Raw genomic sequence first — 57,671 nt, forward strand, 5'->3', positions numbered from 1 at the left:
GGAACGACGGTTTTTTTTTCCTGGGGGTATACCCCCAACACCCCATCTGTCTGTTTGTTTCTGTTCTGTGTTCTTTTTGGTGGGGCCCCCCGCCCGCCCCCCCCCCCCCCCCCCCCCCGGGCCCGGACAGTGCGTCAGGCGCTCACTCAGGTGCCGGGTCGGGCACTCAGTCGGACGACAGGGCCTCGACCAGGTCTCCGACCTTCGGGTCCGGCAGCGCGCGGGCCACATCCGCCTGCGCCACCATGCCGACCAGGTCGTGTCCGTCGATCACGGGCAGCCGGCGGACCTTGTGGGTGCTCATGGTGCGCAGGATCTCCTCGGCGTCGTCATCGGCGCCGATGGTCACCGCCTCGCCCTGGGCGAACTCCCCGGCCCGGCACGCGCCCGGGTCCTTTCCGGCCGCGAGGACCTTCACCACGATGTCGCGGTCGGTGAGCATTCCCTTGAGCTTGTTGTCGGTCCCGCAGATCGGCAGCGCGCCGACGCCGAGGCGGGCCATCTTCTTCGCGGCCTCCAGGACGGTTTCCTCCGCCCCGACGCATTCGGCGCCTTCGGTCATGATCTCGCGTGCCGTGGTCATGAAGATCATCCTTTCGACTCTCGGATGGGTTCTGCAGGTCACACGCCTGCCCGAAGGCACGCGAACGTAACGCCTGAAACGCGCATAGCACCCTGCCGTGGGATGCCATTGGCGCCTCCTGGCCTTGCCGCCCAAAGAGTCTGGACTATCCATCCAATATGGACTTACAGTCCAGACAGGAGGAGGTGTCGACCATGAGCAACGCCGAGGACGGGGACGCCCGGGTGCGGATGTGGGGGCCCGTGTGCCAGGCCGTCGCGCTGCTGCTCGGCCCGTACGCGGAAGTCGTCCTGCACGACCCCGAAACCGACCGGGTCCTGGAGATCTGGAACCCCATGACCTCCCGCGGCCCGGGCGACCCGTCGCTGCTCGGGGAGCTCGACGCGCTGGACCCGGCGGCGCGGGACGTCTTCGGGCCCTACGAGAAGCTGCTCGCCGACGGCCGCCGGCTGTCCGCGGTGAGCGCGGTTCTGCGGGACGCGGAGGGCCGGGCGTCCGCCGTGCTGTGCGTCAATCTCGACCGCACGCCCCTGGAGCAGGCCGCGGCCGTACTGACCGCATTCGGCGCACCCACCGCGCTGCGCCCCGAGCCCCTGTTCGACCAGGACTGGTCCGAGCGCGTCCAGCACATCGTCGGCGCCCACGTACGCGAAACGGGCCGTCCGGTGGAGCGTCTGACGCGTCAGGACCGACTCGCCGTCGTCGGCCGGCTGGACGAGGCGGGCGTGTTCTCCGTCCGCCGCGCCGCCCCGGTCGTCGCCGGCGCCCTGCGGGCATCCCGGTCGACCGTCTACGCCCTGCTCGCCGAGCACAGATCCCGGAGGACACCGTCATGACCCGGCTGCCAGACTTCCGACTGGAAACGTACTTCTCCCGCTGGGAGTTCACCGCACGCCACCATCTGACCGCCTCCGACGTCCAGACGATGACGCTGGCGGAGCTGCTGGCGCTGGCCGACGACAAGGACCGGGACGCGTTCGAGAACCTGTCCCTGGGATACACCGAGACCTTCGGCGACCCGGCCCTGCGGGAGGTGATCGCCCAGACCTACGAGCACGCCGACGCGGACGACGTCATCTGCTTCGCGGGCGCCGAGGAGGGCCTCTATCTGGCCATGAACGTTCTCCTCGGGCCGGGCGACCACGCGGTGGTCGTGACCCCCAATTACCAGGCCGCCGAGACCGTGCCGCTCGCTCTGTGCGAAGTCGGCGGCGTCGCGCTCGACCCCGAGCGGGACTGGGCCCTGGACCTGGACGCCGTGGCCGCGGCCATCCGCCCGAACACCCGGGTCGTCTCGGTCAACTTCCCCAACAACCCGACCGGCAAGGTCGTCGACGCCGCCGGCTTCGCCGCGCTGGCCCGGCTGTGCGACGAGCGCGGCATCCATCTGTTCAGCGACGAGGTCTACCGGGGCCTGGAGCGGGACCCCGCCCGTACGCTGCCCCAGGCAGCCGATCTCTCCGAGCGGGCGCTCTCCCTGAACGTGACCTCCAAGTCGCTGGGCCTGCCCGGCCTGCGCGTCGGCTGGATCACCTGCCGCGACCGCGCGCTGCGCTCCCGCCTGGAGCGCGCCAAGCACTACACCACCATCTGCAACGCGGCGCCCAGCGAGGTCCTGGCCCGTATCGCCCTCAAGGCGCGCGACCGGATCCTGGACCGCAACCGGGCGCTGATCGCCGCCAACCTGCCGGCCTTCGACGCGTTCTTCGCCGAGTTCGCGGAGGACTTCGAGTGGCGGGCGCCGGACGGCGGCTGCGTCGCCTTCCCCCGCTATCTGGGACCCGAGGGCGTCGAGGAGTTCTGCACCCGGCTGGTCGAGGAGACGGGCGTCCTGCTGCTGCCCGCGAGCATCTACCGCTCCGAACTCACCGCGACTCCCGTGGACCGCTTCCGGATCGGCGTCGGGCGCCGCGACCCGGAGGAGGGGCTGGCGGCGCTCGCGCGCTGGATGCGCGCGCGGCGGGGGTGAGGTGCTCGCGGTGAGCCCCGGATGAGCGATCTGAGACGGTCGCGCCGGGCGGCGGGGTGAGCGGCATACTGACCCCTCCGAGTGATCACTTCCACAGATGAGGAGGAGTCATGGCCGCCAGTTTCAAGACGGTTTTCGAGGTGGGAGCGGCCCATCTCGCCCAGGCGCAGGACATGGACGAGAAGTTCCAGAAGGCGATCGCGCCCGCGACCGTCAACTTCGACTTCGGCAACATCCGCGAGGCGGCGAGCGCCATCCCCGGCAGCACGATCGTGAAGATGGTCCGTGGCTGGGGTCTTCAGGAGACCGCCCCGGTCCACATCATGGTCCTTTCCCTCAAGGAGGCCGTGCGCCAGGCGCTTCCCGAGTCGTTCGCGGGAGCCTCCTGGTGGGACGGGATGGAGCGGGAGCTCACGCGCGCCTTCACCGGCCTCGCCGCGCAGGAGGGCGAGCCGGGGCTCTCGTACTACGAGGAGACGGGGGACCGGACGAGTTACTACCGGGACCTGCTCTTCGCGCTCCAGGACGAGGAGACGGGGGAGTACATGTACGCCATCGCCTTCTGCATCGACGTGACGGTCGGCCTCGACAAGGCGAGCGTCGGCGCGCTGCGGGTGTCGGACATCGCCCCGTACGCGATCCGGCTCAACGCCATCGTCGTACGGCAGGAGTTGCGGCTCGCGGCCTGACAGGCCCCAACCCAGCGGCCCGCCGTCCCGGGCCGTCTCCCGGCCCGTTCACGCTTTCCGGCCGTTCCCGGCCCGGTACCGGCACCGCCGATAAGGGCTCAGCCGTGCGGCCGAACCCGCCTCGTTCCCGCCCCCTCGCCGTTCGCCAGGAGCGCCTCCGTGATGAGGCGGACACCCCGGGCCAGCCGGCTCAGCTGCTCCAGTTCGATGGCGTACAGCCGGATCGTGCTCTCGATCGTCGGCTCGGGCACGCCCAGCGTGGGCAGTTCCGCCCGGCATGTCTGCAATGCCACCCGCACCGCACGGATCTCGTGCTGTATCTGCAGCTGGGCGTGGCGGGCCAGCAGAACGGGATGGCGGGTCAGCGTGGAGTATCCGGCGTAGCGGGCCGGAAGAAGATCACGCAGCCAGCGGGCGGCGGTGCGCTCCCAGTCACGGTTGCCGGGGGTCCTCACCTGGCACGGCCAGTCGGCGCTGACGGGGATGAAGGTCTGGGACATCGTTGTCGCTTCCAGAAAAGACCTGAAGAATCTACTGAAAAGGTGCGGCGGCCCCGGCCCAGGGGTTGACCGAAGCCGCCGCGAGGGCACTCCGCGGGGAGCGCGGAATGCCCCGATGGAACAACCATGGGCCGGCATGAGGAGGAGGGACCGGCCCCGGGTGTTCTGTTGAGTGGCCCCTGGGGGCACCGGGGACTCTTGCAGTAAATATATATACCGTCCAGTAAGCAAGAGTATGAAAAAATTCATGCGGCCGGATGGCCGAAAAAGACCCGGACCGGCGGTGCGGTACGGGGTCAGTCCTCCAGGAAGAAGTTGTGCTGTTCCGCCGCCTGCTCGTACCCCTCCAGGCGCGCCTGGGTGCGTTCCGGGTCCGCGTCCGCCATGGCCTGCAGGATGGCCGCCGACAGCACCCCCGGCGCCGCGTACGAGTCGAAGACCAGCCGTGATCCCGTGCCCGCGGTGAGCGCCACATCGGCCTCCTCCACCAGCGGGCCGAGCGTCATGTCGGTGATCAGCGCGACGCGCAGACCCGTACTGCGGGCGGTCCGTATGGCGGCCAGGGTCTCGTTCGCGTGCCGGGGCATCGCGAAGGCCAGGACCCAGGTCCCGCCGGCCTCCCGCGACTGGAGCAGTCCGTCGTAGGCGACGCTGCCGCCCCGGGTCACGACCCGCACGTCGGGGTGGATCCGGCGCGCGGCGTAGGCGAAGTACTCGGCGAGGGAGACCGAGATCCGCAGGCCGAGGATGGTCAGGGGGACCGAGCGGGCCAGCTCCCGGCCGATGTCGAGGACCTGGTCGGTGTCCGCGAAGACACGGCGCAGCGACTCGAGGTTCTCGATCTCGGCGTCGACCGCCGCCTGGAGTTCGTTGCGGCGCCGCTCCACGCGGCTGTCGGGCGAGCCGGCGACCGCGCTGAGCGCGATGGGCTGCAGCGCCTCCCGCAGCGCCGGGAAACCGCTGAAGCCCAGGGACGACGCGAAGCGGGTGACGGACGGCTGGCTGACCCCGACGCGCTCCGCGAGGTCCGTGATCGACAGGAACGCCGCCTCGGTGAGGTGGTCGATCATGTACTGCGCGATGCGCCGCTGCGCCGGGGACAGCCGGTGGCCGCCGAACAGCGCGCGCACCCGGTCCGCGGGGGCCGCCTCCGTCTCCGGCGGGCGTCTGCCCGGCGTGATCGCGGCTGCCTGAGCGCGCGCCTGCTGCCCTGATGACACGGAGTGCCTCCTTCTGGTCCCATTCGAGCACAAGATAGTTCACCCGGGTTGGCTGCATACTGCATCCGTCGCGGGCAACTGCCCCGCGCGACGGGGAGCCTCGGGCGGCGCCGCGGCGGGCGGGCGCACCCGCCCGGCGACCCCGGCCGAGAAGCGCCCCGCCGCCCCCCGGCGCACCCTGGAACCATGGTCCGAGCCAACGAGGAGGTCCAGGCGGTCCCCCAGGAGTACGCCGACCTCGTCGCGATCACCGGAGGTGACGCCTTCAAGGCGCGGGCGTACGAGAAGGCCGCCCGTGCGGTCGGCGGCTACCACGCGGATGTCTCGAAGCTCGACGTCCAGCAGCTTCGGGAGATCCCCAATGTGGGCCGGTCCATCGCCGACAAGATCGTGGAGTTTCTGCGCTCCGGCCACGTCCCCGCGCTGGAGGAACGCCGGCAGGCCGTCCCCGCCGGAGTCCGGGAACTGATCACCATCCCCATGCTCGGACCGAAGAAGGCCATGCTCCTCTACGAGGAGCTGGGGATCTCCTCCGTCGACCAGCTCATGGACGCCATCCACCAGGAGCGGCTGCGCGACCTCAAGGGCTTCGGCGAGAGGACCGAGGAGAACATCCTCCACGGCATCGCCCTGATGCAGCAGGCGGGCAACCGCATCCTTCTCAACTCCGCGATGGACACGGCCGAAAGGATCGTCGCCGAACTGTCCCTGATCCCCGGCTGCGAGCGGTGCGCCTACGCCGGCTCGCTGCGGCGGATGCGCGAGACCATCGGGGACATCGACATCCTGGTCGCCGCCGAGAAGTCGGCCCCCTTCATGCGGGCGCTCGAAGCGCTCCCCGAGACGGCCGAGGTCGTCGCGCACGGCGCCAAGAAGACCTCCATCCGCACCACCAAGGGCCTTCAGGTCGATCTGCGGGTGCTGCCGCCCGACTCCTGGGGTGCGGGACTCCAGTACTTCACGGGCTCCAAGGCCCACAACATCCGCACCCGCGAGATCGCCGTACGCCTCGGGCTCAAGCTGTCCGAGTACGGACTCTTCGACACCGAGAGCGGCGAGAAGATCACCTCGGAGACCGAGGAGGGGATCTACGAGCGCCTCGGTCTGCCCTGGATCCCGCCGGCCCTGCGCGAGGACCGCGGCGAGATCGCGGCCGGACTGCGCGGTGAACTCCCCGACCTGGTCGCCGAGGACGACATCAGGGGTGATCTGCACACGCACACCGACCTCACCGACGGGCTCTCCCCGCTGGAGGACATGGTCGCCGCCGCGGCGGCCCGTGGTTACTCCTACTACGCGATCACGGACCACGCCCCGGACCTCGCGATGCAGCGCATGACGAAGGAGAAGATGCTCGCCCAGCGCGCACGCGTCCGCGAACTGGACCGCGCCCACCGGGGAATGAGGCTGCTCCACGGCACGGAACTGAACATCGGCCCCGAAGGCGATGTGGACTGGCCCGGGGACTTCCTCGCGGACTTCGACCTGTGCGTGGCCTCGGTCCACTCCCACTTCAACCAGAGCCGCGACCAGCTCACCCGCCGGCTGGTGCGTGCGTGCGAGAACCCGTACGTCTCCGTCATCGGACACCCCACGACCAGGAAGCTCGGCAAACGGCCGGGTATCGACGCCGACTTCGACGCGGTCTTCGAGGCCTGCGCGCGGACCGGGACCGCCCTGGAGATCAACGCCCACCCGGAGCGGCTCGACCTGCGCGACGAGGACATCCTGCGCGCGAAGCGGTACGGCGTGAGGTTCGCCGTCAACTCGGACGCGCACTCCACGACCCATCTGCCGTATCTGCGGTACGGGATCGGGACCGCGCAGCGCGGCTGGCTGACCAAGGACGACGTCATCAACACCTGGCCCCTCACCAGGCTCCGCCGCTTCGTCGCCCCGGGCTGACACTGCTTCCTCGCCCCGGGCTGACACCGCGCGACCGGCCCGCCGCCGAACCGGAAGTGACAGATCCGGCCGACTAATGATCTTGTTTCGGTCGACGGGCCGCCCGTGTCGGTGTTGGGCCGAACGGGTGAGTAACGGGAGGATGGGTGCATGAGTAGGTACGAGAGGTACGACGTCACCGACGAACAGTGGGAGGGCCTCGCCCAGGTCGTACCGCTGCGGGGGCGCAACGAATGGCCGTCCAGGGTCGACCACCGGACGATGCCCGAGTACGAGACCGTCGAGCAGCGCCGCATGGTCGTACTGAGGGTGCAGGTCTTCGCGGACGCCCGCGAGGTCGCCGAGTACCTCATCGCCCAGATCCCCGTGCTCCTGGACCTCACCAGCGCCGACACCGATGTCGCCAAGCGCATCCTGGACTTCAGCAGCGGCGTGGTCTTCGGCCTCGGCAGCGGCATGCACCGGGTCGACAAGAACGTCTTCCTGCTCGCCCCGGCCGGCACCGAGGTGGAAGGCGCCGCCGACGCCGCCGTCCCTCAATCGTAGGAAGGCGGTTCGGGCGGAACGGTTCCGCAGCAGACGATCCGCATACGGTCCATTCATGGACACCCTCCGGCCCGCCCTCACCGAACTGCGCCTCTCCTCCTTCAAGTCCCACCGCTCGGCGGTGTACCCGCTCGGCCCGGTGACGCTCTTCGCGGGGGCGAGCGGCACCGGCAAGTCGAGCGCCCTGCAGGCTTACGAGGCGCTGGCGCGCCTGGGCTCCGGCGACGAACTCGCCCAGGCCTTCCCCGATCCCGTGGCGTGCGTCCCCGAGCGCGCCGAGGCCGACCCCCAGGGGCGCAGGGGTTTCCGGATCGGCTGCACCACCGAAGGGCCGGCAGGATCCGTCCGGCTGGACCTCGCCGTCCAGGCCGAGCCCGCACTCCGCATCGTCGGGGAGCGATTGACCAGCGGCGGGCAGACTCTGCTCACGACCGCCCTGCGGGATCCCGGGCGCCGGACCGTCCAGGCTGAGTGGCACACGGCCGGCAGCGCCCCGGTCACCCGCGCGCCCCTGCCGGACGACCTGCTCGGGACGGCCCTGCTTCCGCTGCGCGTCGCCGGAAAGACCGAAGGCCAGCTCAGGGTCCTCGCGGCCGCCGAGCAGGTCGTCGTGGCGCTGCGCTCGGTCTTCGCCTGCGATCCGCAGCCGCAGCGGATGCGCGCACCGGTCGCGGTGGGCGACGGCCGGCTGCGGCGCGGCTGCGACAACCTGGCGGAGGTGCTCCATCTGACCAGGACCGACTGCACCCGCCGCCATGCCCGGCTGGCGGCGATGGCCCGGGCGGGCTGCGCCGGGCCGGTGACCGCTCTCGGCGTCTCGGCGCTCGCGGACGGAAGGGTGACGGCGGTGCTCGACCGGGGCGGGAGGGGCGGAGCGTTATCCGATCGGGGCGGGAGGGGCGGGGCGGTCCCGGAAGGCGTGGACGGCACGCCCTTGGGCCGCCTCGGCGACGGTGAACTGCGCTATCTGGCGCTGGCGCTGGTCCTGCTCACCGGGCCCGGGGTGCTCGCGATGGACAGGGTCGCGGAGGTCCCGGACGCCATGCAGAGCCTGACCGTGCTCGCCGACGGATTCGACCGGGGACTGGATCTCCGCCAGACGCGGGCGCTGCTCTCGCTGGCCGCCGGGATCTGCGCCGAGGGCCACATCCGACTGGTCGGGGCCGTGGGGGAGACGGGAGCCGGGTGCGCGCGGGAGACGGCCGGGGTGACAGTGGTAGACCTGGAGCCGTGACCGAGATGGATGTACCGGGACTGCAGCGCAGGCTGGCCGAGTTCGCGGCGTCGCGCCAGTGGCAGCCGTACCACACCCCGAAGAACCTGGCGGCGGCGCTCAGCGTCGAGGCCGCCGAACTCCTGGAGATCTTCCAGTGGTTGACCCCCGAGCAGGCGGCCCGGGTGATGGACGACCCGGAGTCGGCGCACCGCGTCCGTGACGAGGTCGCCGATGTGCTCGCGTATCTCCTGCAGTTCTGCGAGGTGTTGGACATCGACGTGCTGGCCGCGCTCTCCGCGAAGATCGACCGGAACGAGCTCCGCTTCCCCGTCGGCAGGCCTCCCGGGGGCGGCAACGAGCCAGATCGTCACTCTTCGGAGTGATCGAGTTTTCCCCATCGGGCTTCCTGTCCACAGATTTCCGAATTCCCCTGGCTTTTAGGCTCAGACGCCCTCACTCTGGGTAATGGAATGAGTAGCGGAAAGTCGTACGAACGGGGGCGGCGTACATGGAAGCGGAGCGGCTCATCGCGGTCGGCCGACACGCCCTGGCCCAAAGCCGGGACGCGCAGGACATCGTGGCGGAAGCCTGGCAGGCCCAAGCGCTGGCCCAGGCCATAGGAAGTCATCTCGCACTCTGCGGCCCGCTGGAGTTGCGGGGCGAGGCGCGCGGCCTCGGCGAGATCGTCGCGGGGCGCGGGCCGCTGGACCATCCGGCGCTGCGCACCGGTGGAGTAAGGGCCGCGCAGCTCACCGGAGTGGGCGACGCGCGCGTCGCGCTGACCGTACTGAGCGCGCTGCTCGGCGAGGTCGGGATCGCTCTCGTCGGTGTCGCCTGTGCCACCGACGAGGAAGGCCTGTACTGGCAGTGCATCGAGGCGATCGACGCCGCCGACGAGTCGAACGACCGGGTGCGGGGGATGCTGCACCGGCTGAGCGTAAGAGAGCGGGACAGAATGCCCGGCGGGACGCGTGGCCGGGCGGACCCGGCGGACTCGGCGGCGGGGCCGTCGTGATCCGAAGGCCGACGAGCCCCGCGAGGCGCTCGGGGCCGAGGGCGGGCCGGTGGTCAGAGGGGCGCGCGGCCGGAGAGGTCTCCGTCGGTGCCGGAGATGTCGCCGCCCGCGCTGCGGAGAATCTCCGGCGCGGCGGGCGGGGTCGCTCCGAAGACTGTGGCCGCAGACGCAGACGCAGACGCAGACGCAGACGCGGACGCGGATGTGGACGCGGATGTGGGCGTGGAAGGGGGAGCGGACGTGGGCGTGTCCCACGAGAGTGCTCCGGCGGCCGAGGGGCGGTCGGCCGAGGACTGAAGGTCCGCGTCGAGCCGGGACAGGTCGGCGGTGAGCGCCGCCATCAGCTCCTCCATCTGCTGAAGCAGGCCCTTGGGGGCGCCGGCGCCCTTCTGCTCGGGCACGGACTGCTGCTCCGGCTGCTCCGGCATCGCCTGTTCGGGCGCGGCTTCCTGGGACATGGCGGCCTCCTCGGCCCCGGCCTTCCCCGCTGGGGAAAGGCGGCAAGAGAACACGACGCACCGGCACAAGCCGCCGGCGCGCGGGCCGGGCGGTCCGGCTCCGCCCGAGCCAACGACGGGCGCCCGCACCCGGTCACTGGCCGCGCCGGAGGGGGTCCGCCAGGGTGAGGCTTATTCACCCGACCGGGCCGGTGCCGTACCGGGAGTGACGAGGAGGTTGACGCCGGGGTGACGAGGAGGTTGGCGCGCGCACGACGGTGCAGGATGGAGGCATGGATCTTCGAATCTTCACGGAGCCCCAGCAAGGGGCGAGCTATGACACCCTGCTGACCGTCGCCAAGGCCACCGAGGACCTTGGGTTTGATGCCTTCTTCCGTTCCGACCACTATGTGTCGATGGGGTCCGTGGACGGCCTGCCCGGTCCGACCGACGCCTGGATCACGCTGGCCGGTCTGGCCCGGGAGACCCGGCGGATCCGGCTGGGAACGCTGATGACCGCGGGGACCTTCCGGCTTCCCGGAGTGCTGGCCATCCAGGTCGCCCAGGTCGACCAGATGTCCGGCGGCCGGGTCGAGCTGGGCCTCGGAGCGGGATGGTTCGAGGAGGAGCACCGGGCGTACGGCATCCCGTTCCCCAAGGAGAAGTTCGCCCGTCTCGAAGAACAACTGGCGATCGTCACCGGACTGTGGGGCACCGAGGTCGGCAAGACGTTCTCCTACGAGGGGCAGTTCTACCAGCTCAGCGACTCGCCCGCGCTCCCCAAGCCCGCCCAGGAGAAGGTGCCCGTGCTGATCGGTGGGCACGGCGCGACCCGCACCCCGCGACTTGCCGCGCAGTACGCCGACGAGTTCAACATCCCCTTCGCTTCGATCGAGGACAGTGAGCGTCAGTTCGGGAGGGTGCGGGCGGCGGCCGAGGAGTTCGGGCGGTCCGCGAGTGACCTGGTGTACTCGAACGCGCTGGTCGTCTGCGTCGGCAAGGACGACGCCGAGGTGGCTCGGCGGGCCGCCGCCATCGGGCGGGATGTCGACGAGCTCAAGGCGAACGGGCTCGCGGGATCGCCGGCCGAGGTCGTCGACAAGATCGGCCGCTATGGCGCCCTCGGCGCGTCCCGGATCTACCTCCAGGTCCTCGATCTGGACGACCTGGACCACCTGGAGCTGATCTCGGCGCAGGTCCAGTCCCAGCTGGACTGATCGCCTGCAAGGAACACGAGACCCAGCAGGAGCGAAGGAGGAGTCGTGAGGCCTGTCCGTGCACTCGCCGCCGCGCTCGCCGACGAGGTGCTCGTCCTCGACGGCGGGCTGTCCAACCAGCTCGAGGCGCAGGGGTGCGATCTGTCCGACGCGCTCTGGTCCGCGCGGCTGCTCGCCGACGGCCCCGAGCAGATCGGGGCGGCGCACACGGCGTATGTACGGGCGGGGTCTCAGGTGCTGATCACCTCCAGCTATCAGGCCACCTTCGAGGGGTTCGAGCGGCGGGGCGTGCCGCGGAGGGAGGCGGCGCGGCTGCTGGCGCGGAGTGTGGAGCTGGCCCGGGAGGCGGGGGAGCCGGCGCCGCGCGAGGTGTGGGTGGCAGCGTCGGTCGGGCCGTACGGGGCGATGCTGGCCGACGGCAGCGAGTACCGGGGGAGGTACGGACTGTCGGTGAGGGAGCTGGAGCGGTTCCACCGGCCGAGGATCGAGGCGTTGGCGGCGGCCGGGCCGGACGCCCTCGCGCTGGAGACCGTGCCCGACGCCGACGAGGCGGAGGCGCTGCTGCGGGCCGTCGAGGGGTGCGGGGTGCCGGTGTGGCTCTCGTACAGCGTCGACGGTGAGCGCACCCGCGCGGGGCAGGAGCTGGGGGACGCCTTCACGCTCGCCGCGGGGGTCGACCAGGTCGTCGCCGTCGGGGTCAACTGCTGTGAGCCCGGGGACGTGGGGCGGGCCGTGGAGATCGCCGCCGGGGTGACGGGGAAACCGGTGGTCGTCTACCCCAACAGCGGTGAGGAGTGGGACGCCGGGGCGCGGGGATGGCGGGGCACTGTGACGTTCGACGCCGGGTTGGCGCGGGAGTGGAGCGCGGCAGGGGCCCGGCTGATCGGCGGTTGCTGCCGGGTGGGCCCGGAGCGCATCGCGCAACTGGCCGCCGTCGCCGCAGATGGCCCGCCGCCCGACCCGGAGCCCGGCCCGGGGCCGTGACGAAAATGCCTGGTCGGGAGCGGTGGGCGGCGGCCATACTCGGTCGTGTGTTCATGACGATCAGTACCACCGGCACCCAGGAGCGTCCCGCGACCGACCTCGGATTCCTGCTGCACAAGCATCCCGACAAGGCGCAGACGTTCTCCACCTCGCACGGAACGGCGCACGTCCTCTACCCGGAGGCGACCGCCGAGCGGTGCACGGCCGCTCTGCTGCTGGAGGTGGACCCGGTGGCGCTGGTGCGGCGCGCCAAGGGCAAGGGCCGGGGCGGTGCGCCCGACGCGGCGCTCGCACAGTATGTGAACGACCGCCCGTACGCCGCGTCTTCGCTGTTCGCGGTGGCCATGAGCACTGTGTTCAAGAGCGCCCTGCGAGGCGTGTGCGCCGCACGGCCGGAGCGGGTGGCCGCGCCGCTGCCGCTGCGGATCGAGGTGCCCGCGCTGCCCGCTCGAGGGGGCGCCGAGCTCGTGCGGAAGCTGTTCGGGCCGCTGGGCTGGTCCGAGGTCGGGGCGGAGCCGGTGGCCCTGGACGAGCGGTTCCCGGAGTGGGGCGACTCGCGGTACGTACGGCTCGTGCTCGAAGGTGAACTGCGGCTGGCCGACGCCCTGCGTCAGCTCTACGTACTTCTTCCGGTCCTGGACGACGCCAAGCACTACTGGGTGACGACCGACGAGGTCGACAAGCTGCTGCGGGCCGGTGAGGGCTGGCTCGCCGAGCACCCCGAGCAGAAGCTGATCACCAGCCGCTATCTGTCCCGGCGCTGGGGGCTGACGCGGCAGGCCATGGAACGCCTTGAGCTGGTCCGGCTCGCCGAGGCCGACGGTCTGGACGTCGAGGACATCGACAACGCCGTCGACGAGAGCGTCGACACCGAGGAGAAGCCGGTGCCGCTGGCCGAGATGCGCCGGGAGGCGATCCTCGGCGTGCTGCGTGACACCGGCGCGGGCCGGGTCCTGGACCTGGGCTGCGGGCAGGGCCAGTTGGTGCAGGCACTGCTGAAGGACGTCCGTTTCACCGACATCGTCGGTGTCGACGTCTCCGTACGGGCGCTGACCGTCGCCGGCCGGCGGCTGCGGCTCGAGCGGCTGGGGGAGCGGCAGGCCGGCCGCGTCACCCTGATGCTGGGCTCGCTCACCTACACCGACAAGCGGCTCAAGGGTTATGACGCGGCGGTGCTCAGTGAGGTCGTCGAGCACCTGGACCTCGAGCGGCTGCCCGCGCTGGAGTACGCGGTGTTCGGTTCCGCGCGCCCCCGGACCGTGATCGTGACGACGCCGAACGTCGAGTACAACGTGCGCTGGGAGACGCTCCCGGCCGGACACGTCCGGCACGGCGACCACCGCTTCGAGTGGACCCGCGAGGAGTTCCGGACCTGGGCGGCGGCCGTGGCCGAACGGCACGGGTACGGCGTGGAGTTCCTGCCCGTGGGTCCCGACGATCCCGAGGTGGGGCCGCCCACGCAGATGGCCGTGTTCCGTATGACCGCGAAGGAGGAGAAGGCCGCATGACCACCACGACCCGCGAGCTCGCCGTCACCGACCTGTCCCTCGTCGTGCTCATCGGCGCGACAGGCTCGGGCAAGTCGACGTTCGCGCGCAAGCACTTCAAGCCCACCGAGGTCCTCTCCTCGGACTTCTGCCGCGGTCTCGTCGCCGACGACGAGAACGACCAGAGCGCCAGCGGCGACGCCTTCGACGTTCTGCACTACATCGCGGGCAAGCGGCTGGAGGCCGGGAGGCTGACCGTGATCGATGCGACCAGCGTTCAGCAGGAGAGCCGGCGCGGGCTGGTGCGGCTGGCGCGGGAGCACGACGTCCTGCCCATCGCGATCGTCCTCGACCTGCCCGAGGAGGTGTGCGCCGCGCGCAACGCGGAGCGCCCCGACCGGGCCGGGATGCCCCGCCACGTCATCCAGCGGCACCGCCGCGAGCTGCGCCGCTCGCTGAGCGGCCTGGAGCGCGAGGGATTCCGCAAGGTGCACATCCTGCGCAGCGTCGAGGAGGTCGAGTCCGCCGAAGTGGTCCTGGAGAAGCGGTTCAACGACCTGCGTCATCTGACCGGACCGTTCGACATCATCGGTGACGTCCACGGCTGCCGATCCGAGCTGGAAACCCTGCTCGCCAAGCTCGGCTATACCGACGGCGCGCACCCCGAGGGGCGCACGGCGGTGTTCGTCGGCGACCTCGTCGACCGCGGCCCGGACAGCCCCGGCGTGCTGCGCCGGGTGATGGACATGGTGACCTCCGGCAACGCCCTGTGCGTACCGGGGAACCACGAGAACAAGCTGGGCCGCTGGCTCGGCGGCAAGAAGGTCCAGGAGACGCACGGGCTCGCCGAGACCATCGAACAGCTCGGTCGCGAGAGCGACGAGTTCCGCGCGCGGGTGAAGGAGTTCATCGACGGCCTGGTCAGCCACTACGTCCTCGACGAGGGCAGGCTGGTCGTCTGCCACGCCGGCCTGCCCGAGAAGTACCACGGCCGCACGTCCGGCCGGGTCCGCGCGCACGCGCTGTACGGGGACACCACCGGCGAGACCGACGAGTTCGGCCTGCCCGTGCGCTACCCGTGGGCGGAGGAGTACCGGGGCAGGGCGACCGTCGTGTACGGACACACGCCGGTGCCGAACACGTCCTGGATCAACAACACCATCTGTCTGGACACCGGGGCGGTCTTCGGCGGGAAGATGACCGCGCTGCGCTGGCCGGAGCGTGAACTGGTCGACGTACCGGCCGAGAAGGTCTGGTACGAGCCGGCCCGGCCGCTGGCCACCGAGGCGCCCGGCGGGCACCAGGGCCGGCCGCTGGACCTCGCCGACGTGCACGGCCGCCGGGTCGTCGAGACCGGTCAGCTGGGCAATGTCGGTGTCCGTGAGGAGAACGCGGCGGCGGCGCTGGAGGTGATGAGCCGGTTCGCGGTCGACCCGCGGCTGCTCGCCTATCTGCCGCCCACGATGGCGCCCGCCGCGACCTCCCGCCAGGAGGGCTATCTGGAGCACCCGGCCGAGGCGTTCGCGCAGTACCGCGCCGACGGCGTCGGGCAGGTCGTGTGCGAGGAGAAGCACATGGGTTCCCGGGCCGTGGCCCTGGTGTGCCGGGACGCGGACGTGGCGCGCGTGCGCTTCGGGGTGTCCGGACCGACCGGCGCGCTCCACACCCGTACCGGCCGTCCCTTCTTCGACGATCCGGCCGTCACCGAGGAGGTCCTCGGGCGGCTGCGCACGGCCGTCACCGCGGCCGGGCTCTGGGACGAGCTGGGGACCGACTGGCTGCTCCTCGACGGCGAGTTGATGCCCTGGTCGCTGAAGGCGTCCGGCCTGCTGCGCACGCAGTACGCGGCGGTCGGGGCCGCCTCCGGGGCGGTCTTCCCCAGCGCCGTCGAGGCGCTGGAGAAGGCCGTGGCACGGGGTGTCGGGGTCCAGGACCTGCTGGCCAAGCAGCGGGAGAGGGCCGAGGACGCGGCCGCGTTCACCGACGCCTACCGGCGCTACTGCTGGGCGACCGAGGGGTTGGACGGGGTGCGGTTCGCGCCCTTCCAGATCCTCGCCGCCGAGGCGAACGCGCTGACGGGTGTGCCGCACGACCGGCAGCTGGCGTGGCTGGACCGGCTGGTCGAGCACGACCCGACCGGTCTGCTCCAGGTCACCCGCCGGCTCGTCGTCGACACCGGCGACGAGGCCTCCGTCCGGGCCGGCACCGACTGGTGGCTGGAGATGACCGGCGCGGGCGGCGAGGGCATGGTGGTCAAGCCGCTCCAGCCGCTGGTCAGGGACGGCAAGGGCCGACTGGTGCAGCCGGGCGTGAAGGTCCGTGGCCGCGAGTACCTGCGGATCATCTACGGCCCCGAGTACACCCGCCCGGAGAACCTGGAGCGCCTGCGCGGACGGTTCCTGAACCACAAGCGGTCCCTGGCCCTGCGCGAGTACGCCCTGGGTCTGGAGGCCCTGGACCGGCTGGCCGCCGGAGAGCCCCTGTGGCGCGTCCACGAGGCGGTCTTCGCGGTCCTGGCCCTGGAATCGGAACCGGTCGACCCCCGGCTCTGAGAGCGGCCCGCGACCGAGGGCCCGCACTCCCGGTCCGCGTGCCGGTCGGCATCCCCGGTCCGCGTCCCCGATCCCGGTCCGGTTCCCGGATCGGGCCCGGATCACAAGGGGGTACAGGGTCACGGGGGGCGCGAGAGGCGCATTTTCGCGCTTCTCGTGCCCCCCTTTTGCGCTCGTTGACGCCGATCTTCGCACCCTCTAGCGTTCGTGACCCCACCCCGTGACGCAACATCAACAACGCGTCTGAGCAAGCAACTTGTGGTGGGAACAAGCGCTTGAGGCACGCCGCGGAACGCAACGGTCCGCGCGACGCCAAGAGAACGGTGCGGGGGTGCACGATGAGTCTGTTCGGCCAGGACCGGTCGTTCCTCGACGCCCTCACCACCCAGGACCGCACCGCGCTGCTCGCCGAAGGCGCGCGCCGGAGCTACGAGCCCGGCGAGGTGATGATCAGGGAACGGGACACCAGCGCCTACGTCCTGGCCCTGACATCCGGCTGGTCCGTCGTCTCCATGGAGACCGATCGGGGCGCCCGGCTCATCCTGGCGCTGCGCGGCTCGGGCGAAGTGGTCGGCGACCTCGCCGCGGTCGACCAGCGGCCACGCAGCGCCACCGTCGCCGCGCTCGGCCGCGTGGAGGCGGTGTCGATCTCGGGGGACCGCTTCCGGCGCTTCCTCGCCGGGCGCCCCCACGCCACCTCACTGATCATGCGCCAGCTCAGCACCCGGCTGCGCAGCGCCGACGTCGAACGCCGCTCCCTCGCCTCCGAAACGGTGCTGCAGCGGCTCGCCGCACGCCTGGTGGAGCTCGCCGAGCGGGCCGGCCGACCCGCGGGCACCGGCACCGTGCTCGAACTCCCGCTGCCGCAGCACGATCTCGCGGCGGCGATAGGGGCGACCAGGGAAGCGGTCGCCAAGGCGCTGCGTCTGCTGCGGGAACAGGACGTCGTCCGTACCGCCAACCGCAGGGTGATCGTCATCGACATGCCCGTGCTGCTCCTGCTCGCGCAGGGGCGGAGCCGGCCCGGAGGGGCGGCGGAGAAATCTCCGCCGGGTGTGTAAACGGCTACATCGCCGGCCGCGGGACGCGGCCAGGCTGGTCCTGTCACCACAGCATCACGGCACACAGGGGGTCCGAGTGAGCAGTGCGGGAGCCATCCACAGGCTCGTGGTCTTCGCAGACGCGTGCGGTTCGGGGACATGGGGCATGGACGCCAAGAAGGTCATGCGCGCGGCCATGTACGACGCGTTCGGCGAGGCGTACGCCTCCGTGGGCATCGAACCCGGCACGGTCCACCAGGAGGACCGGGGCGACGGCATCCTCGTCGCCCTGCGCCCCGACGTGCCGCCGACGCTGATGGTCGGGCGGTGGATCGACACCCTCTACGAGAGCCTGCGCGAGTACAACCTGGGGCGCGAACAGCGGCTGAGGTTACGCGTCGGCATGAACGCCGGGCCCGTCCTCAACGACGGCCGGGGCCTCGTGGGACGTGCCGTGGACCTGGCGTGCCGGCTGTGCGACAGCCAGGCGGCCAAGGGGGTCATGACGGCCGCGCCCGACGCCGATCTGCTGGTGGTCGTCTCCGACTGGCTCTACTCCCACGTGGTCGTCGAGGGCGGCCGCTACGTCGAACCGGGCCACTACCGGTCGGCCAGGGTCCGGTCCAAGGAGACCGACGAGACGGCCTGGTTCCACATCCCGCGCAGGACCGCGCCACCCCTCGGGGAAGAGGGCGGCGGCGACGGGGACACCCGGACCGGCGGTGGGCCGATGAGGGGGGACGGCCCACCGCCACCTCAACCACCCGCCGGGGGCGACCGCCGCGGGGCCCGGCACGAGTACAACGCCCAGGGCGACATCCAGGTCTTCAAGGGCAACGACATCCGCGGCGGTTTCACCGGCATCCGCAAGGACACCCCCCGCACCGACCACGACCGCCCCGCCCCCGGCAGGGGTGAGCGCGCGTGAGCGACCAGGACGACGCCCCGGCCCAGGACCCGGCGGGCGACCAGACCCCGCCGGCTCCTTCCTCCTCCTCGCCCCCGTCGTCACCCGCTTCCGCCCCCGGCGGCGACGGCGCCGCCGAGCCGCAGAACGAGTCCAACCCCTTCGACCAGGCCGGCCGCAGCCCACTGGGCGGCTCCGGCGGGACCGGCGGCGCCGGCACGGCCCGCGCCGCGCGCCGCACCTTCGCCCCCGGCCGTGCCGAGCGCACCTACGACATCGGCGGCGACGGCCAGTTCTACGAGGGCAACTACTTCATCAGCCAGTTCTGGACGGACACCAGAGCCTCCCTCGTCCAGGGAGCGGTCCCCCGCGAGACGCTGGAGCACCTCGACGACGTCTACTGCGAGACCTCCGGTTACCAGCGGATGAAACAGCTCCTGCGCACCAACCGGCTGCTGGTCCTGTGCGGAGAGCCGGGCAGCGGCCGCAAGGCGACCGCTCTCGCGCTGCTCTCCGAGCTCACGGACCACAAGGTCAACCGCCTCGACCCCAGCCACGCGGTGCACGAGATCACCCTGGAGTCGCTGGAGCGCGGCTGCGGCCATCTGCTGGAGCTGCCGCCCGAGGACAACAACAGGCCGGAGACCGAACGCCGCCGGGGCGAACCGCGCGAGACGCCCCGGCGCCCCGCGCGGCTCTCCGGGCTGCACCTCGACCGGTTCGGCGATCTGCTGCGCGAGGCCGACGCCTACGGAATCGTCCTCGTGGAGAGCGGCGACCTCGCCGACCGGGTGCTGCGCGGCCGCTACGGGGTCTACTGCCCGCCGCCGCCGTTCGCCGACGTACTCCACCGTCATCTGCGGGTCCTGCTGCGCGGCGAACCCGAAGGCGCGCTGGCCGCCGCGCGGGCGCTCGCCGGCCGTCCCGAGGTGACCGAGGCCCTCGGGCTCGACGAGCTGCGGCCGCGCGAGGCGGCACGGCTCGCCGACCATCTCGCCCGCCGGCAGAAGGACGAACTGACCGACGAGCAACTACTGGAGGACTGCGCCACCTTCGTCCGCGCCCAGGCCCGGGCCTGGTTCGCCGGCGCGGACCGGCCCGGCGCCCTGCCCGAGGCCGCGGCCACCCTCAACCGCGCCGCGTTCCGCATAGCCGTCGCCGTCTTCAACGGCTCCGCCTACAGCATCACCGCGGAGGCCGCCGAGCTGCTGGCCTGGGAACTGGCGGTCACGCTCGACCCCGACCAGCCGACCGGGCGGCGGCTCTTCGGCACCCATGCCGAGAACCGGCCGGTCCTCGCCCGGTCCGTCCTGGAGGACGGCGAGATCGACCTCGGCGACGCGCGGGTTCCCGTACGCGCCATCCGATTCCAGGGCGAGGCCCTCGCGCCCGCCGTCCTGCGCGAGGTGTGGCACGGCTACCACAATGTGCGCGGGCCGCTCTCCCGCTGGCTGCGCTCGCTGTGCGACGACGCCCGGCCCGAGGTGTGGGTCCGCGCCTCCATCGCGGCCGGGGTCCTCTGCTCCTGGGACTGGATCTACGGATTCGGCGAGCTGGTCCGCCCGATGGCGGCCATGGACAGCCCCGTGCCGAGGATGTCCGCCGCCACCGCCCTCGCCGAGGCCGCCCGCGACCCGAAGGTACGGCCGGCGGTCGCGGCGGTGCTCAAGGAGTGGGCCGCCGGCGACGACGATGCCCTGCTCGAAACGGCCCTGTTGGCCCACGGATACGCGCTGGCCGCCCATTCGGTGCGCGGCTCCCTCAGCGCGCTGGGGCGGGTGGTGCGGACGGACGCCGGGGAGGACACCGGCGTACTGGGCGCGGCGTCGTTCAGCGTGATGCGGCTGCTCGCCTCCGGCGAACCGGAGACCGTGACCCAGCGGCTGGCCGAGTGGCTCAAGGACGGCCGGATCAACCTCTCCAATCTGGTCCTCATCTCCATGATCGGCACCCTGACGATGCGCACCACCCATCTGTGGGGCCTGAACGAGGTGCCCGAGCTCGAACCCCATGCCTCCCGGCCGCTGCTCCTCGCACTGCTGGCGACCCGGCCGGACCTGGCCCCCGAACTGGCCGACCTGCTGCGCCACACGCTGTCCACCGCCCGCTCGGGCGAGACCGCGCTGGACGGACTGGGCAGCCTGCTGCGCCGGGCGGCGCGGGACGAGGAGGCACTGGGCCATGTCTGCGGCTTCCTGCCGCTGATCGCCGTGAACCGCAGGGACCGCGACCGGCTGCGCGGCCTGCTGAAAGACCTGGTGCGCGACCGTGACCGGCCGCTGAACAGAGAGGCGGCGGGCCGGATGTGGGACGCCGTGGTGGAAGGAGTCGAGCGATGAGCCCCGAGGGAAACGGCGGACAGCCCAAGGCGGACAGGGCCCGGGACGCCCGGGAAAGGCCCCGGGACAGGACCCGTGACCAGAACCGCGACAACGCCCGCGACGACGCCCGTGCCGACGGGCGCGACAACGCCCGTGACAAGGTCCGGGACAAGGTGCGCGAGCAGCTCGACGACGGCCCCAAGGGGCCGCTCGTGCGCGAGTGCGCGCCGCCGTACAAGCGCGAGAGCGGTCAGATCGCCGCCGTGCTGCTCTACCGCAACGGCGGCCACCGGGTCATGTGGCCCGAGCGCCAGGAAGACCACAACAAGCCGCTGTTCGGCGGCCCGTACACCGTCTTCGAGGTACGGCTCGGGCGCAATGTGACCACCTTCGACCTCGCCCTGCCCGCCTCGGGCGACGGAGTCTTCTTCGAAGCCCAGGCCCGCGTGCACTGGGAGGTGGCCGACCCGTACCTGGTCGTCACCCAAGCCGTGTGGGACGTGGCCCAGTTGCTGCGCGACGATCTCTTGGACGGGCTGCGCGCGGTCTCCCGGCGCTTCGGACTGACCGAGGCCCAGCGCGCCGACGAGGCCGTACGCGACGAGCTGAGCTCCGGCCGCCTCGCCCTCGGGCGCGACCTGGGGCTGCGTACCCGCGTCCATGTATTCATCGACCTCGATGAAAGCGTCAAGGCGGAGATCGGCAAGCGCGACACCGCCGGGGTGACCATGCAGGTCAACCGCAGCCTCGCCGACGTGGAGCGGCAGAAGGACAGGGACAGCCGGCGGCTGGTCGCCGAGCGGGCCCGGGACTTCGAGCTCCTCCTCAAGAGCGGTGAAGTGGCACAGATCGCCCACCACATGGCCATGAACCCGGACAAGCAGTGGGAGATCCGCCGGGAGCTCCAGCAGGAGAAGCGGGAGGGGCAGGCCGACTTCCTCGCCGTCTTCAACCGGCTCCTCGACACCGGGGTGCTGGAGCGCCACGACATCGGCGAGCCGATGTACCAGGTGCTGCAGTTCCTGCGGGAGAGCACCGGAGACGTACTCGGCGGGGTCGCCGGCCGCGTCCTGGCGCCCGGGCCGCGGCGGCCCGCTCTGGAGGAGGGCCGCCCCGAGCAGGTCAGCCGCCCCTGGGACGACGAGACGTCCGACGCGCGGCCGGCCCCCCGGCGCGACGAGCACCCCCGGACGCGCGAACCCTCGGATCTCCCCGAGCCTCCGCGGGCGCCCGAGGACGCGCAGGTGTACGAGCCGACGCGGGTCCAGTCCTCCTCGGAACGCGACCGGGAGCTGCGCCGGAACGACCGGGACTTCGCCGCCTCCGACCGGGGCCGCCACAGCGCCGACTTCGACGACTGGGACGACGAGTGACCGCCGGCGCCCCGCCGCCGGAACCGGCCGACCTCCGCTTCATGGCGGAACGTCTGCTGACCGCGGTCCGGGAGGACATCGGCAGGGCCGACACCAAGGCGGCGATCCTGCTCTCCGGAGCGATCGCCTTCCTCGCCGTGGTGTTCTCCAAGGACCCCGCCCCGCTGCCCACCTCGGGCCCCGCGCTCGTCCTGCTGTCCGCGGGCGGACTGCTCTGGGGCGCCGGAGTGCTGATGCTCGTCGCCGTGATACTGCCCCGCACCCGGATCGGCGCGGACCGCACCCTGCTGCGCGACCTCGTCGCCGGGGCGCCCTCCGCGGCGCTTCTGGACCGGCTGACGGCGTCCGGCGACGACGCCACCGGCTGGCTCCTCGACCAGGCGAGCGTCCACGGGGCGGTGCTCGCCGCCAAGTACAGGTGGTTACGGATGGGCGTCTGCTCCCTGGCGCTCGGCGTGCTCCTGGCCCTCTTCAGCGAACTGTGGTGAGAGACGATGCACTGGAGAATCAAGTCCGGCGCGCTGCTGCTGGCCGGTGGGCTGCTGGCGCTGTCCGGCCCGCTCGGCGCCACGGCGGCCGCCCCGAGCGGAGCGGCGCGGGCACCGGGCGCCCCCGCCGAGGGCCCCGACCCGATCGACTTCGCCGTGGTCGTCGACCAGTCGGCGAGCCTCTCCGCCAAGGATCTGGCCCGTGAGGTGGAGGCCGCCGCGCTGCTCAGCCAGGGCGAGATATCGGAGCGGTCGCGCGCTGCCGTGATCGGCTTCGGAAGCTCGGAGAAGCCGGGGCAGTCACCGGTGCGCGAAGTGTGCGGGCTGACCGTCGCCGACGCGGCCGGCCGACAGCGCCTCAGCGACTGCGTCCAGCAGCTCTCCCGCCGCGACGCCTCCCGCATGGGGCCCGGAACCGACTTCCCCGCCGCGCTGCGCCAGGCCGTCGGCCGGCTTTCCGAGGGCGGAGCGGGAACCGCCCCGAAGGTCGTGTTCCTGCTCACCGACGGCAAACTCGACGTGCACGACAGCCCCGAGTACGGCACCGACGCCGCCAGCCGGCAGGCCAACGCCGCCAAGCGGCTCACCGAGGAACTCGGCCGCGCCCGCGCCGGATCCGTACAGATCTGGCCCCTCGGCTTCGGCCCCGACGTCGACCGTGCCGCGCTCACCGCCATGGCGGCGGGCGGCTACCAAGGCAGCTGCGTCGCCGATCTTCCCGGCGCCACCCCGAAGATGCGGGTCGTCGACGACTCGGCGCAGATCGACAAGGCACTCCAGGAGACCTTCGCGGCCGCCCGGTGCGCCCAGATCTCCCACGGAACGGTCGGCAAGCCGCCCGCCGACCTCTCCGTCACCATCCCGCCCATCGCCACCGACGGCTCGATCACGGTCGGCAAGCACGACCCCAAGGTGACGGTCACCTACTACGACCCGCGCGGTCGCAAGGTGCCCGCCCAGGGAGACTTCGACGGATCGACCTTCGAGGTCAGCGGCCAGGACGGCCCGGTGGAGGCGCTCCGCGTCAAGAACCCGCTGCCGGGCCGCTGGCGGGTCCACATCGAGGCACCCGACGGCCACCGCGACCGCGAGGTCGCCGTCCGCGCCATTTGGCAGGGGCGGCTGCGCTCCGCCGTCACCCTCGACCCGGCCTCGCCGAGGCCGGGCCAGCGGGCCGTCGTCGAGGTCCGGATGCAGACCCGGCGCGGTGTCGTCATCACCGACCCGTCCCAGCTCACCGGCATCAAGGTCTCATCGCGGCTCTCCGGCGGCGGCTTCGCCCCGGTCACCGTGGCTCTGGCCGACGACGGAAAGGCGCCGGACGACAGGGCCGGGGACGTCCGCTTCACCGGCACGATCACCGTCCCGGCCACCGCCACCGGCGAACTCGAGGTCACGACCCTGATGTCGGCCCCCGGAGTCACCTCCGACCGCCGCCCGCTGCACGCCCGTACGACCCCCGGTACACCCCTCGTCACCGCCGGGCTGACCGTCGAACGGGCCACCGTGAACCCGGGAGCGACGCTCGCCGGGACGCTGGACGTCACCAACAACGACAGCGGACCGCACACCCTGCGCCTCGCCCTGGACGACCTGGCGCCGGGCGCCGAGCTGCGGATCGCCCCCGCGACCGTCGCCGCGGACCCGGGCAAGAAGACCCGGGTCGCGTTCACCGTCACCCTGGGCTCCGGCATCCCGCTGGGTGAGGTGGGCGGACAGGTGACCGCCGTCGACACCGGCGACGGCGCCCGGGTGCTGGACTCCACCTTCCTCGACGTACGGGTGGAGGCGCCCCCCACCTGGTGGGACCAGTGGTGGGGTGCCGTGGCCGGCGGCGCCGCGCTCGCGCTGGTCCTCGCGGCCGTCGCCTTCCTGTGGCTCCGGGGCCGCCGCAGGCGGCGCGACCTGACCGGCGCACGGCTGGAGTTGAGCCGGGGAGGCATCGCCCTGGACTCGCTCACCATCCGCGCGGGGCAGAGCGCCGGAGGCGAGTACCACTTCACCGTCGACGAGATGCGGGGAGCGGCGCCCGCGCTGCGGCGCGCCCGCACCGGAGCCGGCGGCCACCGGCTGCGGCGCACCGGCTCCGGCGAGCTGCTGCTGCGTCCGAACGGCGGACGGGAAGACTCGGTACGGCCCGGGGAGCCCGTCGCCCTCGAGGAGGGCCTCGAGGTCGTGGTCCGCGACGGGCGCGCCACCGGCCGCCAGGGCGCGGGGGGTCAGAGGCGCCCCGGTGGCGGCGTCAACGGTTGGCGGGAACGCGCCCGCGGCGTGCGGCCCGGCCGCGGCGCCCGCACCGGGGGCGAGGGGAGCGACGGACGCGAGGGCGGGGCGGACGGCGGCGCACGGTCCGGCAGATGGTCCCGGCCCGCCGCCGACGGACGCCGTCCGGAGAGCGGCCCGCCGCGCCCCACCGGGGCGGACAGCGGCGAACAGACCGCCGGCGCCAGCCGGTGGGACCCCAACTTCTGAGCCACCGCAGGGCGTCGTACGACGACCTCGTACGACGCCCTGGCACGACGTTCCAGTTCCAAGGGGAGACGACATGAAGATCTACCAGCCCATGCTCTTCGTCGGTCTGGGTGGCACCGGCGGACGGATCGGCACCGAGCTGGAACGCGGCCTGCGCCGGGAACTGTGCGGCCCGGACGGCACCAAACTCGTCGACGGAGGCCGTCGCCTGCCGTTCCAGCTGCCCGACTGCCTCCAGTTCGTCTACGCGGACTTCAGCGAGTCGGAGCTGCTGCGCCAGCAGCAGTTCAACACCAAGGGCGCCGAGGGCGCCGCCTACGCCCGCACCTCGCGCATGATCCGCGACCTGCTGCCCAGCGAGTACGACAGTTCTCCCGAAGTGACCCGGATGCTGCGGGTCGCCCTGCACGAGGAGACCCGCGACTGGCTGCCGCCGCAAGCACGCCAGCCGCGCGTGGCGCCGCTGCACAACGGCGCAGGCCAGCTGCCCACCGTGGGCCGCGCCGCGCTCTTCGCCACCCTCCGCAGCGGACTCGAGCCGGTGCTGCGGCAGCTGCGCGAGGCGATCGGCGCCATCGGCAACTCCGCGGGTGACCTCCAGCGCGTGGGCGGCGGACGGATCCGCGGCTGCGACGTCTTCGTGGCGTTCTCGGTGGCAGGCGGTACCGGAGCGGGCATCTACTACGACTTCATCCATCTCATCGGGCACGAGTTCCGCAAGTCCAAGGTGCCCGGCGTGAAGATCTATCCGCTGGTCGTCATGCCCTCCGCGTTCCCGCCCGAGGCCGGCGGCGGCCGCGAGGCGGAACTGAACTCGGCCCGGGCCCTGGTGGACCTCTCGCGGCTGGTCGACGACCAGAACGTGCCGGACGCCCTCGCCGACGTCGGAGACGTACAGCAGCGCGGCCGGATCAGCGTCCGCTACCCCGGCGACGGTGTCGTCGCCCTGCGTCCCTCCACCGTGCAGACCGCCTTCCTCTTCAGCAAGCCCGCCGTCATCCGCACCGAGGACCTGCGGCGCTCCATCACCGCCATGGTGATGTCGCTCATCGGCACCGAACTGAGCGACGACAACGGCCAGAGCCGCAGCGAGGACGACTACCAGTCCTTCGCCGCCAGCTTCATCAACAAGAGCGTGGAACGCTCCACGCCCGCGCGCTCCGGCATCGGCTACCGGGGCATGTCCACCAGCCTCGCCGCCTCGCTGACCGTCCCCGTCGACGACCTCGCCGAGATCGTCGCCGCCCGCCTGCTCGCCCAGGCGGTGCGCGGTATGACCGAGCGGGCACGGCGGCCCGCCGAGGACGGCACCGACCGGGTCCGGGACCTGTTCGAGCGCTCCGGCATCGGCCGGCTGTGGAACCGGGAAGCCCCCGACATCCCCCTGCCCGAGCAACTGCCCAAGGGCAGCCGGGCGATCACCCAGGGGCTGCGGGACCGCCTGGGGGACATGGAGGACGGGCTCCACCGGCTGGAGCGCGAACTCGCCCGGGAGATCCCCCGGCTGACCGACGACTTCAAGCCGGGCGCCGGAGCCCGCGAACTCCTCGGCCTGGTGGGGCCCTTCCAGCTGGAGACCATCCTCGCCGGACTGCCCGGACACCCTCAGCGGGCCGCCGAGGCCGGGTTCACCGGCATGCTCGACAACCGCAGGAACGAGCCGGAGCGGCCGCAGCACGTCCAGCCCTCCGCCCCGCAGATCCCCCGCATCAAGGGCGGCGCCGGCGGCCTCGTCCCGGCCCGCTGGAGCGACCCGGACGTGCAGGAGGCCCTGGACGAGCAGGACGTCTGGTACCGCTGGCGGGCCAACGCCCTGTGGCACCGCGGCTGGCAGAGCGGCGAGTCGCAGTGGCGGCCCCCGCTGACCCGCGTCGTCCGCGAGATCGGCGAACTCGCCCGGGCGCTGCGGTCCCACGAGGAGGACGAGGGCAAGCTCTTCGCCGACCGCCGGCGCGAGCTCTACCGCGACGACCGCACCGGCATCTCGTATCTGCTGCCCCCGCAGAACAGCCTGCGGGCCTTCTACGACGACGTCCTCGACCGGCTCGTCAAGAGCGAGGGACTGCCCGAGAACACCGACGCCGCGGGCCTGCTCGACCAGCTGATCCGCCCCGACGACTGGCGCGCCGCCCTCGAAGCCGTACGCCGCTCCCAGGGGGCCGCCGTCAAGGAGATCAAGCAGATCGTCGAGCGGCGCGTCAAGCGGCTCTTCGGCGAGGCCGACGACACCCTGTACGAGCGGCCCCTGCTGCCGTCGATGGCGCTGCTGCTGCGCGCGGCCGCCGGGGACGAGACCGCCGAGGCCAAGGTCGACAGCCGCTGGCTCGGCCAGTTCCGCTCGCAGCTCGCGGGACTGCTGCCGGTCGGCTTCACCCCGGACGGCACCGGCCCCCTGAAGATCCTCATCGTCCACCCGGAGAGCGAGACCGACGGCCGGGCCGCGGCCTACCTCGGGCAGGAACTCAACCTGCCGGCCCGCGCGGACCGGGAGTACCGGGCCGTCGACACCGAGTCGATCACCGTGGTGCTGTTCCGCAGCGGGATGAACCTCACCGACATCTCCGAGGTGCGCGAGGTGCTCAAGACCTGGTCGGAGGCGCGCGACTCGGCCGGCGAGGACGACTTCCTGCACTGGCGGCAGCGGCTCGGCCACCGGGACGACTGGCTGGTCAGCACCGAGGAGGACCGGCAGCGCATCCTCCACCGGCTGCTGTGCGCCATGTGGAACGGACGGATCGACCACCAGGGGTCCGTCACCTCCCCCGAGCTGATCCGCATCCGGCTGCAGGACGGCGACTCCGCCACGATGACCCTGCGTCTGGAGGACTTCGACGGCTCGCTCTCCAGCTGGGCCGGGATGCTGAGGGCCTACGAACGCTGGGCTCTGCTCGACGAGGGTCAGATCATCGAGGACTTCTGCGAACGGCTGATGCGGACGCTGCCGCTGGGACTGGCCAACACACCGGTACCGCCCTCGCCGCTGTTCCTGACCTTCGTCGAGGACGTGGCCCCCCGTCAGATCGCACGGATCAAGGAGCTGTCGGACCGGTACGGCGAGGAGGACCAGGAGTGGCTGGAGCCGCTGCGCCACTTCTGGCAGGAGACCCTCGACGGGGCCCTGGACATGCGCTTCTCCGGAGCCGCCCGCCCCACCCGGCCCACGCTGAGGGCGCTGTACGAGCGCCATTCGCCGGCCGGTGACGCCACGGAGGACGAACGGCCGCGTGCCGCCGAGGCCGACGACTGGGAGGAGAGGGGCCGCCAGGTGCGTGGACCGGAGCAGCGTGAGCGCGAGACCTGGGACCCCGAGCCCCGCACCGCCGAGCCCCGGGGTCGCGGGGAGCGCGGATCCGATCCGCGCGAGCGGGAGACCTGGGGCAGGGAGGCGCGCGGGCGCGAGACCTGGGACACCGAGCCCCGGAACACCGAGTCCGGGGGTCGCGGGGAGCGCGGATCCGATCCGCGCGAGCGCGAGCGCGAGCGCGAGCGCGAGTCCTGGGGCCGGGAGGCGCGCGAGCGCGAGACCTGGGACACCGAGGCGCGGGACACGGAGCCGTACCGCCGGGAGGGGCGCGGGACGGAGCGGCGTGGCGCCGACGGTGGCGTACCGCGGGCACGTGACGGCGAGAGCTGGGAGTCGGACCGGGCGGAGGACCGCCGCTCGGCGCGCCGGCCCGACGCCGCCGGCGACTACCCGTGGGACACGGACGGTGACGAGGCATGAACCCCCGTCTCACGCCTCACCACCGGCTGCCGGGGCACGCGGTCTGTGTCGACCTGCGTGACCCCGGGCCCGGCCCGGACGCGGCCGGGCGCCTCGCCGACGTCGTGCGGGACGCCCTGGACACGCCCCAGCCCGTCGCCGAACGGCGCTTCCTCGTCATCGACGACGCGGCGCGGCTCGTCGCCCATCAACTCCTGCACGAACGGCTCTTCTCCTACGGACCCGCCCAGGTGATCTGTCTGGCGGTCGGCCCGGCGGGGGAGGGGCAGCGGGCACTGAGGCGCTCGCTGACGCTGCGGCCCCCCGCCGCGGGAGTGCTCTGGCTGCTCGACGTGCGCGGAGGGAGCGGCGCCCCGTCCGGGTCGGCGGCCGACGACGACACCGCCCTGCGGCCCCTGGTCGACGTCCTGTCGCCGCCGGACGTGTTCGACGCGGTGCTGCGTGCGCTCGGCCAGGTCGTGCACGGCGTCGCCCTGCCGTCCGTGCGGGTACTGGAACACGATCTGACGGACGAGGCGCGGGCAAGGGCCTGGCGCCAGACCCTGGAGAGCCTCACCGGACAGGACCTCGCCCCGCCCCCGCCGATCACCGGCGCCTCCACGGCCCGCGCCACCGCGCCCGGAGGAGCGCCCGCGGAGACCGTCCCCGCCGAACTCGCCGTCCTCCTCGACGACTCCGTCCCGGCGAGTCTCCAGGGCCATGTCTGGACGCCGGCCCGGGGGCCGGCGGGCGCCCGCGCCCGGGAGTGCGAGGAAGCCCTCCAGGACGCGAACGACGGCTATGTCCAAGTCCGCGGCACATCGGGGCTGTTCACGACGGTGGGACGGCAGGTCGACCTCCCGGGCCGTCTCGAGGAACTCGCCCTGGCCCTCACCCGCTACCGCTCCGCCATCGGCGACGCCCTCACCGACGCGGGCGGCGCCCGCCTCACCCCCGAACAGCGCGCCAGGCTGAGGGAACGCGGCATCGAACTGCCCGAACTGCCGCCCGAGATCTCCCGCAGCAGCGTCGTCCCGGGCCTGCGCGACTTCACCGAGGGCCTGATCACCCGGCGCCTGCCGCTCAGATCGGTCGCCGGCCGTCTCGCCGCGCTCTCGGTCCGCTCGGCCCCGTCCGGCAGCGCGTCCCGGATCGCCCGGCTCGAGGAGCTCTGCGACGCGGGCTATCTGCGCCATCTCGCCTCGCCGCTGCCCTTCACCGTCGGCGGCTCCCCGGCCCTGGCGGTCCTGGTCGCCTGTGTGCTCGCCTTCGCCGCCGGGCTCTGGCCGGGACCGGGCTGGGCACTCGGGCCGGCCACCGGTCTCCTGGCCGCCGGCCTTGCCGCGCTGGCGCTGCGCCGCCGGCCCAACCGGTCGCCCGACGGCCGGCTCGACGGCGGCGGCAGCGCCGCGACGGGCCCGCGGCTCGCCGGCGGCCTGCTGGGCGGTGTGGCCGGGGCGCTCACGGGCCGCCTCCTCACCCCGCCCTGGTGGGCGGGAGCGGCGGCCCTCTCGGTCGCCGTGCTCGTGTGCGTGGCGCTTGCGGTACGGGAGTGGAAGCGGGCCGTCGACTCCTGGTGGAGCCGTACGGACGCGGCGTACGCGAACCGGATCATGCGGGACATCCACCAGCTCCTCGCCGAGACGGCCGTCCACGACTGGCTCCTCGCCGAGGTCCGCCACCACTGCTCGGACGGCGCGGGAGCGGTCTCCCGGCTGCTGCGGGGCATGGCACGGACCGCCGACGACCACCACCCGTCCCATGCGGGGCAGGGTCACGCGGGCCACGGGGGAAGCCGATCCGTCCTCCGGGACCACACCTCCGCCGGACCCGACCCCACCGCTCCCGAGCCGTCCGCCGACTCCTGGAGCTGGGACAACTGGGGCGAGGCCACCGGCGGTGTCGGCTGGTTCGACACACCCCCGCAGCCCGTCGCGCCCAAGCCCGACGAGCGGGTCGCGGTGCCTGCCGGCGGCGAGGCCCACCCGGCGTGGCTGGAGCTGCTGCGCGGCGACGGCGGCCCGGCGCTCGTCGACACGCTGGTCGACGACCTGGGCCAGGGCGTCATCAGCATCCTCGAACCCTGCTGGGCCGGCGTCGAACGCGACCCCGGAAGCGCCGGACGCACGGCCCTGGACGGCCCCATGACCGAGCTGCTCGACGAGGTCCACACCCGCCTGCTGCGCGACGGCGCCGCCTCACCGCCGCCCTTCGCAGCCGACCCCGCCTCCCGCCCGGACGCCGCCCAGCTGCTCGGAGTCGACTCCGAACGGGTGGCCCGGCTGCTCACCTCCGACCAGGGTCCCGAGCAGACCGTGGCGCTGTGCGGCCCCGAGCACCGGCGGCTGCTGTCGCAGGATCCCGCGGCGGTGCGCCAGGTGCGGTTCGTCCCGGAGGCGATGCGCCGGGGCGCCGAGCGCGACGAGACGCGGGACAGCTGGCGGGGGGTGGCCGAGGACGTCGTGTGGACACCGGCCGGACGGCACGCCGGTGTGCTGCGTCTCGTGCCGCTGCGCGCCGATGTGGTGCGCACGGTCAGGGAAGAGGAGAGCGGAGCACTATGACTGGCACCGGGCAGGAGGCGTTCTCCGCCGCCACCCAGGAAGAGCTGGAGTTCCTCACGCACCTGGAGGAGCCGGTCCGCTTCGCGGCGCGGTACGGCGAGGACCGCAGACCGCCGGGCCGCCCGGGCCTGATCGCCCGCGAGGTGACGCTCGGCACCGGCTGGCCGGTACTCCAGTACCGGCTGCCCCTCTCCCAGCACGGCGACCCGCACGCCTACGGCAGGCTCGAACGGGAAGTGTCCGCGGCCGTCGCCCTGGAACGCCGCTACGGCTCCGAACGGTTCGCCGACGTGTTCACCCGCATGATCGGCTTCGACCTGGACGCCCCGGAACCGTTCGTCCTCTACCGGATGGCCGACGGTGAGCCGGTCGCCGCCCTCGGCGGCACGCTCTCCGGCGACGAACAGCAGCAGGTCATCTCCCAACTGGCCCTCGCCGTAAGGCTGCTGGACGCCGTCGGACTGGTGCACCGGGCCATCGCGCCGGACACCGTGCGCTGGGACGGCACCCATGTCCGGCTGTCCGAGCCGTACGCGGCGCTGCGCGCCGGCGAGCCCCGCGAGGCCTTCGGCGCCGCGCCCTGGGCCTCTCCCGAACAGCGCGACGGCACGGGCACGGCCGACCCCCGCGACGATCTCTGGTCGGTCGCCCAGCTCGTCTACTACCTGCTCGCCGGCCGGCCCGACAAGGGCCTCGGCCCACCCGCCGACCTCGCCGACTTCCGGCGCCTCGCCGCCCTCGACCACGGGGGAGTGTTCGACGCCAGAGCCGAGCGGCGGCCCTCGCCCGGGGAGTTCATGCGCCTGCTCCACGCGCCCGACCCCTTGGCCACCGCCCCCGGCACCGCCGACGCGCTCAGCCGCGGCCGCGCCGACTTCGACGCCCAACTCGCCCGTAAGCGGACCGCGTCCAGCGCCGGGCGGCAGACGGCGGACGGCGACCTCCAGGGCGCCCTGGAGTACGTGCCGCCGCCCACCCGCCGTTCGCTGCGCGGCTGGCTCTCCGGGGCCCCGGCCGCGCCGCCGCCCCGGACGTACGAGGTCCCCGCCGACCCGGCGCCCGCCCCGGCAGGCCGCCAGTGCCCGCACTGCCTGCTGCCGGTCGAGTTCGACGAGAGCCTGCTCGTCACGATCGACCAGAAGGGAGACCGCATTCCGCTCGACCTCAGCGCCGAGCACCGGCCCGCTCACCGGCAGGACGCGCTGCGCAAGGCCTACCACCTGTGCCCGCACGCCGCGGGCGACGAGGCGCATGAGCTGCCCGTGCCGTATCTGACCAATGGCGAACCGCTCTCCGTCGCACTGGTCGGCAGCTCGGCCGTCGGCAAGACGCATCTGCTCGCCGCGATGCTGGGCGAGGTCGAACAGGGCGGCCTGGAGCCGTACGGCCTCAAGTGCCTGCCCCTGAACCCGGACGCGCACCGCACGTTCCTGCGGGAGCGGGTGCAGAGCCTGCAACAGGGCCGGCAGCTCGGCCGGACCGGACAGCAGACATTCGCCCGGTTCGCCGACGGGCTGCTGGTCTCCGGACAGGGGCTGCCGACCCGGCCCGTCGTCTTCTTCGACCTCGCCGGCGAGGACCTCGCGCAGGACGGCGAGGTGACCCGCTTCCTGATGGGCGTCGACGCGTTCATCTTCGTACTGGACCCGCTGAGGGCGCTGCGGATGCCGTTCCTCGACCCGGTGCGCGAGCGGCTCGGGCTGCCCCGGCGGGACCTCGGCGACGAGGCGTTCACCACGGTTCTGAACCGGATCCCCCGGCAGGGCCAGTACATCGCGGCGCCCGCGGCGGTCGCTCTCAACAAGAGCGACCTGGTGCGCTTCGACCCGTCCGTGGACCGGTGGCTCTCCCGCGCGCTACCGGCGCGCTTCGACCCGGAGACGGCACGCGCGGAGAGCCGCGACGCCTACGCGTTCCTGTCCCACCACGCCAGCCCCGCCTGGCTGAAGCCGTTCGACGAATGCGCGCGCTGCACCCTGCACTTCGTCGCCGCGACCGGTGGACAGGCCCGGGGCGACCGCTTCCCGCACGGCGTCAGGCCACGCCGGGTCCTGGCGCCGCTGGTCTCCCTGTTCGCCATGTGCGGGCTGCTCCCGGCGCCGGAGTCGAAAGAGGTGGGTTTCTGATGGCCCGACAGGAGAACTGGGTCGACCAGATCGTCTTCCGCTGGGACACCGACGACGCCTCGGGCACCCCGGGGTTCGGTCCGGTGGCCTGGTCGTGCGGCCGGGAGCAGGCGGACACGCTCTTCCGGAACGTGGGTGCCATGCTCCGGGCGACCGGTGAGGAGACGGTGCCGGCGCTCGTACGGCTGGAGAAGCACCAGCATGTCGTCCTGGTGCGCCGGGCACCGTTGCGCGAGGCGGACGGGCGCGCCGGCACGATCTGCCACGCGCTGGTGGCGGCGGCGGAGGTCCTCGACCCGGGAACCTGCCTCGGACTGCACACCTGGTCCTGGGAGGGCAGCGATCTCCCGCTGGCCGAGGTCCGCGGCATGATCGCCCCCGTACGCGAGGCGGCGCTGCTGCCCGCGACGCTGGAGGGGCAGCAGCGGCTGTCCTCGGCCCTGCCGCTCGCGGAACGGGAACTGACCGGCGCCGTGGCCGAGTTGCTGCGGCATCCGGCAGGCCCGTTCACCCTGCTCGACCCGACCGGCGGCGACGCCGCCCACCGGATGCTGTGGGGCATGTACGGAATGTTCGGCGAGGCCGTCCGCACGCCCTGGACGTTCGCGACGCACGACACGGCCGAAATGCCGCCCCTGCGCTTCGTGTTCGTCCAGCAGTGGTCCGGCGCGGCCTCCCGGAACGCCGAGCGGCGCCGCGCCGACCCGCTGGAACGCCGTGGGGACCGGGCCGAGGAGGTGGCGGCCGGACTGGTCCGCCGTCATCTGCGGGGGGTGGCGCGGGGCGACGGGCAGGAGTACGAGGTGGACGAGGTGCTCCAGACCGCCGCCAGGCGCTACGAGGGACCGCTGCTGGACATCGCCGAACGGGCCCTGGACCAGCTGGAGCGGCGGGAGCGCGCGGAGGGCGGGGCGGTCGCGGGAAGCCGGGAGCGGGCGGGGAGTACGGGTTTCGGCGGGGAGTGGGGGCCGGGCTCCGACAGGGAACGGCACGAGACGCCGGACCGCCCGGACTGGCGCCCTGACCCGCGACCTGATCCGCGCCACGACCTGCCGGACCGGCTGGACCGGTGGGACGGGCCGGAGCGGTCGCGTGGGGAAGGGCCGGTTCGGGAGCCCGTCCGCCAGGTCCCGGCGCCTCAAGCGCCTCCGCCCCGGGAGCCCGTTCCCCCGTTCCCCGAGCCGCCGCCCACCGCCCCGTACGACCACCCGGCGCACGCCCCCGACGCACATCAGCCCGCGCGAGAGCTCGCCGCCTGGCCCGAACCGCGCCCAACGCGTCGCCGGCGGCTGCGTCGCCGGCGCGGGGGCGGCATCGGGCTCCCGGCCCTGCTCGCGATCGTCCGTGACCCCGACGGCCACTCGCCCCGGCAGGTGACGGCCGCCGCCCAGCAGGCCTCGGACGACGATCTGATCCTGGCGCTCCAGCAGCGGCTGCCGTACGAGTCGACGACGGTCCTCATGGCAGAGACCGCGGACCGCTGGCCCTCCTGGAACCGGCGGTCGCGGCTGGAGTTCTGCGAGACCGTCCTCGACCAGGAGTTGTTCGTGACCGGTTCGTGGGGACCGGGCGGGGAGCGGGCGGACGACGTCCGCGCAGCCAACGCGGCGGCGCTCCACCGGTGGGCCGTACGACCGATGCTGGAGGACCAGGTGCTCGTCACCCGACTCGCTTCCCTGCTGCCGAGACTCGGCGCGGGTCCGCACCCGGCCGCGCGTGACGCGGTGTGGCGGATCGTCGAGAGCGAGCAGCCTGGCCTGCCCGAGAAGGTGTGGCTGGCGCTGCTGAGGGAGGCGTACGCGGGAACGGGAAGCAACTCGCCGTCGCCGGCCGCCCGTCGAGCCGAACCGCCCGTGCCGGGTGCGCATCGAGCCGAGCCGCCCTCCTCACCGCCCCTACCGGGGGCCCGGCGGGACGGACCGCCTCCGCCGCGGCCCCACCGTCCCGCGTCCCCTCCGCCCCACCAGTCCCCTCCGCCCCGCCCCCCGGAGGCGCTCCGTCGCCCGCCCGCGCCCCCCGGCCACCTCGGCATCGAGGAGCCCGCGCAGGACGGCCGGCTCGTCGTCTACGGCCTGGTCGGCGTCTTCGTCGTCCTGCTCCTCGCGATCGTGGTCGTCCTGCTCGCCTGACACCGGTGGACCGGGGTGGTGCCGCAGGGGCGCGCGGGGCGCCCGGCTCGGCCAGGATGGGCACATGGGATTCCATGTCGATTCCGAGACCGGGCGGCTGCGCCGCGTCATCCTCCACCGCCCCGATCTGGAGCTGAAGCGGCTCACCCCCAGCAACAAGGACGCCCTGCTCTTCGACGACGTGCTGTGGGTGCGCCGCGCGCGGCAGGAGCACGACGGGTTCGCCGACGTGCTGCGCGACCGGGGGGTGGAGGTTCACCTCTTCGGCGATCTGCTCCGTGAGGCGCTGGAACTGCCCGCCGCCCGGGCGCTCGTACTGGACCGGGTCTTCCATGAGAAGGAGTACGGCCCGCTCGCCACCGACCACCTCAGAGCGGCGTTCGACGGCATGGAGACGGGTGCGCTGGTCGAGGCGCTGGTCGGCGGCATGACCAAGCGCGAGTTCCTGGCCGCCCACACCGAGCCCACGTCCGTCCGTTTCCATGTGATGGACCTGGACGACTTCCTGCTCGGCCCGCTGCCGAACCACCTCTTCACCCGGGACACCTCCGCCTGGATCTACGACGGGGTCTCCATCAACGCCATGCGCCTGCCCGCCCGCCAGCGCGAGACGGTCCACTTCGAGGCGATCTACAAGCACCATCCGCTGTTCACCGGCCCGGAGGCGGGCCCGTTCCACCACTGGTCGCAGGGGCAGGCCGACTACCCGTCCACCATCGAGGGCGGGGACGTCCTGGTCATCGGGCACGGTGCGGTCCTGATCGGCATGAGCGAGCGGACCACGCCGCAGGCCGTGGAGATGCTGGCCCACCGGCTCTTCGCGGAGGGCTCGGCGCGCACGATCGTGGCGCTCGACATGCCGAAGCGGCGGGCGTTCATGCATCTCGACACGGTGATGACGATGGTCGACCACGACACGTTCACGCAGTACGCGGGTCTCGGGATGCTCCGCTCGTACACGATCGAACCGGGCGACACGCCGAGGACCCTCAGGGTCAGCGACCATCCGCCGGAGCACATGCACAGTGCGATCGCCGCCGCCCTCGGTCTCACCGAGATCCGCGTGCTGACCGCGACGCAGGACGTGCACGCGGCCGAGCGCGAACAGTGGGACGACGGCTGCAACGTGCTGGCTGTGGAGCCGGGCGTCGTCGTCGCGTACGAGCGCAATGTCACCACCAACACCCATCTGCGCAAACAGGGCATCGAGGTGATCGAGATCCCGGGCAGTGAGCTGGGGCGCGGGAGGGGCGGCCCGCGCTGCATGAGCTGCCCGGTGGAGCGTGATCCCGCGCAGTAGCCACGGAGGGGACAAGGGGGCGGCCGGGGGTGGCTGCATAGTAATTCTGATGCTCGTATAGACTTCCAAGGTCCCCGTATCCGGAACGCAGGAGCGCCCCATGGCCACTGATCTCATCGGCCGCCACTTCCTCAAGGAGCTGGACTTCACCGCCGAGGAGTTCCGCGGCCTGGTCGACCTGGCCGCCGAACTCAAAGCGGCCAAGAAGGCGGGCGCCGAGGTCCAGCGGCTGCGGGGCAAGAACATCGCGCTGATCTTCGAGAAGACCTCCACCAGGACGCGGTGCTCCTTCGAGGTCGCGGCCGCCGATCAGGGCGCCTCCACCACCTACCTGGACCCCACCGGCTCCCAGATGGGCCACAAGGAGTCGGTGAAGGACACCGCCCGGGTGCTCGGCCGGATGTTCGACGGGATCGAGTACCGGGGCGACAGTCAGGCGGCGGTCGAGGAGCTGGCCGCGTATGCCGGGGTTCCCGTCTTCAACGGGCTCACCGACGACTGGCACCCCACCCAGATGCTCGCCGACGTGCTCACCATGACCGAGCACTCCGCCAAGCCCCTGGCCGAGATCGCCTTCGCGTACCTCGGTGACGCCCGCTTCAACATGGGCAACTCGTACCTGGTCACCGGCGCGCTCCTCGGCATGGACGTACGGATCGTGGCGCCGAAGAGCTACTGGCCGTCCGAGGCGGTCGTCGCGCAGGCCCGCGAGGCCGCCGCGGCGAGCGGCGCCCGCATCACCCTCACCGAGGACGTCGCCGAGGGTGTGCGGGGCGCCGACTTCGTCGCCACCGACGTCTGGGTGTCGATGGGGGAGCCCAAGGAGGTCTGGGACGAGCGGATCGCCGCGCTGGCGCCGTACGCCGTGACCATGGACGTGCTGCGGGCCACCGGCAACGCCGACGTCAAGTTCCTGCACTGTCTGCCCGCCTTCCACGACCTGGGCACGGCCGTCGGGCGGGACATCCACGCACGCCACGGCCTGACCGAGCTCGAGGTGTCGGACGAGGTCTTCGAGTCCGCGCACTCCGTCGTCTTCGACGAGGCCGAGAACCGGATGCACACCATCAAGGCGGTCATGGTGGCCACGCTCGCGGGCCCTGTCGTCTAGCACCCCGCTCCCGCGGACACCGCCGCGCGGCTTCTCGAGCCATCGCGCCCCGCTCCCGCGGGCCTCGCCGCGCGGCTTCTCAGCTCGCCGTCGACGGGGTCCGCTGCGCGGGGAGGGTGAACCAGACCGCCTTGCCGCCGCCGGTGGGGCGGTGGCCGCAGGCCGAGCTCAGCGTGCGGATCAGCAGCAGACCCCGCCCGTGCTCCTGCCAGGGGTCGGGCACGCTGCCCGGCCCCGGGGCGCTGAGGTCGCCGGGCGGCGCCGGGTCGGGGTCGTGGACCTCGACCTGGCAGCCGGACTCCCGCAGCTCCACCACCAGCTGGATGGGCTCCCCGCCCCGGACGGTGTGCTCCACCGCGTTGGCGACCAGCTCGGCGGTGAGCAGCTCCGCAGTGTCGCTGTCGGCCGGCGGCTCCACCTCGGCCAGTGCCGTGCGGACCAGGGCGCGGGCGATCGGCACGGCGGCCGTGCTGTGCGGCAGGGCGATCCGCCATGACGCCGGCGCCTGGGCGGCGGCGGGTCCTGGGCCGGGGGCTTCGGTCACAGCGGGTCCGTTTCGGGCGGGCGGCTCGGGTCGGCTGCGGGCCGGCGGGGTGCCGGACGGAGCAGCAAGGTCCTGCTTTCAACTTTACGAAGTGCTCTGCGCGCCCCGAGAGGCGGGCGCCCCCCTCGGGCGGGACCTTGGGTCCATCCCGTGCGGGACCTGGGTCCTCGCGCCCGCCGGCCGCGGCCGACCGGGCTGTATCGCGTGCTCCTGACGACAGTCACGTAGCGGTGATACGCTCCGAGAGGCGTCGAAGCACTCCGCCCCGCTGAGGGAGGCCCCCCGCATGAGCCCCTTTTCCAGCTCCGCGTCCCCCACCGAAGAGTGGCGGCATCTCCAGCTGACGATCGACGACGGCGTCGCCACCGTCACCCTCGCCCGCCCGGAGAAGCTCAACGCGCTCACCTTCGGCGCCTACGCCGACCTGCGCGATCTCCTCGCCGAGCTCTCCCGCGAGCGCGCCGTCCGCGCGCTCGTCCTCGGCGGCGAAGGGCGCGGCTTCTGTTCGGGCGGCGATGTCGACGAGATCATCGGCGCCACCCTCTCCATGGACACCGCACAGCTCCTCGACTTCAACCGGATGACCGGCCAGGTCGTGCGCGCCCTGCGCGAGTGCCCCTTCCCCGTGATCGCCGCCGTCCACGGCGTCGCGGCGGGCGCCGGAGCCGTCCTCGCACTGGCCGCCGACTTCCGTATCGCCGATCCCTCCGCCCGCTTCGCCTTCCTCTTCACCAAGGTCGGCCTCTCCGGAGGCGACATGGGAGCGGCGTACCTGCTGCCCAGGGTCGTCGGCCTCGGCCACGCCACCCGGCTGCTGATGCTCGGCGAACCCGTCCGAGCCCCCGAGGCCGAACGCATCGGCCTCCTGAGCGAGCTCACCGACGAGGGCCAGGCAGACGCCCGGGCCGCCGCCCTCGCCCGGCACCTCGCCGACGGCCCCGCGCTCGCCCACGCCCAGACCAAGGCACTGCTCACCGCCGAGCTCGACATGCCGCTGTCCGCGGCCGTCGAGATGGACGCCGCCACCCAGGCGCTGCTGATGAACGGCGCCGACTACGCCGAATTCCATGCCGCCTTCACCGAGAAGCGCCCCCCGAAATGGCAGGGACGCTGACCATGGCCAGGCCTCTGCGCGTCGCCGTCGTCGGCGGCGGACCCGGCGGGCTGTACGCGGCCGCGCTGCTCAAGCGCCTCGACCCCGGCCGGGAGGTCACCGTCTGGGAACGCAACGCCCCCGACGACACCTTCGGCTTCGGAGTCGTCCTCTCCGACGAGACCCTCGGCGGCATCGAGCACGCCGACCCGGAGGTCTACCGCGCTCTGCGGGAGGAGTTCGTCCGCTGGGACGACATCGAGATCGTCCACCGCGGCCGCACCCTCACCTCCGGCGGACACGGCTTCGCCGCCCTCGGCCGCCGCCGGCTCCTGGAGATCCTGCACCAGCGCTGCGCCTCTCTCGGGGTACGGCTCCGCTTCCGCACCGAGGCCCCGCCCGCAACGGAACTCGCCGCGTCGCACGACCTCGTCATCGCCGCCGACGGCGTCCACAGCCTCACCCGGGAAGCCCGCGCCGAGGTCTACCGGCCCCGGCTGACGACCCACCGCTGCCGCTACATCTGGCTCGCCGCCGACTTCGCCCTCGACGCCTTCCGCTTCGAGATCGCCGAGACGGAACACGGCGTGATGCAGCTCCACGGATACCCCTACGAGCCCGGCTCCTCGACCGTGATCGTCGAGATGCGCGAAGAGGTCTGGCGCGCGGCCGGCCTGGACGTCCTGGACGAGCAGGAGTCCGCCGACCGCTGCGCCAAGATCTTCGCCGAGACGCTCGGCGGCCGCCCGCTGCGGGGCAACAACTCCACCTGGACCGCGTTCCGCACGGTCGTCAACGAGCGCTGGTCCGACGGCCGTACGGTCCTCATCGGTGACGCCGCCCACACCGCCCACTTCTCCATCGGCTCCGGCACCAAGCTCGCCGTCGAGGACGCCCTCGCCCTGGCCGCCTGCGTCGAGGAACAGCCCACGCTCGACGAGGCACTCGCCGCCTACGAGAGCGAGCGCCGCCCGGTCGTCGCCTCGACCCAGCGCGCGGCCGCCGCCAGCCTGCGCTGGTTCGAGGACCTCGCCCTCCATCTCGACCAGCCACCGCGCCAGTTCGCGTTCAACCTCCTCACCCGCAGCCGGCGCGTCACCCACGACAACCTCCGACTGCGCGACCCGCACTTCACCGACACCGTGGAACGCGAATTCGGCTGCCCTCCCGGAACGCCCCCGATGTTCACCCCGTTCACGCTGCGCGGGCTGACCCTGCGCAACCGTGTCGTCGTCTCGCCCATGGACATGTACCGCGCCGAGGACGGCGTCCCCGGCGACTTCCACCTCGTCCACCTCGGCGCCCGCGCCCTCGGCGGCGCCGGTCTGGTCATGACCGAGATGGTCTGCGTCAGCCCGCAGGGCCGCATCACGCCCGGCTGCACCGGCCTCTACACCGACGAACAGGCAGCCGCCTGGCAGCGCGTCACCGACTTCGTGCACCGGCAGACGCCCGGCACCGCGCTCGGCGTCCAACTGGGCCACTCCGGCCGCAAGGGCTCCACCAAACTCATGTGGGAAGGCATCGACCAGCCCCTCGACGAGGGCAACTGGCCGCTGGCCGCCGCGTCCCCGCTCCCGTACCGCCCCGGCGTCAACCAGATCCCCCACCAGCTCGACCGGGCCGGCCTCACGGAGATCCGCGAACAGTTCGCCGCCGCGGCCCGGCGCGCCGCCCACTGCGGCTTCGACCTCCTCGAACTCCACTGCGCCCACGGCTATCTGCTGTCCGGCTTCCTCTCTCCGCTGACCAACCGGCGGACGGACGCGTACGGCGGTTCCCTGGCCAACCGGCTCCGGTTCCCGCTCGAGGTCTTCGACGCGGTACGCGAGAACTGGCCCGACGAGCGGCCCATGACGGTGCGCGTCTCGGCGACCGACTGGGCACCGGGCGGCACCTCCGAGGAGGACGCCGTCGAGATCGCCCGGGCCTTCGCCCGCCACGGCGCCGACGCCATCGACGTCTCGACCGGCCAGGTCGTCCCGGACGAACAGCCCGAGTACGGCCGCACCTACCAGACCCCGTACGCCGACCGGATCCGCGCCGCCGTCAACATCCCCGTCATCGCCGTGGGCGCGATCTCGTCCTGGGACGACGTCAACTCCCTGCTCCTCGCGGGCCGCGCCGACCTCTGCGCGCTGGCCCGCCCGCACCTCTACGACCCGCACTGGACACTCCACGCGGCGGCCGACCAGGCGTACGAAGGCCCCGCCGCGCCCTGGCCGGCCCCCTACCGCGCGGGCAGCCGCACACCCCCGACCGGCCGCGCCGACGCCCCGAAACCGCGGCTCAGCCTGGCGCCCCGCCCGTAAGGCGCGCGGGAACGTCAGCGGGCCTCTTCCCCGGCCCCTGCCCGGACGAACCGGACCCCCGCGTCCCGCAGACGGCTGTGCAGTTCACCGAAGACGGCGGCCGAGCGGACGCCCGGCCAGTCCTGGGGCAGCAGCTCCGCCGGGAGGCCGGGGTCGGCGTACGGCAGGCGCCGCCAGGAGTCGAGGGCGAGCAGGTAGTCCCGGTAGGCGTCCTCCGGGGAGCCGGACGGGTGGGCGGTCCACGACCGCAGCACCGGCTCGTGCGCCGCGAGGAAGTCCTCGTGCTGCTTGGCGATGGACGGCAGGTCCCACCAGCGCGCCACCGACTCGGCGGTGGGCGCGAAGCCGAGGTGCTGCCCGCGGAAGAGGTCGACGTACGGGCCCAGACGCAGCCGTTCCAGGGTGTGGCGGGTCTCCTCGTACAGTCGGGCCGGGGCGATCCACACGCCGGGTGCCGCCGCGCCGAAGCCAAGTCCGCCGAGGCGGGAGCGCAGGAGATGGCGCTTGTGCCGCTCGGCCTCGGGGACCGAGAAGACCGCCAGCACCCATCCGTCGGAGAGGGACGGCTCGGTCCTCGCGTAGATCCGCCGGTCGCCGTCGTCGAGGAGCTGCTGGGCGTCGGGGGAGAGGGAGTAGCCCGCCGCCCCGTCCTGCGTGCGCCCCGGCACCAGGAGCCCGCGGCGCTTGAGACGGGAGACGGACGAGCGGACGGACGGCGCGTCCACGCCGAGGGCGGCGAGGAGCCGGATCAGCTCCGCCACCGGCAGGGGGGCGTTGTCCGCCGTGCGCCCGTACGCGCCGTACAGGGAGACGATCAGGGAACGGGGGGTGTGCTGCTCGGCCACCAGATCACTCTAAATCCCGCTCACCCCCCGCCGCGCAGCCGGAAGCGCTGGAGCTTGCCGGTCGCGGTCCGCGGAAGGGCGTCCAGGAAGACGATCTCGCGCGGGCACTTGTAGGGCACGAGGCGCGACTTCACGAAGTCGCGCAAGGCCCCGGCCGTGGCGTCGTCGCGAGGTACACCGTCACGCAGCACGGTGTACGCGACCACGATCTGCCCCCGCAGCTCGTCCGGCCGGCCCACCACCGCCGCCTCGACCACGTCCGGGTGGGCGAGCAGGGCGTCCTCGACCTGGGGGCCGGCGATGTTGTACCCGGCCGAGATGATCATGTCGTCCGCTCGGGCCACATAGCGGAAGTAGCCGTCCGGCTCGCGCACGTAGGTGTCACCGGTGACGTTCCATCCGTCGCTCACGTACTCCCGCTGGCGGGGGTCGGACAGATAGCGGCATCCGACCGGACCGCGCACGGCCAGCAGGCCCTCCTCGCCGTCGGCGACCGGCCGGCCGTTCCGGTCCACCACGCGCGCCTGCCACCCCGGCACGGCCCGGCCCGTCGTCCCGGGCCTGGTCTCCTCGTCCGCCGCCGAGATGAAGATGTGGAGCAGCTCGGTCGCGCCGATGCCGTTGATCAGGCGCAGCCCGGTCCGCTCCTTCCAGGCCTGCCAAGTCGCCGCCGGCAGGTTCTCGCCCGCCGACACGCACCGCCGGAGCGAGGCGGTGTCGTGGCCGTCGAGCTCGTCGAGCATGACCCGGTAGGCGGTCGGCGCGGTGAACAGCACCGACACCCTGTGCTCGGCGATGGCCGGCAGCAGCTGCCTGGGTCCCGCCTGTTCGAGCAGCAGCGAACTGGCTCCCGCCCGCATCGGGAAGATCACGAGGCCGCCGAGGCCGAAGGTGAATCCCAGTGGAGGGCTCCCGGCGAACACGTCGTCCGGCTCCGGCCGCAGCACGTGCTCCGAAAAGGTGTCGGCGACGGCCAGCACATCGCGGTGGAAATGCATGCACCCTTTGGGCCGTCCGGTGGTCCCGGAGGTGAAGGCGATCAGGGCCACGTCGTCCCCGGACGTGTCCACGGCCTCGTACGACGCCGGCTTTCCGGCCGCGAGCCACAGCAGGTCGTCCGGCGTGTCCCCGCCGTACGTGGTGACGCGCAGCCCCGGCACCTCGGCCTTGACCAGGTCGTCCACCGAGCGGATGTCGCACAGGGCGTGGGTGACCTGCGCCATCTCACACATGACGGCCAGTTCCCGGGACCGTTGCTGGGCGAGGACGGTCACCGCCACCGCGCCCGCCTTCATGACCGCGAGCCAGCAGGCCGCCAGCCAGGCGGAGGTGGGGCCGCGCAGCAGGACCCGGTTCCCGGGCGCCACCCCGAGATCGGAGGTGAGGGTGTGGGCGATCCGGTCCACCCGGTCGCGCAGCTCCCCGTAAGTCCAGACGCCGCCCTTGGCGTCACGGAAGACGGGGCGGTCCGCCCCGAACCGTTCGACCGTGCGGTCCAGCAGTTCGGCCCCGCAGTTGAGCCGCGCCGGATAGCGCAGCCCGGGCAGATCGAAGAGCAGCTCCGGCCACTGCTCCGCGGGCGGCAGATGCTCGCGCGAAAAGGTGTCGTGGTGCGCCGAGGGTGACAGCTCCATGGTTCGCCCCCTTGTCGTGGTGGGCTCGCCCGACGAGCGTATCGTGAAGGTGACGACAGTCAACGGTCCGCGATAGATGCGCACGAAGAGGGGGCACGAATGCCCGTATTCTCGCTCGATCCGGTGCAAACCGCATGGTGTGCGGAGCTAAGGACACTCGCCGCCGAGCGGCTCGCCCCGCTCGCGGACAAAGGGGAACCGGGTCGGGTCAACCGCCCGCTCATCGCCGCGCTCGGCGAACTGGGCCTGCTCACAAGGGTGTTCGCGGCGGGAGCGCTCGACCTCTGCCTGATGCGGGAATCGCTCGCCCACACGTGCACGGAGGCCGAGACCGCCCTGGCGCTCCAAGGTCTCGGCGCCCACCCCGTCGCCTCCGCCGGCACGACCGCGCAGCGCGAACGCTGGCTCCCGGAGGTGACCGCGGGCCGGGCCGTCGCCGCCTTCGCGCTGAGCGAGCCGGACGCCGGATCCGACGCCGCCGCCCTCGCCCTCAGTGCCGTACCGGACACCCGGCCCGGCGCCGACGGCTGGCTGCTCACCGGGGAGAAGCGCTGGATCTCGAACGCCCCCGAAGCCGACTTCTACACCGTCTTCGCCCGCACGGCCCAGGGCGCCGGTGCCCGCGGTGTCACCGCGTTCCTGGTCCCCGCCGACCGCCCCGGCCTCACCGGCACCCCGATCGACATGCTCAGCCCCCACGCCATCGGCGCCCTGCACTTCGACGAGGTGCCCGTCGGCCCCGAGGACGTACTGGGCGAGGTGGACCGGGGTTTCCGGGTCGCCATGAACACCCTCAACCTCTTCCGCCCCAGCGTCGGCGCCTTCGCGGTCGGCATGGCACAGGCGGCTCTCGACGCGACGCTCGGCCACACCGCCGGGCGGAGCGCGTTCGGCGGCGTGCTGAAGGACCTCCAGGCCGTCGCCCACCGGGTCGCCGACATGGCGACCAGGACCGAGGCGGCGCGGCTCCTCGTGTACGCGGCCGCGGCGGCGTACGACGCGGGCGCGCCGGACGTGCCCAAGCGCTCCGCCATGGCGAAACTGCTCGCCACCGAGACCGCGCAGTACGTCGTGGACGCCGCCGTCCAGCTGCACGGCGCCCGCGCCCTGCAACGCGGCCATCTGCTGGAGCACCTCTACCGCGAGGTCCGCGCGCCCCGCATCTACGAGGGCGCGACCGAGGTCCAGCGCACCATCATCGCGAAGGAGCTGTACGGATGACACTGCAGCGTCACAACCCGGCGGACCTCTCCCCGCCGACCGGGTTCTCCCACGCCGTTGTCGCCACCGGCACCAGGGTCGTCTTCCTCGCCGGACAGACGGCCCTGGACACCGACGGCAAGGTGGTGGGGGAGACCCTGCCGGAGCAGTTCGCGACGGCACTCGCCAATCTGCTCACGGCGTTGAGGGCGGCGGGCGGTGTGCCCGGTGACCTGGCACGGGTGACCGTGTACGCCACCGATGTCGCCGAGTACCGGGCCCACGCCTCCGAACTGGGCCGCGTATGGCACCGCCTGGCGGGCCGCGACTACCCGGCGATGGCGGTGATCGGCGCGACCCGCCTCTGGGACGAGCAGGCGAAGGTCGAGCTCGACGGCTTCGCCGTCCTGCCCTAGCTCGCGTCGAGCAGGCCGCCCATCCTCTCCTCGACCCGTCCACCGCGCGCGACAGGGCTCCCGGCATCAGCCGGGCGCCCTCGTTTTTGCGTGATCACCGGTTTCGTCCTCGATCCGTACGCCTCTGCGGCGTGCCGAGGGCCGACGGGCGGCTCGGCCCGTCCTTGATCAGCCACAACTCCGGAAGGACGGCGGCCAGTTCGGCGTCGCGAGAGCCGCTCGGCCTCGGCCAGGTCGGGCGCTCGCCCTTGAAGCGGGCCAACTGCAGGTAAACAGGCAGGTCATGGGCGCCGAGGGGGAGGTCTGCGGTTCGGTCGGCCGTGGAGGCTCCCTGAGGCGGATGACGAAGAGGGGGATGCGTGGGGCTTGTCAGTGCAATTTCACATTACTATTTTACTGTTCGGGTCGCAGCGCCACCGTGCCTCAACTCCCCGAGCCCCTCGGGGAGTTCGGCCGTGGAAGAGCCATCTCGTGGCGCGAGACCAGTACCGCTGACCTGCACCGCTCCCCACCTCCCACACAGGAGTCGCTGGTGTTCCAGCCCAGAACCATGCGCAGATCACTGCTGGCCGGCATCGTCGCCACGACGCTGCTCGGTCCGGTCGTCCAGAGCGCCCAGGCCCAGGCGGCGCCGGAGCCCCCGGCCTCACGGACGGCCGCGGCCGCCCCCACCGCCCCTTCCCCCAAGGCCCCGGCGCCCCGGGCGAACCCCTTCGACGAGGTCGACCGCCTCGCACGGGCGCCCCGCCCCACCGCCCGTCCCGCCCCCGCGCCCGGAGCCCTGGCCCAGGGCCGCATCCCCGGCCCCAGGACGCCCGCGGCCGCCGGAACGGGCCGGGCACCGCTGCGTGCCGCCGGCGTTCCCTGCACCCTCGACGGCATCACCCGTCTGGGACCCGAGCAGTTCGCCGACTTCCTCGCCGACCCCGCCGTCACCGCCGACGGCTGTCTCCGCGACCTCATCTGGACCTGGGACGCCAGGCTCGCACCGGTCATGTCCGACGCGCACGTCCAGGCCGTCGGCCGCCGGATATCCGCGCGTGCCGCCGCCCACGACGGACGCAACGGCACGCATCTGCTGGAGATGTTCACTTATCTCCACGCCGTCGCCTACCACGACTTCTCGCGCACCGAGATCGACATCACCGACGCGCCGACCGTCGAGGTCCTGCGCCGCGCCATCGCCGACTTCGGCGCGGCGGCCCGTACCTTCACCGTCACCCGCACCAACGCGGAAACCCTGCGCGAGGCCCTCTACATCGGCAGCGCCCCCGGTCTGCGGCAGCACCAGCTCGGCCTGATCAAGAAGGTGCTGGCCACCATGGACCAGTACCACGCCGCCCAGAGCGTCGACCCGGCGTGGGGCGGCGCCGCCCTCGCCGCGCTCTCCGTCAACTACCTGGGCATCTACCCGGGGAACCACGACACGGCCTTCCACACGGCGGTCACCCAGGACTTCCGGTACCGCGAGGCGTTCAAGGAGTTCGCCGGCTACGACCACCTCAAGGGCACGCCGAACGCGTGGGTGGTGCGGGACGCTCTCGCCGAGTACGGCCGTTTCGGCCAGGTCGACGCGCTGCGGTCCACGATCGTCGCCGACCTCGGCGCGCTCCTCGGCCCGGTCGAACGCGACTTCGGGCAGGGCAGCGCCCCCTGGACCAGGCTGGTCTCCTGGCTGAACTTCTACGAGGCCTGCAAGCAGTACCACGTGTGCAAGGAAGACATCGAGCGGCAGATCTTCCCGTACACGTACAGCTACGACAAGGGCGCCATCAAGGTCCGCACCGCCCTGGACCGCGCCACCGTCGACCAGCTCTACTACGCGAGCAAGCAGGTCAAGGCGCAGTTCCACCGGGTCGTGGGCACCGAGACTCCGCTCGCCGGGGACACGAACACCAGCCTCACCATCGTGCTGTACGCGTCCCGCGCCGACTACGAGAACTACCACCCGATCCTCACGGGCATGGACACCAACAACGGCGGCATCTACATCGAGCGCGGCGCCACGTTCTACACCTACCAGCGCCGGGTGCCGGAGGACTCCTCGCTGACGCTGGAGGAGCTGTTCCGCCACGAGTACGTGCACTACCTCAACGGACGCTTCGCCGTGCCGGGCTACTTCGGCGAGGGCCCCTGGTATCAGGACGACCGCACCACCGCCATGGACGAGGGGACCGCCGAGTTCTTCGACGGCGCCACCCGGGACAACGGCATAGCGGTCCGCAAGTCCCTGGTGAAGAGCGTCATGGCCGACACGGCGCGCGGTGGCCCGCGCATGACCGTGAACCAGCTGCTGCACTCCACCTACGAGGGCGACGGCTTCCGGTTCTACAGCTACGCGGGCACGTTCTTCGAGTACCTGTGGACCGAGCGGCCCGCCCTGCTCCGCGAGATGTACGGACATCTGCGGGCCGACAAGCCGGCGGCGTTCGACGCCTGGCGCGACCGGCTGGGCGGGGACGCCGCGCTCCAGCGCGGGTACGACACCTTCCTCGACGCGCAGATCGCCAAGGTGGACGACCTGTTCGTGCCGAACACCGGCCATGTTCCCAACGACCAGCTGCGGGACTCCACCGCGGCCGCCGTGCGCTCCTCGTTCGCCGCGGCCTCGTACAACACGCCCGAGTGCACGGAAAACGGTGACAGCGCACAGCGGCGGTTCATCTGCACCGGCCGGATCACCGCGAACCTGTCGAACGCCGGCAGCCCGGACCTGGTCTTCAAGGACATGTCCGAGACGGTCGACTACTACCTCCTCGACCGGACCGGCTCGGCGTCCACCAACCTGGCGGACATGAACTGTTCCTTCGGCGAGGTCGAGATCTGGAGCAGCCGCCTGGCCGGAACGTCGGCGTACACCTGCGAAGGCCCGCTGCGCAGCTGACGCCCGGGGCACTGCCGGCCCGGCTTCCCCCGCGCCGTGCCCGCACACCTGCCCGTGTGACCGGGGCGGATTCGTCCGCCCCGGTCTCTTGCCCCGCAACAGTAGAATGTGAAATATTACTGCCGTGCCCAAGAGACACAACCACCGTCCCCCTGACGCCGTGATCATCGGCGCCGGAGTCGTCGGCGCCGCCTGCGCGTACTACGCCTGCCGCTCCGGCCTCGCCGTCACCGTGGTCGACCGCGGCCCCGTGGCGGGCGGCACCACCGGCGCGGGGGAAGGCAATCTGCTCGTCTCCGACAAGGAGGCGGGCCCCGAGCTCGACCTCGCGCTGCTGTCGACCCGACTGTGGCGCGAACTCGCCCAGGTCCTCCCACCGGAGACCGAGTACGAGCCCAAGGGCGGTCTCGTCGTGGCGCCCGACGAGACCGCCCTCACCGCACTGCGGACCTTCGCCGAGGGGCAGCGCGGCGCGGGCGTCGAGTCGCGGGAGGTACCCGCCGACGCCCTGCGTGAGCTGGAGCCCCATCTAGCGCCCGGCCTCGCCGGAGGCTTCCACTACCCGCAGGACGCCCAGACACAGCCCGCCCAGGCGGCCGCCCAGCTCCTGAGGGCGGCGCGGCGGCTCGGTGCCGAGGTCCGGCTCGGCGACGAGGTCACCGAGGTCCTCACCGACACGCGCGGCGCCGTCCGCGGCGTCCGCACCACGAGCGGCGACCTTCTCGCACCGGCCGTCGTCAACGCGGCCGGCACCTGGGGCGGACAGCTCGCCGCCCTCGCCGGAGCCTCTCTTCCCGTACGGCCCCGACGCGGCTTCGTCCTCGTCACCGAACCGCTGCCACGCCTCGTACGGCACAAGGTCTACGCCGCCGACTACATCTCCGACGTCGCCAGCGGCTCGGCGGCCCTCCAGTCCTCGGCCGTCGTCGAGGGCACCCCCTCCGGGCCGGTCCTCATCGGTGCCACCCGCGAGCGGGTCGGTTTCGACCGGACCCTCTCCACCGAGGCCCTGCGCAGACTCGCGTCCCAGGCCACCGCCCTCTTCCCGGTTCTCACGGACGTCCACGCGATCCGGACCTATCTCGGGTTCAGGCCCTACCTCCCCGACCACCTCCCGGCCATCGGGCCCGACCCGCGCGTCCCGGGCCTCCACCACGCCTGCGGGCACGAGGGCGCGGGCATCGGGCTCGCCCCGGCCACCGGACTGCTCGTCACGGCGGGACTGCGCGGCGAACCGCCCGCCCTCGACCTGCGGCCGTTCCGCCCCGAGCGTTTCCCGGCCCCCGATCAGCCAGGAGCCGACCCAGGAGCCGACCGATGACCAGACCACCGTCCTCCGCCGTCGGGGCGGGCCCCGACGCGGCGTACACCCTCACCTTCGACGGCCGTGACATCAGCGTGCTCCCCGGCCAGTCCATCGCCGCCGCACTCTGGGCGGCCGGCATCCTCTCCTGGCGCACTACCCGGGGCAACGGCGCGCCCAGGGGCGCCTTCTGCGGAATGGGCGCCTGCTACGACTGCCTCGCCACCGTCAACGGCCGGCCGAACCAACGCGCGTGCCTGGTCCCCGCGCGCCCCGGCGACACCGTCACCACCCAGGAGGGCACCGGCCATGCCGACAGCGCCGTCTGACCGCCCGGCCATGCCGACCGGCCTCGCCCCCGCCGGTCCGCACACCGCCGACCTCGCGATCGTCGGAGCTGGCCCCGCCGGACTCGCGGCCGCCGTCACCGCCGCCGATCTCGGGCTCACCGTGCTGCTCATCGACGCCGGAGAGCGGCCCGGCGGACAGTACTACCGGCACCCCGCCCCCGAACTCGCGGCCGCACGCCCCCAGGCCCCGCACCACCAGTGGCGGCCCTTCGCCACCCGCGTCCGCCGCCTCGACGAGCACCTTCGCGCCGGACGCGTCAGACACCTCGCCGCCCACCACGTGTGGACCGTGACCCGCGAGGAAGAGGACCGATGGCGGCTGCACGCGGTCGCCGGCCCCGACGAACGTTCCGCCACGGCCCATGCCGGGGCCGTCCTCCTGGCCACCGGCGCGTACGAGCGCCAACTGCCCTTCCCCGGCTGGACCCTGCCCGGAGTGGTCGGCGCGGGCGGCGCCCAGGCGATGCTGAAGGGCGGCCTCGTCCTGCCCGGCAAGAGGATCGTCGTCGCGGGCAGCGGCCCGCTGCTGCTCGCCGTCGCCGGGTCCCTCGCCGCCGCCGGAGCCCGCGTCCCCGCCGTCGTGGAGGCCGCCGACTACACCGCGTACACCGGCGCACTCCCCGCGGTACTCCGCAACCCCGCCAAGGTCGCCGAGGGCGCGGTCCACGGCGCGGGGCTGCTCAGGCACTCCGTACGGCTGCTCACGCGGCACGCCGTCACCGCCGCCCACGGCACCGACCGGGTCACCGCCGTCACGGTCTCCCGTCTCGACCGCGACTGGCGCCCCGTCCCGGACAGCGGCCGACGGATCCCCTGCGACGCCGTCGCCGTCGGCCATGGGCTCGTCCCGCAGCTGGAACTGGCCACCGGCCTCGGCTGCGCCACCCGGCGCACCCCCGACGGGACCGCCGCCCTGGCGCTCGACTCCGACCAGCGCACCTCCGTCCCCGGCATCTGGGCGGCGGGGGAGACGGGCGGCATCGGCGGAGCCCAACTGGCCTTCGCCGAAGGAGAACTGGCGGCGCGGTCGATCGCCCGCACCCTCCTGGGCGGGCCGGGCCCACGCGGCACCGCGGCCCTCGCCCGGCGCCGGGCGCGGCTGCGGGCCTTCGCCGACGCGATGGCAGCCGCCCACCGCCCGGGACCCGGCTGGACCGACTGGCTCGACGCCACCACCGAGGTCTGCCGGTGCGAGGAGGTGACGGCGGCCAGGATCCGGGAAGCCGTCGACGACCTCGGGGCCCGGGACGCGCGCAGTGTCAAACTGCTCACCCGCGCCGGGATGGGCTGGTGCCAGGGCCGGATGTGCGGCCAGGCCGTGGCGCGCCTCGCGGGGGAGGAGCCGGCCGCGGACCGGCGCCCGCTCTCCTGCCCCGTACCGCTATGGCAGCTCGCCGAACTGCCCGCACGCGCCGCACCACCCGAAGACCCGGCGCCGGCCGAACGGCCCGGGCCGGACTGACGCACCGAGCGGGCCGAGCGGCCCGGGCCGGGGCCGACGCGACAAACTGCCCGAACTGCCCGGCCGGACCGACGCCGCCAGCCGACCGAACCCGGACCGACGCCCCCAGCTGACCGAACCCGGACCGACGCACCCAGCCGACCGCACGCACTCAGCCGACCGAGCGCCCAGAGCCGGACCACCCCGGGTCGCCCGCACACGGCACCGCGGCACCGCGCCACCCATCATTCGAGGAGTTGTACGTTGACCGATCACCGGACACGGCCCTGGCACGGCGTCATGGTCGCCACCGCCCTGCCCTTCGACGACGCGCTGCGGATCGACTACGACGCCTACGCCGAGCACGTCGCCCGGCTCATCGGCCAGGGCTGCGACGGTGTCGTCCCCAACGGCTCCCTCGGCGAGTACCAGACCCTCACCGACGACGAGCGCGCCCGCGTCGTCAGGGTCGCCGTCGAAGCGGCCGGTGACGGGAGCAGGGTGATGGCGGGTGTCGCCGCCTACGGCAGTGACGAGTCCCGCCGCTGGGCCGACCAGGCGGCCGAGGCCGGCGCGGGATCGGTCCTCCTCCTGCCCCCCAACGCCTATCGTGCCGACGAGCGCTCGATCCGCGCCCACTACGCCGAGGTGGCGAAGGCCGAGCTGCCCGTCGTCGCGTACAACAACCCCTTCGACACCAGGGTCGACCTCACCCCGCGGCTGCTGGCCGCGCTGCACGCGGACGGCAGCATCGTCGCCGTGAAGGAGTTCAGCGGCGATGTCCGACGCCCCTACGAGATCGCCGAACTCGCCCCCGAGCTGGACCTCCTGATCGGTGCCGACGACGTCCTGCTAGAACTGGCCCTCGCGGGCGCCGTAGGCTGGATCGCCGGGTACCCCAACGCCCTGCCGGCCGCCTGCGTCGCCCTCTACCGCGCCGCCGTCACACAGGACCTGGACGAGGCCCTGCCGCTCTACCGGTCGCTGCACGCGCTGCTGCGGTGGGACTCGCGGCCCGAGTTCGTCCAGGCCATCAAGCTCTCGATGGACATGGCGGGGCGCCCCGGCGGCCCCGTACGCCCCCCGCGGACCCCTCTCACCGACGAGCAGGCGGACGCCGTCCGCGCCGCCACCGAGAAGGCGCTCGCCGAAGGCCACAAGTAGAGGCCGTCAAAGACCCACAGAGGCCGGTTCGGGCCGCGGAGGCCCAGTCGCACGAGCAGGAACAGCAGGAACAGCAGAACGGACAAGGAGGGGACATGCGCACCCGGCACGTCTACCACGCAGTCGACTCGCACACCGAAGGCATGCCGACCCGTGTCATCACCGGCGGCGTCGGCGTCGTACCCGGCGCCACCATGGCCGAGCGGCGGCGCCACTTCATCGATCATCTCGACCACGTCCGCACCCTGCTCATGTACGAGCCGCGTGGCCACGCCGCGATGAGCGGCGCCATCCTCCAGCCGCCCACGCGCCCCGACGCGGACTACGGCGTCCTGTTCATCGAGGTCTCCGGGCTCCTCCCCATGTGCGGTCACGGCACCATCGGGGTGGCCACCGTGCTGGTGGAGACCGGCATGGTGCCCGTCACGGAACCCGTCACCACGGTCCGCCTCGACACCCCGGCGGGCCTGGTCTCCGTCGACGTGCGGGTCGAGGACGGCGTGGCCAAGGCCGTGACCCTCACCAATGTGCCCGCGTTCTGCCTCGCGCTCGACCGCAAGGTCCGCGTACCAGGACATGGCACGGTCACCTATGACATCGCATACGGCGGCAACTTCTACGCCTTCGTCTCCCTGGACGACCTCGGCCTGCCCTTCGACCGCGCCCGCAAGGACGACCTGCTCGCCGCCGGTCTCGCCGTGATGGACGCCATCAACGCCACGGACCGGCCGGTCCACCCGGAGAACCCGGAGATCAACGGCGTCAAGCACGTCTATCTCGCCGCTCCCGGCTCCGACGCCACCCGCTCCCGGCACGCGATGGCGATCCACCCCGGCTGGTTCGACCGCTCACCCTGCGGGACCGGCACCTCGGCCCGTATGGCACAACTCCACGCACGCGGCGAACTGCCCCTCGGCCGCGACTTCGTCAACGAGTCCTTCATCGGTACGGAGTTCACCGGGCGCCTCGTCGCGGAAACCTCGGTCGGGGGGTTGCCCGCCGTGGTGCCGACCGTGACCGGTCGGGCCTGGATCACCGGAACCGCCCAGTACTTCCTCGATCCGGACGACCCGTTCCCCGCCGGCTTCCAGCTCTGACACCCGCCCCCCGGCATCCCTCCGCCGATCGGTGCCGGGGGCCCGCGCTTGATCGATTGGTGGGCCCTGGGAGCCGGGCTTACGGTCGAATGGTGGGCGGACCCGTCCACGGCCCCTCCGCCAGGGCGCGATGTGCCATGAGGACTCCCAAGCCGACGAAGACCACCAGAACCGACGCCCCGGAACGGGGCGGCGGCAACGGAATGGCCCTTCTCGTCATCGCCTCGTGCCAGCTGATGGTGGTCCTCGACATCACCATCGTGAACATCGCCCTGCCGCACATCCAGAACTCGCTGAACTTCTCCACGACGAGCCTGTCCTGGGTCGTCAACGCCTACACGCTCACCTTCGGCGGTCTGCTGCTGCTCGGTGGCCGCGCAGGTGACGTCCTGGGAAGACGCCGGGTCCTCATCGTCGGTCTGCTGCTGTTCGTCCTCGCCTCACTGCTCGGCGGTCTGGCACAGAACTCCGGCCAACTCCTCGCCGCCCGCGCCGTGCAGGGCGTCGGCGGCGCGATCATCTCGCCGACGTCCCTGGCGCTGGTCACCACCACGTTCAGTGAAGGACCGGCCCGCAACCGGGCGTTCGGCGTGTTCGCCGCCGTCTCCGCGGGCGGCAGCGCGATCGGGCTGCTCGCCGGTGGCCTCCTCGTCGAGTGGCTCGACTGGCGCTGGGTGTTCTTCGTCAACGTGCCGATCGGCCTGCTGATCGCCTTCGCGACGCCGCGCTACATCAAGGAGTCCGAACGGCATCCGGGCCACTTCGACCTGGCCGGGGCCCTGACCTCCACGCTCGGCATGGTGGCGCTGGTCTACGGATTCATCCGGGCCGCCCAGGAAGGCTGGCGGGAGCCCCTCACCCTGGCGTCCTTCGGCATCGCCGTGGTGCTGCTCGCGGCCTTCATCCTGATCGAACGCCGCTCCAGGCAGCCGATCACACCCCTGCACATGTTCGCCGACCGCAACCGCTCGGGCACGTACGGCATCATGATCAGCCTCGCCGCCGCGATGTTCGGCATGTTCTTCTTCCTGACGCTCTTCGTGCAGAACGTGCTGGACTTCAGCCCGCTCCGGGCCGGCCTCGCCTTCCTGCCGGTCAGCGCGATCATCGCGGTGGGCGCGGGGCTGGCTTCCCAGCTCCTGCCCAAGTACGGGCCGAAGCCCTTCATGGTCACCGGCGCCATCCTGGCGGCGGGCGGCCTGTCCTGGCTGACCCTCACCGACGTCCACTCCACCTATCTGGGCAGCGTTCTCGGTCCGATGCTGGTCTTCGGTCTCGGCATGGGGATGCAGTTCGTTTCCGTGACGTTGATGGCGGTCTCCAATGTGCCCCCGCACGAGACCGGCGCGGCGTCGGGCATGCTCAACGCGACGCAGCAGGTGGGTGGTTCCCTGGGGCTCTCGATCCTGGTCACCGTCTTCGGCACGGTCAGCCGCAACGAGGCCGACAAGCAGGTCCCCGACTTCATCGCCCACGCGACCCCGGCGCAGCGCCTCGAGTTCCGGCAGACCGGTCAGCTCCCGGCGCCGTGGGGCGATCACATCCTGACCTCCGGCGTCTCGGCCGCCTTCGTCGTCGCGGCGGGGCTCGCGATCATCGCGGCACTGATCGCCCTCTTCGTGATCCAGGTCCGCCCCGGAGACATCGAACGCCTCAAGGGCGGCATCGGCCCGGGCGTCGGACAGGCCTGACCTCACGCCTCGGGGCCCCGCCGCGGCGGGGTACGGGAAGGCGCGGCGCCCGACGAGAGGTTGTAGGTCAACGGTCCTTCAGCGGCCCCGGGGCTCGGTTCCCGGGGCCCGGATGCGTCAGATGTCCCGGGACTTACCGCGCGGCGCTGCGATCTGAGGGAACATATCCAGCACCGCCCCTGACCAGCAGGGTAGAGGTCATCACTGGTCATTGCCGGTCCCCCCCGGGCCACCCTCGGACGGCCCAGGGACGGCCCGGGTGTGCAGTGGACACACGGCTCCGGAAGCCCCACGCGCCTCGCGAGTTCCAGTAGGCCAGGTACCCAGGGGCGGCCTCCGCCGCCTCGCCATGCCTGCAGCACGCCAGGGCCGCCGGAACCACAGTTCGCTTCTCGCGTGTTTGGGTGGCTCATCGTCAGGGCCCGTGCCGATGGCTGGCCGCGCCGGCGCGGAGACGGGCGCGCGGCTCACGCCGTGGGCCGCGCGCCACGCTTGCGCGGCGCCGCGACGGCGTAGAGACGCTTTCATCGCCACGCATGAGGGATGAGCGCCGTCCGGAAGCCCCCACAACAGGTCAGCGGCCCAGCCGGGCAGGCCGGACGCCTTGCTACATCAGGAGATGGGCGTTCACCGCACGGGCCTGTGCGGTCAGTCCAGAGAGCTCCACGACCTCGATGTTCTCAGCACGGAGGGTCTCCACTCCCACGCAGTCGGCCACCAGGAGGCTCGGCTCGCGCCAGGCGATGACCACGCGACGGAGCGGGGAGCGGAGGATCAGCTGGGTGCATGTGAGGGGGCGGGACTTGCGCTCGGAGCAGGGCTCCAGGGTGCTGTAGAGCGTGGCGCCGGCCAGGCGCGAGTCGTCCACGTGGAGCTTGGCTAGGGCCGATTCCTCGGCGTGGACGTGGGCGTCCGTCTCGCGGGAGTAGCCGTGGGCAAGCTCCTCGCCGTCGGCGCCCACGATGATGGCGCCGACCGAGAAGGCGCCTTCCGCCGGCGGGCACTTGCGGGAGAGTTCGATGGCCCGCTCCATCCAGGTCGCATCGTTGGCGTGATTCACGCGGGACCCTCCTGCTTCGGCAGGTAGCGGAGAAGGACCACGTCGCCGATGGTGCTGGCCTCGGCGAGGTGTATGCGGCGGGCGGAGCCGCCCGGGTAGCTGGCGGGGTTCAGGAAGCGGGGGGCGCCTGCGTCGCCGACGACCAAGGGGGCGATGGCCAGGTGGATTTCGTCGGCCAGCCCCTGGGAGAGGAATGCGGTGTGGATTTGTCCGCCGCCCTCCACCATCAGCCGTTCGACTCCGCGGGCGCCGAGGTCGTCCAGCAGGGCCGCGAAGTTGATGGTCGCGCCGGTGGAGACCACGTCTGCGAGGCCGGCAAGCCGCTCTCGGAGCTTCTCCTCACCCGCGTCCGTGGTGTAGGCGAGCTTGTCGCCGCCGTGGTGCCAGAACTTCAGGTCGGCGTCCAGGTCACCGCTCGCGGAGACGGTCACCTTGAGCGGGTAGTCAGGCTTCCCCGCCGCCACTCGAGCTTCGCGCCGCTCCTCGCTGTTGACCAGCAGCCGGGGGTTGTCGGAGCGCATCGTGCCGGCGCCGATCAGGATGGCGTCGGACTCCGCGCGTACCTGGTCCACGCGGTCGAAGTCCTCGCTGTTGCTCAGCAGGAGCCGCGAGGTGCTGGTGTCATCGATGTAGCCGTCCACAGACGTGGCCACGCTGAGCAGGACGTACGGGCGGGGCATCGGGGGTCTCCTTCGGTTGCTGGTCAGTGCAGAGGGAGTCAGGCCAGGCCTGGCGCAGTACGGCTTCGGTCAGCGCATCCTTGAAGTCGGCCACGCCAGGGAC

44 protein-coding genes are annotated in these 57,671 nt (G+C 72.6%); 35 read left to right on the top strand and 9 right to left on the bottom strand.

Annotation, left to right across the window (positions count from 1 at the left end):
- Positions 1 to 166 precede the first annotated feature (166 nt).
- Complete coding sequence (locus ACZ5VC_RS17675) at positions 167 to 583, bottom strand: CBS domain-containing protein (protein WP_468704436.1); 417 nt, start codon at positions 581 to 583, stop codon at positions 167 to 169.
- Between the two features lie 194 nt (positions 584 to 777).
- Here ACZ5VC_RS17675 and ACZ5VC_RS17680 point away from each other — a divergent pair, with 194 nt between their 5' ends.
- The 3 genes from ACZ5VC_RS17680 to ACZ5VC_RS17690 all read left to right on the top strand — a co-directional run bounded on the left by ACZ5VC_RS17680 (position 778) and on the right by ACZ5VC_RS17690 (position 3,241).
- Positions 778 to 1,419, top strand: coding sequence for a helix-turn-helix transcriptional regulator (locus tag ACZ5VC_RS17680; protein ID WP_469120940.1), 642 nt, complete (start codon positions 778 to 780; stop codon positions 1,417 to 1,419).
- A complete protein-coding gene (locus ACZ5VC_RS17685; RefSeq protein ID WP_469120941.1) occupies positions 1,416 to 2,552 on the top strand; it encodes an aminotransferase class I/II-fold pyridoxal phosphate-dependent enzyme in 1,137 nt (378 codons plus the stop codon). The genes ACZ5VC_RS17680 and ACZ5VC_RS17685 overlap by 4 nt, the downstream gene beginning before the upstream one ends.
- A 110-nt stretch (positions 2,553 to 2,662) precedes the next feature.
- Positions 2,663 to 3,241 (top strand): Type-2Aa cytolytic delta-endotoxin, encoded by a 579-nt coding sequence (locus ACZ5VC_RS17690; RefSeq protein ID WP_469120942.1) that lies wholly within the window; start codon positions 2,663 to 2,665, stop codon positions 3,239 to 3,241.
- A gap of 98 nt (positions 3,242 to 3,339) precedes the next feature.
- Here the strand turns inward: ACZ5VC_RS17690 and ACZ5VC_RS17695 are convergent, their stop codons facing one another.
- Positions 3,340 to 3,741, bottom strand: coding sequence for a hypothetical protein (locus ACZ5VC_RS17695; protein ID WP_468704428.1), 402 nt, complete (start codon positions 3,739 to 3,741; stop codon positions 3,340 to 3,342).
- 296 nt (positions 3,742 to 4,037) lie between these two features.
- On the bottom strand, positions 4,038 to 4,961 hold the full coding sequence (locus ACZ5VC_RS17700; RefSeq protein ID WP_469120943.1) for a MurR/RpiR family transcriptional regulator: 924 nt from the start codon (positions 4,959 to 4,961) through the stop codon (positions 4,038 to 4,040).
- A 186-nt stretch (positions 4,962 to 5,147) separates the two neighbouring features.
- Between ACZ5VC_RS17700 and polX the strand changes: the two genes are divergently transcribed.
- The 5 genes from polX (at position 5,148) to ACZ5VC_RS17725 (ending at position 9,643) form a co-directional block, all read left to right on the top strand.
- Positions 5,148 to 6,866, top strand: a complete 1,719-nt coding sequence (gene polX / locus ACZ5VC_RS17705; RefSeq protein ID WP_469120944.1) for a DNA polymerase/3'-5' exonuclease PolX — start codon at positions 5,148 to 5,150, stop codon at positions 6,864 to 6,866.
- A 150-nt stretch (positions 6,867 to 7,016) separates the two neighbouring features.
- On the top strand, positions 7,017 to 7,412 hold the full coding sequence (locus tag ACZ5VC_RS17710) for a cell division protein SepF (protein WP_468704422.1): 396 nt from the start codon (positions 7,017 to 7,019) through the stop codon (positions 7,410 to 7,412).
- 55 nt (positions 7,413 to 7,467) lie between these two features.
- The gene (locus tag ACZ5VC_RS17715) at positions 7,468 to 8,646 is read left to right on the top strand and encodes an AAA family ATPase (protein ID WP_469120945.1); all 1,179 of its coding nucleotides are present in this window, start codon (positions 7,468 to 7,470) and stop codon (positions 8,644 to 8,646) included.
- Positions 8,643 to 9,011 carry a nucleotide pyrophosphohydrolase gene (locus ACZ5VC_RS17720; protein WP_469120946.1) on the top strand — a complete coding sequence of 123 codons (369 nt, stop codon included), beginning with the start codon at positions 8,643 to 8,645 and terminating at the stop codon, positions 9,009 to 9,011. Before ACZ5VC_RS17715 ends, ACZ5VC_RS17720 begins: the two co-directional genes overlap by 4 nt.
- Before the next feature lie 125 nt (positions 9,012 to 9,136).
- The gene (locus tag ACZ5VC_RS17725) at positions 9,137 to 9,643 is read left to right on the top strand and encodes a DUF6099 family protein (protein ID WP_469120947.1); all 507 of its coding nucleotides are present in this window, start codon (positions 9,137 to 9,139) and stop codon (positions 9,641 to 9,643) included.
- A 53-nt stretch (positions 9,644 to 9,696) separates the two neighbouring features.
- Here the strand turns inward: ACZ5VC_RS17725 and ACZ5VC_RS17730 are convergent, their stop codons facing one another.
- A complete protein-coding gene (locus tag ACZ5VC_RS17730; protein WP_469120948.1) occupies positions 9,697 to 10,101 on the bottom strand; it encodes a hypothetical protein in 405 nt (134 codons plus the stop codon).
- 272 nt (positions 10,102 to 10,373) lie between these two features.
- Between ACZ5VC_RS17730 and ACZ5VC_RS17735 the strand changes: the two genes are divergently transcribed.
- The 16 genes from ACZ5VC_RS17735 (at position 10,374) to argF (ending at position 37,854) form a co-directional block, all read left to right on the top strand.
- Complete coding sequence (locus tag ACZ5VC_RS17735; RefSeq protein WP_469120949.1) at positions 10,374 to 11,297, top strand: LLM class F420-dependent oxidoreductase; 924 nt, start codon at positions 10,374 to 10,376, stop codon at positions 11,295 to 11,297.
- 45 nt (positions 11,298 to 11,342) lie between these two features.
- Positions 11,343 to 12,281, top strand: a complete 939-nt coding sequence (mmuM, locus tag ACZ5VC_RS17740) for a homocysteine S-methyltransferase (RefSeq protein ID WP_469120950.1) — start codon at positions 11,343 to 11,345, stop codon at positions 12,279 to 12,281.
- 47 nt (positions 12,282 to 12,328) lie between these two features.
- Positions 12,329 to 13,789, top strand: a complete 1,461-nt coding sequence (locus tag ACZ5VC_RS17745; protein ID WP_469120951.1) for a 3' terminal RNA ribose 2'-O-methyltransferase Hen1 — start codon at positions 12,329 to 12,331, stop codon at positions 13,787 to 13,789.
- Positions 13,786 to 16,320, top strand: coding sequence for a polynucleotide kinase-phosphatase (locus ACZ5VC_RS17750; RefSeq protein ID WP_469120952.1), 2,535 nt, complete (start codon positions 13,786 to 13,788; stop codon positions 16,318 to 16,320). Before ACZ5VC_RS17745 ends, ACZ5VC_RS17750 begins: the two co-directional genes overlap by 4 nt.
- Before the next feature lie 338 nt (positions 16,321 to 16,658).
- On the top strand, positions 16,659 to 17,381 hold the full coding sequence (locus ACZ5VC_RS17755) for a Crp/Fnr family transcriptional regulator (protein WP_469120953.1): 723 nt from the start codon (positions 16,659 to 16,661) through the stop codon (positions 17,379 to 17,381).
- A 76-nt stretch (positions 17,382 to 17,457) separates the two neighbouring features.
- The gene (locus tag ACZ5VC_RS17760) at positions 17,458 to 18,288 is read left to right on the top strand and encodes a nucleotidyl cyclase domain-containing protein (protein WP_469120954.1); all 831 of its coding nucleotides are present in this window, start codon (positions 17,458 to 17,460) and stop codon (positions 18,286 to 18,288) included.
- On the top strand, positions 18,285 to 20,606 hold the full coding sequence (locus ACZ5VC_RS17765; protein ID WP_469120955.1) for a hypothetical protein: 2,322 nt from the start codon (positions 18,285 to 18,287) through the stop codon (positions 20,604 to 20,606). The genes ACZ5VC_RS17760 and ACZ5VC_RS17765 overlap by 4 nt, the downstream gene beginning before the upstream one ends.
- Positions 20,603 to 21,961 carry a hypothetical protein gene (locus ACZ5VC_RS17770; protein ID WP_469120956.1) on the top strand — a complete coding sequence of 453 codons (1,359 nt, stop codon included), beginning with the start codon at positions 20,603 to 20,605 and terminating at the stop codon, positions 21,959 to 21,961. Before ACZ5VC_RS17765 ends, ACZ5VC_RS17770 begins: the two co-directional genes overlap by 4 nt.
- Entirely contained in the window at positions 21,958 to 22,449 is a 492-nt protein-coding gene (locus tag ACZ5VC_RS17775) for a Pycsar system effector family protein (protein WP_469120957.1), read from the top strand. Before ACZ5VC_RS17770 ends, ACZ5VC_RS17775 begins: the two co-directional genes overlap by 4 nt.
- Before the next feature lie 6 nt (positions 22,450 to 22,455).
- On the top strand, positions 22,456 to 24,921 hold the full coding sequence (locus tag ACZ5VC_RS17780) for a VWA domain-containing protein (protein WP_469120958.1): 2,466 nt from the start codon (positions 22,456 to 22,458) through the stop codon (positions 24,919 to 24,921).
- Between the two features lie 73 nt (positions 24,922 to 24,994).
- Positions 24,995 to 28,645 carry a tubulin-like doman-containing protein gene (locus ACZ5VC_RS17785; protein WP_469120959.1) on the top strand — a complete coding sequence of 1,217 codons (3,651 nt, stop codon included), beginning with the start codon at positions 24,995 to 24,997 and terminating at the stop codon, positions 28,643 to 28,645.
- Complete coding sequence (locus ACZ5VC_RS17790) at positions 28,642 to 31,188, top strand: hypothetical protein (protein ID WP_469120960.1); 2,547 nt, start codon at positions 28,642 to 28,644, stop codon at positions 31,186 to 31,188. The genes ACZ5VC_RS17785 and ACZ5VC_RS17790 overlap by 4 nt, the downstream gene beginning before the upstream one ends.
- Complete coding sequence (locus ACZ5VC_RS17795; RefSeq protein ID WP_469120961.1) at positions 31,185 to 33,314, top strand: serine/threonine-protein kinase; 2,130 nt, start codon at positions 31,185 to 31,187, stop codon at positions 33,312 to 33,314. The genes ACZ5VC_RS17790 and ACZ5VC_RS17795 overlap by 4 nt, the downstream gene beginning before the upstream one ends.
- Positions 33,314 to 35,443: a hypothetical protein gene (locus ACZ5VC_RS17800; protein WP_469120962.1), complete on the top strand. Its 2,130-nt coding sequence runs from the start codon at positions 33,314 to 33,316 to the stop codon at positions 35,441 to 35,443. The genes ACZ5VC_RS17795 and ACZ5VC_RS17800 overlap by 1 nt, the downstream gene beginning before the upstream one ends.
- Before the next feature lie 64 nt (positions 35,444 to 35,507).
- Positions 35,508 to 36,743 (top strand): arginine deiminase, encoded by a 1,236-nt coding sequence (locus tag ACZ5VC_RS17805; protein ID WP_469120963.1) that lies wholly within the window; start codon positions 35,508 to 35,510, stop codon positions 36,741 to 36,743.
- Between the two features lie 100 nt (positions 36,744 to 36,843).
- Positions 36,844 to 37,854 carry an ornithine carbamoyltransferase gene (gene argF / locus ACZ5VC_RS17810; protein ID WP_469120964.1) on the top strand — a complete coding sequence of 337 codons (1,011 nt, stop codon included), beginning with the start codon at positions 36,844 to 36,846 and terminating at the stop codon, positions 37,852 to 37,854.
- A gap of 79 nt (positions 37,855 to 37,933) precedes the next feature.
- Here the strand turns inward: argF and ACZ5VC_RS17815 are convergent, their stop codons facing one another.
- A complete protein-coding gene (locus ACZ5VC_RS17815; RefSeq protein ID WP_469120965.1) occupies positions 37,934 to 38,398 on the bottom strand; it encodes an ATP-binding protein in 465 nt (154 codons plus the stop codon).
- 286 nt (positions 38,399 to 38,684) lie between these two features.
- Between ACZ5VC_RS17815 and ACZ5VC_RS17820 the strand changes: the two genes are divergently transcribed.
- Entirely contained in the window at positions 38,685 to 39,512 is an 828-nt protein-coding gene (locus ACZ5VC_RS17820; RefSeq protein ID WP_469120966.1) for an enoyl-CoA hydratase family protein, read from the top strand.
- The gene (locus tag ACZ5VC_RS17825) at positions 39,497 to 41,803 is read left to right on the top strand and encodes a bifunctional salicylyl-CoA 5-hydroxylase/oxidoreductase (protein WP_469120967.1); all 2,307 of its coding nucleotides are present in this window, start codon (positions 39,497 to 39,499) and stop codon (positions 41,801 to 41,803) included. The genes ACZ5VC_RS17820 and ACZ5VC_RS17825 overlap by 16 nt, the downstream gene beginning before the upstream one ends.
- Before the next feature lie 14 nt (positions 41,804 to 41,817).
- On the opposite strand, the gene ACZ5VC_RS17830 is transcribed toward ACZ5VC_RS17825, so the two are convergent.
- Together ACZ5VC_RS17830 and ACZ5VC_RS17835 are read right to left on the bottom strand one after the other, a co-directional pair.
- Positions 41,818 to 42,648, bottom strand: coding sequence for a PaaX family transcriptional regulator (locus tag ACZ5VC_RS17830; protein WP_469120968.1), 831 nt, complete (start codon positions 42,646 to 42,648; stop codon positions 41,818 to 41,820).
- A 20-nt stretch (positions 42,649 to 42,668) separates the two neighbouring features.
- A complete protein-coding gene (locus ACZ5VC_RS17835; protein WP_469120969.1) occupies positions 42,669 to 44,282 on the bottom strand; it encodes an AMP-binding protein in 1,614 nt (537 codons plus the stop codon).
- Between the two features lie 99 nt (positions 44,283 to 44,381).
- Between ACZ5VC_RS17835 and ACZ5VC_RS17840 the strand changes: the two genes are divergently transcribed.
- The 9 genes from ACZ5VC_RS17840 to ACZ5VC_RS17880 all read left to right on the top strand — a co-directional run bounded on the left by ACZ5VC_RS17840 (position 44,382) and on the right by ACZ5VC_RS17880 (position 55,828).
- On the top strand, positions 44,382 to 45,503 hold the full coding sequence (locus ACZ5VC_RS17840; RefSeq protein ID WP_469120970.1) for an acyl-CoA dehydrogenase family protein: 1,122 nt from the start codon (positions 44,382 to 44,384) through the stop codon (positions 45,501 to 45,503).
- A complete protein-coding gene (locus ACZ5VC_RS17845) occupies positions 45,500 to 45,898 on the top strand; it encodes a RidA family protein (RefSeq protein ID WP_469120971.1) in 399 nt (132 codons plus the stop codon). Before ACZ5VC_RS17840 ends, ACZ5VC_RS17845 begins: the two co-directional genes overlap by 4 nt.
- A 532-nt stretch (positions 45,899 to 46,430) precedes the next feature.
- Positions 46,431 to 48,782 (top strand): collagenase, encoded by a 2,352-nt coding sequence (locus ACZ5VC_RS17850; RefSeq protein WP_469120972.1) that lies wholly within the window; start codon positions 46,431 to 46,433, stop codon positions 48,780 to 48,782.
- A 124-nt stretch (positions 48,783 to 48,906) separates the two neighbouring features.
- Entirely contained in the window at positions 48,907 to 50,103 is a 1,197-nt protein-coding gene (locus ACZ5VC_RS17855) for an NAD(P)/FAD-dependent oxidoreductase (RefSeq protein WP_469120973.1), read from the top strand.
- On the top strand, positions 50,100 to 50,414 hold the full coding sequence (locus ACZ5VC_RS17860) for a (2Fe-2S)-binding protein (protein WP_469120974.1): 315 nt from the start codon (positions 50,100 to 50,102) through the stop codon (positions 50,412 to 50,414). Before ACZ5VC_RS17855 ends, ACZ5VC_RS17860 begins: the two co-directional genes overlap by 4 nt.
- Positions 50,395 to 51,897: an FAD/NAD(P)-dependent oxidoreductase gene (locus tag ACZ5VC_RS17865; RefSeq protein WP_469120975.1), complete on the top strand. Its 1,503-nt coding sequence runs from the start codon at positions 50,395 to 50,397 to the stop codon at positions 51,895 to 51,897. The genes ACZ5VC_RS17860 and ACZ5VC_RS17865 overlap by 20 nt, the downstream gene beginning before the upstream one ends.
- Positions 51,898 to 52,176: 279 nt before the next feature.
- On the top strand, positions 52,177 to 53,040 hold the full coding sequence (locus ACZ5VC_RS17870; protein ID WP_469121316.1) for a dihydrodipicolinate synthase family protein: 864 nt from the start codon (positions 52,177 to 52,179) through the stop codon (positions 53,038 to 53,040).
- A gap of 95 nt (positions 53,041 to 53,135) precedes the next feature.
- A complete protein-coding gene (locus tag ACZ5VC_RS17875) occupies positions 53,136 to 54,137 on the top strand; it encodes a proline racemase family protein (RefSeq protein WP_469120976.1) in 1,002 nt (333 codons plus the stop codon).
- Between the two features lie 137 nt (positions 54,138 to 54,274).
- Positions 54,275 to 55,828, top strand: coding sequence for an MFS transporter (locus tag ACZ5VC_RS17880; RefSeq protein ID WP_469120977.1), 1,554 nt, complete (start codon positions 54,275 to 54,277; stop codon positions 55,826 to 55,828).
- A 607-nt stretch (positions 55,829 to 56,435) separates the two neighbouring features.
- Here ACZ5VC_RS17880 and ACZ5VC_RS17885 read toward each other — a convergent pair.
- Both ACZ5VC_RS17885 and ACZ5VC_RS17890 read right to left on the bottom strand, forming a co-directional pair.
- Positions 56,436 to 56,888 (bottom strand): cytidine/deoxycytidylate deaminase family protein, encoded by a 453-nt coding sequence (locus ACZ5VC_RS17885; protein WP_469120978.1) that lies wholly within the window; start codon positions 56,886 to 56,888, stop codon positions 56,436 to 56,438.
- Entirely contained in the window at positions 56,885 to 57,568 is a 684-nt protein-coding gene (locus ACZ5VC_RS17890; protein ID WP_469120979.1) for a RibD family protein, read from the bottom strand. Before ACZ5VC_RS17890 ends, ACZ5VC_RS17885 begins: the two co-directional genes overlap by 4 nt.
- Between the last annotated feature and the right edge of the window lie 103 nt (positions 57,569 to 57,671).

The organism is Streptomyces sp. NPDC033174 (genome assembly GCF_055577795.1).

Coding starts and splice junctions, on each gene's coding strand:
- ACZ5VC_RS17780 (WP_469120958.1), top strand. CDS start 22,456: ATGCACTGGAGAATCAAGTCCGGCGCGCTGCTGCTGGCCGGTGGGCTG.
- ACZ5VC_RS17870 (WP_469121316.1), top strand. CDS start 52,177: ATGGTCGCCACCGCCCTGCCCTTCGACGACGCGCTGCGGATCGACTAC.
- ACZ5VC_RS17710 (WP_468704422.1), top strand. CDS start 7,017: ATGAGTAGGTACGAGAGGTACGACGTCACCGACGAACAGTGGGAGGGC.
- ACZ5VC_RS17840 (WP_469120970.1), top strand. CDS start 44,382: ATGCCCGTATTCTCGCTCGATCCGGTGCAAACCGCATGGTGTGCGGAG.
- polX (WP_469120944.1), top strand. CDS start 5,148: ATGGTCCGAGCCAACGAGGAGGTCCAGGCGGTCCCCCAGGAGTACGCC.
- ACZ5VC_RS17790 (WP_469120960.1), top strand. CDS start 28,642: ATGAACCCCCGTCTCACGCCTCACCACCGGCTGCCGGGGCACGCGGTC.
- ACZ5VC_RS17785 (WP_469120959.1), top strand. CDS start 24,995: ATGAAGATCTACCAGCCCATGCTCTTCGTCGGTCTGGGTGGCACCGGC.
- ACZ5VC_RS17695 (WP_468704428.1), bottom strand. CDS start 3,741: ATGTCCCAGACCTTCATCCCCGTCAGCGCCGACTGGCCGTGCCAGGTG.
- ACZ5VC_RS17725 (WP_469120947.1), top strand. CDS start 9,137: ATGGAAGCGGAGCGGCTCATCGCGGTCGGCCGACACGCCCTGGCCCAA.
- ACZ5VC_RS17755 (WP_469120953.1), top strand. CDS start 16,659: ATGAGTCTGTTCGGCCAGGACCGGTCGTTCCTCGACGCCCTCACCACC.
- ACZ5VC_RS17805 (WP_469120963.1), top strand. CDS start 35,508: ATGGGATTCCATGTCGATTCCGAGACCGGGCGGCTGCGCCGCGTCATC.
- ACZ5VC_RS17825 (WP_469120967.1), top strand. CDS start 39,497: ATGGCAGGGACGCTGACCATGGCCAGGCCTCTGCGCGTCGCCGTCGTC.
- ACZ5VC_RS17690 (WP_469120942.1), top strand. CDS start 2,663: ATGGCCGCCAGTTTCAAGACGGTTTTCGAGGTGGGAGCGGCCCATCTC.
- ACZ5VC_RS17795 (WP_469120961.1), top strand. CDS start 31,185: ATGACTGGCACCGGGCAGGAGGCGTTCTCCGCCGCCACCCAGGAAGAG.
- ACZ5VC_RS17675 (WP_468704436.1), bottom strand. CDS start 583: ATGACCACGGCACGCGAGATCATGACCGAAGGCGCCGAATGCGTCGGG.
- ACZ5VC_RS17835 (WP_469120969.1), bottom strand. CDS start 44,282: ATGGAGCTGTCACCCTCGGCGCACCACGACACCTTTTCGCGCGAGCAT.
- ACZ5VC_RS17770 (WP_469120956.1), top strand. CDS start 20,603: ATGAGCCCCGAGGGAAACGGCGGACAGCCCAAGGCGGACAGGGCCCGG.
- ACZ5VC_RS17860 (WP_469120974.1), top strand. CDS start 50,100: ATGACCAGACCACCGTCCTCCGCCGTCGGGGCGGGCCCCGACGCGGCG.
- ACZ5VC_RS17845 (WP_469120971.1), top strand. CDS start 45,500: ATGACACTGCAGCGTCACAACCCGGCGGACCTCTCCCCGCCGACCGGG.
- ACZ5VC_RS17735 (WP_469120949.1), top strand. CDS start 10,374: ATGGATCTTCGAATCTTCACGGAGCCCCAGCAAGGGGCGAGCTATGAC.
- ACZ5VC_RS17750 (WP_469120952.1), top strand. CDS start 13,786: ATGACCACCACGACCCGCGAGCTCGCCGTCACCGACCTGTCCCTCGTC.
- ACZ5VC_RS17680 (WP_469120940.1), top strand. CDS start 778: ATGAGCAACGCCGAGGACGGGGACGCCCGGGTGCGGATGTGGGGGCCC.
- ACZ5VC_RS17820 (WP_469120966.1), top strand. CDS start 38,685: ATGAGCCCCTTTTCCAGCTCCGCGTCCCCCACCGAAGAGTGGCGGCAT.
- ACZ5VC_RS17800 (WP_469120962.1), top strand. CDS start 33,314: ATGGCCCGACAGGAGAACTGGGTCGACCAGATCGTCTTCCGCTGGGAC.
- ACZ5VC_RS17685 (WP_469120941.1), top strand. CDS start 1,416: ATGACCCGGCTGCCAGACTTCCGACTGGAAACGTACTTCTCCCGCTGG.
- argF (WP_469120964.1), top strand. CDS start 36,844: ATGGCCACTGATCTCATCGGCCGCCACTTCCTCAAGGAGCTGGACTTC.
- ACZ5VC_RS17875 (WP_469120976.1), top strand. CDS start 53,136: ATGCGCACCCGGCACGTCTACCACGCAGTCGACTCGCACACCGAAGGC.
- ACZ5VC_RS17730 (WP_469120948.1), bottom strand. CDS start 10,101: ATGTCCCAGGAAGCCGCGCCCGAACAGGCGATGCCGGAGCAGCCGGAG.
- ACZ5VC_RS17880 (WP_469120977.1), top strand. CDS start 54,275: ATGAGGACTCCCAAGCCGACGAAGACCACCAGAACCGACGCCCCGGAA.
- ACZ5VC_RS17715 (WP_469120945.1), top strand. CDS start 7,468: ATGGACACCCTCCGGCCCGCCCTCACCGAACTGCGCCTCTCCTCCTTC.
- ACZ5VC_RS17890 (WP_469120979.1), bottom strand. CDS start 57,568: ATGCCCCGCCCGTACGTCCTGCTCAGCGTGGCCACGTCTGTGGACGGC.
- ACZ5VC_RS17865 (WP_469120975.1), top strand. CDS start 50,395: ATGCCGACAGCGCCGTCTGACCGCCCGGCCATGCCGACCGGCCTCGCC.